This window comes from Vibrio sp. OPT18, assembly GCF_015163615.1.
GTDB classification, from domain to species: domain Bacteria; phylum Pseudomonadota; class Gammaproteobacteria; order Enterobacterales; family Vibrionaceae; genus Vibrio; species Vibrio coralliirubri.
This window is the reverse complement of record NZ_JADDYK010000075.1, coordinates 131,052-188,722: the sequence shown is the minus strand read 5'-3', so window position 1 is coordinate 188,722 and position 57,671 is coordinate 131,052. Positions and strand designations below refer to the sequence as shown.

The 57,671-nt window shown below is 33.9% G+C and carries 53 protein-coding genes and 1 pseudogene (1 of these 54 only partly in view); 17 read left to right on the top strand and 37 right to left on the bottom strand.

Annotation, left to right across the window (positions count from 1 at the left end):
• Together IQQ51_RS20335 and IQQ51_RS20330 are read left to right on the top strand one after the other, a co-directional pair.
• Nucleotides 1–1,723 carry the 3' portion of a DEAD/DEAH box helicase family protein gene (locus IQQ51_RS20335; protein WP_193841961.1) on the top strand. It extends 881 nt beyond the left edge of the window, so 1,723 of the gene's 2,604 nt are visible here — the last part of the coding sequence; the start codon falls outside the window, past its left edge; its stop codon occupies nucleotides 1,721–1,723.
• Nucleotides 1,724–1,803: 80 nt separating this feature from the next.
• The gene (locus IQQ51_RS20330) at nucleotides 1,804–2,400 is read left to right on the top strand and encodes a DUF2913 family protein (protein WP_193841960.1); all 597 of its coding nucleotides are present in this window, start codon (nucleotides 1,804–1,806) and stop codon (nucleotides 2,398–2,400) included.
• Nucleotides 2,401–2,831: 431 nt separating this feature from the next.
• On the opposite strand, the gene IQQ51_RS20325 is transcribed toward IQQ51_RS20330, so the two are convergent.
• The 3 genes from IQQ51_RS20325 to IQQ51_RS20315 all read right to left on the bottom strand — a co-directional run bounded on the left by IQQ51_RS20325 (nucleotide 2,832) and on the right by IQQ51_RS20315 (nucleotide 4,792).
• Nucleotides 2,832–4,091, bottom strand: coding sequence for a PAAR domain-containing protein (locus tag IQQ51_RS20325; RefSeq protein WP_193841959.1), 1,260 nt, complete (start codon nucleotides 4,089–4,091; stop codon nucleotides 2,832–2,834).
• On the bottom strand, nucleotides 4,084–4,266 hold the full coding sequence (locus IQQ51_RS20320; protein WP_045405036.1) for a hypothetical protein: 183 nt from the start codon (nucleotides 4,264–4,266) through the stop codon (nucleotides 4,084–4,086). Before IQQ51_RS20320 ends, IQQ51_RS20325 begins: the two co-directional genes overlap by 8 nt.
• A gap of 154 nt (nucleotides 4,267–4,420) precedes the next feature.
• Nucleotides 4,421–4,792, bottom strand: coding sequence for a hypothetical protein (locus IQQ51_RS20315; protein WP_045405038.1), 372 nt, complete (start codon nucleotides 4,790–4,792; stop codon nucleotides 4,421–4,423).
• A gap of 229 nt (nucleotides 4,793–5,021) precedes the next feature.
• Here IQQ51_RS20315 and IQQ51_RS20310 point away from each other — a divergent pair, with 229 nt between their 5' ends.
• The 3 genes from IQQ51_RS20310 (at nucleotide 5,022) to IQQ51_RS20300 (ending at nucleotide 8,290) form a co-directional block, all read left to right on the top strand.
• A complete protein-coding gene (locus IQQ51_RS20310) occupies nucleotides 5,022–5,567 on the top strand; it encodes a hypothetical protein (protein ID WP_045405041.1) in 546 nt (181 codons plus the stop codon).
• 67 nt (nucleotides 5,568–5,634) lie between these two features.
• Nucleotides 5,635–7,509, top strand: coding sequence for a hypothetical protein (locus tag IQQ51_RS20305; protein ID WP_045405043.1), 1,875 nt, complete (start codon nucleotides 5,635–5,637; stop codon nucleotides 7,507–7,509).
• 13 nt (nucleotides 7,510–7,522) lie between these two features.
• The gene (locus IQQ51_RS20300; protein WP_045405045.1) at nucleotides 7,523–8,290 is read left to right on the top strand and encodes a hypothetical protein; all 768 of its coding nucleotides are present in this window, start codon (nucleotides 7,523–7,525) and stop codon (nucleotides 8,288–8,290) included.
• Between the two features lie 42 nt (nucleotides 8,291–8,332).
• Here the strand turns inward: IQQ51_RS20300 and IQQ51_RS20295 are convergent, their stop codons facing one another.
• The 5 genes from IQQ51_RS20295 to IQQ51_RS20275 all read right to left on the bottom strand — a co-directional run bounded on the left by IQQ51_RS20295 (nucleotide 8,333) and on the right by IQQ51_RS20275 (nucleotide 13,506).
• Nucleotides 8,333–8,971 (bottom strand): hypothetical protein, encoded by a 639-nt coding sequence (locus IQQ51_RS20295; protein ID WP_156148271.1) that lies wholly within the window; start codon nucleotides 8,969–8,971, stop codon nucleotides 8,333–8,335.
• A gap of 474 nt (nucleotides 8,972–9,445) precedes the next feature.
• Entirely contained in the window at nucleotides 9,446–10,282 is an 837-nt protein-coding gene (locus tag IQQ51_RS20290; protein ID WP_045405049.1) for a hypothetical protein, read from the bottom strand.
• Nucleotides 10,283–10,292: 10 nt separating this feature from the next.
• Nucleotides 10,293–10,769 carry a hypothetical protein gene (locus IQQ51_RS20285; protein ID WP_156148272.1) on the bottom strand — a complete coding sequence of 159 codons (477 nt, stop codon included), beginning with the start codon at nucleotides 10,767–10,769 and terminating at the stop codon, nucleotides 10,293–10,295.
• 4 nt (nucleotides 10,770–10,773) lie between these two features.
• Entirely contained in the window at nucleotides 10,774–11,232 is a 459-nt protein-coding gene (locus IQQ51_RS20280; protein ID WP_045405053.1) for a hypothetical protein, read from the bottom strand.
• Nucleotides 11,233–11,529: 297 nt separating this feature from the next.
• Nucleotides 11,530–13,506: a tail fiber protein gene (locus tag IQQ51_RS20275; RefSeq protein WP_193841958.1), complete on the bottom strand. Its 1,977-nt coding sequence runs from the start codon at nucleotides 13,504–13,506 to the stop codon at nucleotides 11,530–11,532.
• A gap of 177 nt (nucleotides 13,507–13,683) precedes the next feature.
• On the opposite strand from IQQ51_RS20275, the gene IQQ51_RS20270 reads away from it, so the two are divergent.
• Nucleotides 13,684–13,992 carry a hypothetical protein gene (locus IQQ51_RS20270; RefSeq protein WP_193841957.1) on the top strand — a complete coding sequence of 103 codons (309 nt, stop codon included), beginning with the start codon at nucleotides 13,684–13,686 and terminating at the stop codon, nucleotides 13,990–13,992.
• Between the two features lie 57 nt (nucleotides 13,993–14,049).
• On the opposite strand, the gene IQQ51_RS20265 is transcribed toward IQQ51_RS20270, so the two are convergent.
• From IQQ51_RS20265 to IQQ51_RS20255, 3 genes are all read right to left on the bottom strand, one after another.
• Entirely contained in the window at nucleotides 14,050–15,285 is a 1,236-nt protein-coding gene (locus tag IQQ51_RS20265) for a PD-(D/E)XK nuclease family protein (protein WP_193841956.1), read from the bottom strand.
• 46 nt (nucleotides 15,286–15,331) lie between these two features.
• On the bottom strand, nucleotides 15,332–16,021 hold the full coding sequence (locus tag IQQ51_RS20260) for a hypothetical protein (RefSeq protein ID WP_045409773.1): 690 nt from the start codon (nucleotides 16,019–16,021) through the stop codon (nucleotides 15,332–15,334).
• A 64-nt stretch (nucleotides 16,022–16,085) separates the two neighbouring features.
• Nucleotides 16,086–17,033, bottom strand: a complete 948-nt coding sequence (locus IQQ51_RS20255) for a hypothetical protein (RefSeq protein ID WP_045409775.1) — start codon at nucleotides 17,031–17,033, stop codon at nucleotides 16,086–16,088.
• Nucleotides 17,034–17,871: 838 nt separating this feature from the next.
• Here IQQ51_RS20255 and IQQ51_RS20250 point away from each other — a divergent pair.
• Nucleotides 17,872–18,330: a hypothetical protein gene (locus IQQ51_RS20250; protein ID WP_052479030.1), complete on the top strand. Its 459-nt coding sequence runs from the start codon at nucleotides 17,872–17,874 to the stop codon at nucleotides 18,328–18,330.
• A gap of 103 nt (nucleotides 18,331–18,433) precedes the next feature.
• On the opposite strand, the gene IQQ51_RS20245 is transcribed toward IQQ51_RS20250, so the two are convergent.
• The 3 genes from IQQ51_RS20245 to IQQ51_RS20235 all read right to left on the bottom strand — a co-directional run bounded on the left by IQQ51_RS20245 (nucleotide 18,434) and on the right by IQQ51_RS20235 (nucleotide 24,382).
• Complete coding sequence (locus IQQ51_RS20245; RefSeq protein ID WP_045409776.1) at nucleotides 18,434–18,964, bottom strand: hypothetical protein; 531 nt, start codon at nucleotides 18,962–18,964, stop codon at nucleotides 18,434–18,436.
• Between the two features lie 102 nt (nucleotides 18,965–19,066).
• On the bottom strand, nucleotides 19,067–21,145 hold the full coding sequence (locus IQQ51_RS20240) for a hypothetical protein (RefSeq protein ID WP_193841955.1): 2,079 nt from the start codon (nucleotides 21,143–21,145) through the stop codon (nucleotides 19,067–19,069).
• A gap of 150 nt (nucleotides 21,146–21,295) precedes the next feature.
• Complete coding sequence (locus tag IQQ51_RS20235) at nucleotides 21,296–24,382, bottom strand: hypothetical protein (protein ID WP_193841954.1); 3,087 nt, start codon at nucleotides 24,380–24,382, stop codon at nucleotides 21,296–21,298.
• A gap of 557 nt (nucleotides 24,383–24,939) precedes the next feature.
• Between IQQ51_RS20235 and IQQ51_RS20230 the strand changes: the two genes are divergently transcribed.
• The 3 genes from IQQ51_RS20230 (at nucleotide 24,940) to IQQ51_RS20220 (ending at nucleotide 27,508) form a co-directional block, all read left to right on the top strand.
• Nucleotides 24,940–25,548, top strand: coding sequence for a hypothetical protein (locus tag IQQ51_RS20230; protein WP_193841953.1), 609 nt, complete (start codon nucleotides 24,940–24,942; stop codon nucleotides 25,546–25,548).
• 40 nt (nucleotides 25,549–25,588) lie between these two features.
• A complete protein-coding gene (locus IQQ51_RS20225; protein ID WP_193841952.1) occupies nucleotides 25,589–26,668 on the top strand; it encodes a hypothetical protein in 1,080 nt (359 codons plus the stop codon).
• A 72-nt stretch (nucleotides 26,669–26,740) separates the two neighbouring features.
• Nucleotides 26,741–27,508 carry a hypothetical protein gene (locus IQQ51_RS20220; RefSeq protein WP_193841951.1) on the top strand — a complete coding sequence of 256 codons (768 nt, stop codon included), beginning with the start codon at nucleotides 26,741–26,743 and terminating at the stop codon, nucleotides 27,506–27,508.
• Between the two features lie 113 nt (nucleotides 27,509–27,621).
• On the opposite strand, the gene IQQ51_RS20215 is transcribed toward IQQ51_RS20220, so the two are convergent.
• From IQQ51_RS20215 to IQQ51_RS20205, 3 genes are all read right to left on the bottom strand, one after another.
• Nucleotides 27,622–27,834 (bottom strand): hypothetical protein, encoded by a 213-nt coding sequence (locus tag IQQ51_RS20215; protein ID WP_130043354.1) that lies wholly within the window; start codon nucleotides 27,832–27,834, stop codon nucleotides 27,622–27,624.
• 78 nt (nucleotides 27,835–27,912) lie between these two features.
• Nucleotides 27,913–28,653, bottom strand: a complete 741-nt coding sequence (locus tag IQQ51_RS20210; protein ID WP_193841950.1) for a hypothetical protein — start codon at nucleotides 28,651–28,653, stop codon at nucleotides 27,913–27,915.
• 18 nt (nucleotides 28,654–28,671) lie between these two features.
• A complete protein-coding gene (locus IQQ51_RS20205) occupies nucleotides 28,672–29,649 on the bottom strand; it encodes an ArsA-related P-loop ATPase (RefSeq protein ID WP_193841949.1) in 978 nt (325 codons plus the stop codon).
• A 244-nt stretch (nucleotides 29,650–29,893) separates the two neighbouring features.
• Between IQQ51_RS20205 and IQQ51_RS20200 the strand changes: the two genes are divergently transcribed.
• Nucleotides 29,894–32,278: a hypothetical protein gene (locus tag IQQ51_RS20200; RefSeq protein ID WP_193841948.1), complete on the top strand. Its 2,385-nt coding sequence runs from the start codon at nucleotides 29,894–29,896 to the stop codon at nucleotides 32,276–32,278.
• 67 nt (nucleotides 32,279–32,345) lie between these two features.
• Here IQQ51_RS20200 and IQQ51_RS20195 read toward each other — a convergent pair whose 3' ends face one another.
• Entirely contained in the window at nucleotides 32,346–33,476 is a 1,131-nt protein-coding gene (locus IQQ51_RS20195) for a hypothetical protein (RefSeq protein WP_193841947.1), read from the bottom strand.
• Between the two features lie 126 nt (nucleotides 33,477–33,602).
• Here IQQ51_RS20195 and IQQ51_RS20190 point away from each other — a divergent pair, with 126 nt between their 5' ends.
• Nucleotides 33,603–33,923 carry a hypothetical protein gene (locus IQQ51_RS20190; RefSeq protein ID WP_193841946.1) on the top strand — a complete coding sequence of 107 codons (321 nt, stop codon included), beginning with the start codon at nucleotides 33,603–33,605 and terminating at the stop codon, nucleotides 33,921–33,923.
• A 30-nt stretch (nucleotides 33,924–33,953) separates the two neighbouring features.
• Here IQQ51_RS20190 and IQQ51_RS20185 read toward each other — a convergent pair whose 3' ends face one another.
• From IQQ51_RS20185 to IQQ51_RS20160, 6 genes are all read right to left on the bottom strand, one after another.
• Complete coding sequence (locus IQQ51_RS20185; protein ID WP_193841945.1) at nucleotides 33,954–34,463, bottom strand: hypothetical protein; 510 nt, start codon at nucleotides 34,461–34,463, stop codon at nucleotides 33,954–33,956.
• A gap of 9 nt (nucleotides 34,464–34,472) precedes the next feature.
• Nucleotides 34,473–36,860, bottom strand: coding sequence for a hypothetical protein (locus tag IQQ51_RS20180; protein WP_193841944.1), 2,388 nt, complete (start codon nucleotides 36,858–36,860; stop codon nucleotides 34,473–34,475).
• Between the two features lie 146 nt (nucleotides 36,861–37,006).
• Nucleotides 37,007–39,856 (bottom strand): hypothetical protein, encoded by a 2,850-nt coding sequence (locus IQQ51_RS20175; protein WP_193841943.1) that lies wholly within the window; start codon nucleotides 39,854–39,856, stop codon nucleotides 37,007–37,009.
• Nucleotides 39,857–39,962: 106 nt separating this feature from the next.
• Complete coding sequence (locus tag IQQ51_RS20170; protein WP_193841942.1) at nucleotides 39,963–40,472, bottom strand: hypothetical protein; 510 nt, start codon at nucleotides 40,470–40,472, stop codon at nucleotides 39,963–39,965.
• Nucleotides 40,473–40,618: 146 nt separating this feature from the next.
• A complete protein-coding gene (locus IQQ51_RS20165) occupies nucleotides 40,619–40,828 on the bottom strand; it encodes a hypothetical protein (protein ID WP_193841941.1) in 210 nt (69 codons plus the stop codon).
• A gap of 11 nt (nucleotides 40,829–40,839) precedes the next feature.
• Nucleotides 40,840–41,295: a hypothetical protein gene (locus tag IQQ51_RS20160; protein ID WP_193841939.1), complete on the bottom strand. Its 456-nt coding sequence runs from the start codon at nucleotides 41,293–41,295 to the stop codon at nucleotides 40,840–40,842.
• 251 nt (nucleotides 41,296–41,546) lie between these two features.
• Between IQQ51_RS20160 and IQQ51_RS20155 the strand changes: the two genes are divergently transcribed.
• The 3 genes from IQQ51_RS20155 (at nucleotide 41,547) to IQQ51_RS20145 (ending at nucleotide 43,701) form a co-directional block, all read left to right on the top strand.
• Nucleotides 41,547–41,786 carry a hypothetical protein gene (locus IQQ51_RS20155; RefSeq protein WP_193841938.1) on the top strand — a complete coding sequence of 80 codons (240 nt, stop codon included), beginning with the start codon at nucleotides 41,547–41,549 and terminating at the stop codon, nucleotides 41,784–41,786.
• Entirely contained in the window at nucleotides 41,783–42,220 is a 438-nt protein-coding gene (locus tag IQQ51_RS20150; protein WP_193841937.1) for a hypothetical protein, read from the top strand. The genes IQQ51_RS20155 and IQQ51_RS20150 overlap by 4 nt, the downstream gene beginning before the upstream one ends.
• A 179-nt stretch (nucleotides 42,221–42,399) precedes the next feature.
• Nucleotides 42,400–43,701, top strand: a complete 1,302-nt coding sequence (locus IQQ51_RS20145; protein WP_193841936.1) for a zincin-like metallopeptidase domain-containing protein — start codon at nucleotides 42,400–42,402, stop codon at nucleotides 43,699–43,701.
• Nucleotides 43,702–44,001: 300 nt separating this feature from the next.
• On the opposite strand, the gene IQQ51_RS20140 is transcribed toward IQQ51_RS20145, so the two are convergent.
• The 5 genes from IQQ51_RS20140 to IQQ51_RS20120 form a co-directional block, all read right to left on the bottom strand.
• A complete protein-coding gene (locus IQQ51_RS20140) occupies nucleotides 44,002–44,781 on the bottom strand; it encodes an N-6 DNA methylase (RefSeq protein WP_193841935.1) in 780 nt (259 codons plus the stop codon).
• Between the two features lie 121 nt (nucleotides 44,782–44,902).
• The gene (locus IQQ51_RS20135; RefSeq protein ID WP_193841933.1) at nucleotides 44,903–45,241 is read right to left on the bottom strand and encodes a hypothetical protein; all 339 of its coding nucleotides are present in this window, start codon (nucleotides 45,239–45,241) and stop codon (nucleotides 44,903–44,905) included.
• Nucleotides 45,231–46,538 (bottom strand): DNA-methyltransferase, encoded by a 1,308-nt coding sequence (locus tag IQQ51_RS20130; protein WP_193841932.1) that lies wholly within the window; start codon nucleotides 46,536–46,538, stop codon nucleotides 45,231–45,233. Before IQQ51_RS20130 ends, IQQ51_RS20135 begins: the two co-directional genes overlap by 11 nt.
• Before the next feature lie 89 nt (nucleotides 46,539–46,627).
• A complete protein-coding gene (locus IQQ51_RS20125) occupies nucleotides 46,628–47,155 on the bottom strand; it encodes a hypothetical protein (protein ID WP_193841931.1) in 528 nt (175 codons plus the stop codon).
• A 440-nt stretch (nucleotides 47,156–47,595) separates the two neighbouring features.
• Nucleotides 47,596–48,276, bottom strand: a complete 681-nt coding sequence (locus IQQ51_RS20120) for a BspA family leucine-rich repeat surface protein (RefSeq protein WP_193841930.1) — start codon at nucleotides 48,274–48,276, stop codon at nucleotides 47,596–47,598.
• Nucleotides 48,277–48,533: 257 nt separating this feature from the next.
• Between IQQ51_RS20120 and IQQ51_RS20115 the strand changes: the two genes are divergently transcribed.
• Nucleotides 48,534–49,301 carry a hypothetical protein gene (locus IQQ51_RS20115; RefSeq protein WP_193841929.1) on the top strand — a complete coding sequence of 256 codons (768 nt, stop codon included), beginning with the start codon at nucleotides 48,534–48,536 and terminating at the stop codon, nucleotides 49,299–49,301.
• Nucleotides 49,302–49,333: 32 nt separating this feature from the next.
• Here the strand turns inward: IQQ51_RS20115 and IQQ51_RS20110 are convergent, their stop codons facing one another.
• The 7 genes from IQQ51_RS20110 to IQQ51_RS20080 all read right to left on the bottom strand — a co-directional run bounded on the left by IQQ51_RS20110 (nucleotide 49,334) and on the right by IQQ51_RS20080 (nucleotide 55,561).
• Complete coding sequence (locus IQQ51_RS20110) at nucleotides 49,334–50,944, bottom strand: hypothetical protein (protein WP_193841928.1); 1,611 nt, start codon at nucleotides 50,942–50,944, stop codon at nucleotides 49,334–49,336.
• A gap of 55 nt (nucleotides 50,945–50,999) precedes the next feature.
• The gene (locus IQQ51_RS20105; protein WP_193841927.1) at nucleotides 51,000–51,368 is read right to left on the bottom strand and encodes a hypothetical protein; all 369 of its coding nucleotides are present in this window, start codon (nucleotides 51,366–51,368) and stop codon (nucleotides 51,000–51,002) included.
• Between the two features lie 139 nt (nucleotides 51,369–51,507).
• The gene (locus tag IQQ51_RS20100) at nucleotides 51,508–51,684 is read right to left on the bottom strand and encodes a hypothetical protein (protein WP_193841926.1); all 177 of its coding nucleotides are present in this window, start codon (nucleotides 51,682–51,684) and stop codon (nucleotides 51,508–51,510) included.
• Between the two features lie 374 nt (nucleotides 51,685–52,058).
• On the bottom strand, nucleotides 52,059–52,349 hold the full coding sequence (locus IQQ51_RS20095) for a hypothetical protein (RefSeq protein ID WP_193841925.1): 291 nt from the start codon (nucleotides 52,347–52,349) through the stop codon (nucleotides 52,059–52,061).
• A 16-nt stretch (nucleotides 52,350–52,365) separates the two neighbouring features.
• Nucleotides 52,366–52,755 carry a hypothetical protein gene (locus IQQ51_RS20090; RefSeq protein WP_193841924.1) on the bottom strand — a complete coding sequence of 130 codons (390 nt, stop codon included), beginning with the start codon at nucleotides 52,753–52,755 and terminating at the stop codon, nucleotides 52,366–52,368.
• A 30-nt stretch (nucleotides 52,756–52,785) separates the two neighbouring features.
• Nucleotides 52,786–53,343, bottom strand: a complete 558-nt coding sequence (locus IQQ51_RS20085) for a hypothetical protein (protein WP_193841923.1) — start codon at nucleotides 53,341–53,343, stop codon at nucleotides 52,786–52,788.
• Between the two features lie 196 nt (nucleotides 53,344–53,539).
• Nucleotides 53,540–55,561 (bottom strand): recombinase family protein, encoded by a 2,022-nt coding sequence (locus tag IQQ51_RS20080; RefSeq protein ID WP_193841922.1) that lies wholly within the window; start codon nucleotides 55,559–55,561, stop codon nucleotides 53,540–53,542.
• A gap of 51 nt (nucleotides 55,562–55,612) precedes the next feature.
• On the opposite strand from IQQ51_RS20080, the pseudogene IQQ51_RS20075 reads away from it, so the two are divergent.
• A pseudogene (locus IQQ51_RS20075) lies at nucleotides 55,613–56,311 on the top strand (dicarboxylate/amino acid:cation symporter); the annotation flags it as partial.
• A 101-nt stretch (nucleotides 56,312–56,412) separates the two neighbouring features.
• On the opposite strand, the gene IQQ51_RS20070 reads toward IQQ51_RS20075, so the two are convergent.
• The coding region (locus IQQ51_RS20070) for a TRAP transporter large permease (RefSeq protein ID WP_228013048.1) at nucleotides 56,413–57,671 on the bottom strand (1,259 nt) is incomplete at its 5' end.

The following is a 57,671-nucleotide window of genomic DNA, read 5'->3' as shown; positions in this document are numbered from 1 at the left end:
GAAGCATAAACTATTAATCAAGCCTGTAATCTTATTTAAATCTCAAAGAATCGCTGAAAGCCAGCTCTTTCATAAAGAGTTTATCGATGTGATTGAAAACATTACAGGAAAGGTCTTGGAAGATATAAAAGCTTCTGTTGATACAACTGGAATAGTTTCAAAAGCGTTTAACTACTTCGATAAACATAATATCAGTCTTGAAGCGGTAGCTCTTGAACTTCAAGGTGATTTCGGTATTGAAAATACTATTGAAGTTAACAGTAAAGATAGCGTAGAAAGTCAACAGATTCTTCTTAACTCTCTCGAAGATTCTGATAATGAAATACGTGCAGTATTTGCCGTTGATAAGCTAAATGAGGGATGGGATGTTCTGAACCTCTTTGACATTGTTCGACTTTATGATGTACGTAGTCCCAAAGAAACGACTAAGGAAGCGCAACTTATTGGTCGTGGTGCTCGTTATTGCCCGTTTAAGATCAATGACGAACAACCATTATATCAACGTAAATATGACATTCTTGATGATACAGAAGAAGAGCATGAGCTTAAAGTTTGTGAAGAGCTTTACTACTACTCTGCTCATAACCCGAAATACATTCAAGAACTTAATAAAGCTCTTCAAAAAATTGGTATTGCTCCAACACTAAGTAAAGAGTTACCACTGAAACTAAAAGAGAGCTTCAAACAAACTGATTTCTATAAGAATGGCTTTATTTACACAAACAAGCGATTAGCTAACGATAGAGCTGATGTTATTGGCTTAGATTCTTCTTTGATTAAAACATCTTACAGCTATACCGTTCAAACAGGTGCTTCAAGTGAATTAACCGTTTTTGATACGACTACCAGCCGACAGATTGATCTAAAAACTAAATCGTTTGAAATTAAGTCTTTTGGAAAGCACGTTGTTCGTAAAGCTATGGCTTCAATTCCAGAGATGGCGTTCGATAAGCTGATTCAACATTTCCCTAATTTAACATCTATCGAACAGTTCATCGAAGATGACAATTACTTGGGTAAAGTGAAAGTGCGTGTTAGTGCGAAAGCTGATGCTCTACAATCACTAACACAAATCGAAAAATTAGGCGCAACTAAATCAGTCCTTACTACAATTGCTGAAAAGCTTGATAAGGATAAAATTGACTACAAAGGTTCGATCGAGTTTGAAGTTGATTTTGTTCATAATGTTTTCGGAGATAAAATTCTTAACATTGTTAATGACGGTAATTCAAAACAAGAATTTGGTGTACCTCAATCTGCGCCGTTATCTCAACATCTTCAACTTGATCTATCGAGCCGTGACTGGTTTGCATTTAATGAGAACTACGGTACGTCAGAAGAGAAATATCTTGTTAAATACATTGATGAGATGATAGAAGACTTACAACGCAAATATGATGAGGTTTACTTGGTTCGGAATGAGCGACATTTCAGAATCTACTCATTTGATGATGGTAAACCGTTTGAACCTGATTTTGTCTTGTTCTTAAAGCGTCAAGAAATGCAGACCAGCTTAACTTACCAAGTCTTTATTGAGCCAAAAGGTGATCATCTACTTGAACAAGATGAGTGGAAACAAGCATTCTTATTACAGCTAAAAGATCGACATCAAATCGATCAAGTATGGCAAGGTAAGCACTTCACTTTGTGGGGACTTCCGTTCTACAACAATAACCTTGCTCAAACCGAGTTTGAACCAGCGTTTGAAGAATTATTAAAATAAATATTAGCCCACTTTCGAGTGGGCTTTTTTAGTGTTGTTTATGATAAAATTATAAGACTCTCAGCTTCTAAAACTAACTAATGAACAACGATTCTTATCACAAACTGCTACAAACTACATTTGAAAACACACTTCTTCACCTCTATTTTCAAGTCAATGGCTCTAAAAGCTTTGTTAAAGAAGAGCAACGCAACAAAATCATCATCGACTTTCTCAAACCAAAGTTGAAGCAAGCTCGATACGCAACAATCAAAAAGAAGCTCAAAACCATTTGCTTAATGAAAAATAAATTTGGCTCTATCGAAAAGCACTTAAACAGCATTTTGAGCCAGTATGAAGTCGTTTCAAGCAAGAACGATGTAGAGAAGCTATACAGCCTGTTAGAGAGCTTTGAGAGCGAAGGAATGACAACTAAGCTGATTGAAGATACACCAGTTCAAGAAGCTGACGTTGTATATCTTGATAGAGCACATATAGACAATTGTTTTTCTGATCTTGATAACGCCCAAATTGCACCAATCTCACTGTTTATACATACAGATAATTTAAGTGCGTTTTTGAAGTGCTTAACTGAACAGCTCTACTTCAAGTTCGAGTTATTCCAAGCAAACGAAGAGCTGATGAACTACCACTATCAGCTTCACCCGATTACTCAGAAAACGAAAACGAGTGATTGATATCACTCGCTTTTATGAAACACTATTGAAATTAGTGCAACATCTATCTCAAATCATTACATAAATCTATCGTTTTAGCATACGTTCGACTGGAATAACGACTTGATAATTCTCTAAGATCTTTACATTCAACATAATTAACCACTTTATTATCTGAGGCTTGACGAATGGCAATGCTTATTAGTGGTGATATAATAAAAATTAGCATTAAAGATATTGCATTTAATTTTCTATCAGTGATCTCATAATCCAATATTTGACAGATGTAGTACAATAAGAAAAATAGTCCAATTAAAACACCTGAGATTGACGCCCATACATTTAACATCCCATCAACAACTAAAATATCTTTTGACGTTGTGCTAAAAAAAACTATATAGTCCGATGATAAATGTAGCGAAAAAAGCGCAATAACTATACACAGTAAAATCCTAATTATAATCATTATAATACTCTACTACTGCCTTAGTGATTTCTTTCGAATACCCATTTCGTTTGTCTAAACCATCTAATCCTTTACCTGCGATAAAAGACATCACAACAAATACTGTTCCACTTAACAAAACGCTTGCAGTTGCAGGAACAAACGCAGTTGTAATTAATGCAGCAGAACCTAATGCAGTGAGTCCTTTAACAATATCTCCTGCCGAGTTTCCGACAAACTCAGCTAATGTGGCTTCATCTCTTAATGCATAATCAACAGCATTTATACCGACTGATACTGCAACTTCTAAACCAACGTTAAAACGAACGTATCGAACAGCACCTTTTAGATCATTCAAACCTAAACCTAATTGAATGATCCTTGGATTATTAGCTTTCCATTTGTTACCTCGTTCAAGAGTTTTTAGGTGTTTGTGGTAGTTTTTTATTATTATCCAATCTTGCCCATTTATGTTTTTTGTGTAGGCTTTAACGCCAAAACCACCCAAACCTTTTACAGTCTTAACTGTATCGTATATTCCTTTACCTAAGCCTTGTCCGTAATCTTTCAAATGACCAGAGGTTTCTTTTCCTCCAACATCTTCATAGACGTTCTGTAAAGACTCTTTCGCTACATCAATATCTTCATTAAGTTGCTGTAAATACTGATTAGCTCCAATATCTTCATAAAGATTCTGTAAAAACTCGTGAGCTTCTTCTGGGGACATCCAAGCAATAGTTGTTATAGGCGTTACATAATCAACTTTAAGCGTTTTTTCGCCATCTTTTGCTAATGGGTTGTATGGTGGCCAATAAGCATGATTAGGATCAATTTGAGGTGCATTTTTCGGTATGCCTGTATTAGCTTGTTTTTCTATTGAAACATTTCCCATAGATCCAAAAGATACACCACCGCCGATATTGACGTTCACACCATTACCAATAGACACTCCGCCTCCCATACTTATAGGGGAAGAAGATGCACCTAACGTAACTTGGTTAAAGCTTGGAGCCAAATAACAATTTCCACAGCCTGTATCAACTAAATCGCCAGCTTTGGCAAAAGAAATACCATTGACTACAATATTCCTTGGGCTTGTCGCAACAATCGGACCTTTTCCTCTGCAAGACTTGCTGCCACACATACAAGTTGCTATATCTCCAACCAATGCTACGGGTTGATTGTTTACAACTACACCAGAATTACCGCTTATAACGACACCACCCGTTGTTGTTTTTGAACCAACAGTAATTGCATCATTACTCATTGATCTTCTCCGAACTTGTTGAAGCTGGTGAAGTGTAAACACTAATCGAGTCACCTTTAACTACAAACTGCTCATTGGTTGGTGATGGTGTAGAGCAAAGGCAAATCACCTTACCACCAATTGAGATGCCTTTTTCATTAATATGGACAAATGCTTGCTCGTTTTGGTCTTTCATACGATCTCATTCTTATCTATAAACATTAACGCTTTATTTTATCATTAATAACTTCGATGCATATCACATAAAAATCCGATTTGGAAAGTAGATCAATATTGAGTTATTTAGATGTTTAACTTGGTAGTAAGCTACCCTGCCACGTTAAGAACGTCTACAAATGAGATTCTTCTAAACAAACCTGATTTATATGAAAGACCAAATACCCTGAAATCAATCGATAAAAATATTGTCTCTGGCTAATTCGAGCACCATACTTTTCATATTCCTCTGAAATAGAATCGAAGTGAGTTTTGATCAATTTTGTTTTTTTAACTTTAATGTTTTGTTTAGATTCAAAAGATACTTCACCTGAGAAAAGTTCTACTTCTTCTTCGATTGCCCTATTGATTATATACAACAACAATTGTCGTTCGTTAAGTGAACAACAAGTGTTATTAATTATTTTATACTGAGAAAGCAATTGTTCTAAATGATTTGTTTTTGGAACCGTATAGTATTGCGTTTTAATTCGTTCAAATGTCATTACTCAATCTCTAACATTTTTTTGCAAACACTAACAGGACCAAATAATTTTTCAAGGGTCCAAATTGTCAAAACAAGAACAAAAGAGAGTCATCAAATACCTCACAGATCCATATTGAACCTTTATGACTCCCTTTAACCTTAAAATCTTTAATTTCATAAACATAACTCCTTTTCATCATAAGTTTAGTCAGTAAAATTTGATAAATACTTAACTAAAAGGAAATCAAATGAACAAATCTATTCTTATCCCATTAATGCTCAGTGGGCTTATCTCAACAAGTGCATTCGCTGTTACTCCAACTTGCGAATACATTGCAAAAGAAAGTAAATATTACGGCACTTCTGATCTTAATGGATTAGTTCTCGTTGCTGATGATGAACGAGTTATTGGTCCAACTAAACTTACATTCTCAGACAACTTCAACCAATATCTGAGAATTGAAAATTTTCAATCTGTTCGTATGCACGACTACAAATCAGAAGATGGTTTATACTCATTTGTAACCGCAGAAAAAGACGATAGTGGTTTTTATGAAGGTATTGTGCTTAAAATTGAATTAAAAAAAGTATCTGATACTGAATACGATGTAATGTTCAGAACTGATAAAGAATATAAAGGTGAGATTGGAAATAAAAAGGTTGTATGGAGTTCCGATCATATTGAAAACATTTTCATGGACCGAAAAGCAGACAGAAAAAAACCGATTAGATACAAAGTAACACCTGAATCCATTCAGAAAGTTAAAACATTTAAATGCAGTTCTAAAAAATAATCAACATATTGATGTTCAGATAAACTAATTATCTGAACATCTTCTATTTTCTTTGTGGTGAATTAAAATGAGTTATGAATTTGGCAGTGATGGAATTGGCATAAAAAACCCATTCCGCACAGAGGGTTTATTTAAAATAATCAGAGGTGTTCTAACACTCGCAGTTGGTGCATTTATCTTACTTAATGCGCCTGAAATGTCTAAAATTAATCAATATATGGTTTGGACAACATTAACTATTGCATTTTTGGTATTGTCGATTGGATTGATAGCCTTATCAAAAGGATTTATGCAAGTTGTAAGGTTCTACGTTGGGCGTAATGCACCTACTTCACTTGCTTATGATTATGCTGATCTGAGTCGAGAAAGAGAAGATTGTTTATACACATCTGATACGCTCGAACAAATGCTGATGAACAGAACCAACACGACTTTTACTGAACCCGAAGGCGTTATTGAACTGATATTACATTCAATTTTCCCAAAGCTAATTTTTGCAGCTATTCCAGTACGAAACATTGTGCAGAATGTGGTTTTTGCAGTTATACAGAGTTGTGTAGCGTTAATATCACTGGCATTAACTTACTTCGTTTTATCAACGAACATCTTACCAATAGAATCGAGCTTTGCTTTGAAGCTTTATTCATTCTTTATCGTGATTTATCTTCTAAAAGTTTGGTTCATTGCAGGTCAAAGCATAGACAAAAAATCAGTTTCAAACATAAGCTCAATTTCAACTTTTGACTTAGTAAAGACAGTTGTGTTTAGCGTATCATTGCCGATTCTATTGTCAGTTATCTTAAACAACATACCTGATAATTTGATAGAGACAGTCAATCTAATATTTTCATTAAATGAATCAGATGTTAGTTATTACGACAACCTTGAAGCTCTTTTGGCTGGAATTGTATCGGAAATCAATTTCATTCCTCTGTTAATCACTATGATTTCGGTTAGTCTTTTAGTCGTAATTTATACATTACTAATGTTTGCATTCAACTCTAACGTTGAGTATCCAAAAACTGAAACATCTGAAAGTCGTGAGACTTGGGAGCAAAACATCCACCCGAAAGAAATTTTCATTAATTTGGATCAGGTTGTGATGGCTAATCGAAGATATAAAAACATCCCAAACAGAAGCTATATAAAATTCAATCCACAACTTAATGAACAATCAGGAGGCAAAGGCTCTTACCGAGGTAAGTTCTTACAAGAAACTCAGCCTGTTGTTGTAGAGAAGACATTGTCTGCAAGCCATAAAGTTACACGCCTTTTAGGTACTGTGTCGAGTCAACTAACACTACTTTTAAGCACTGTATTTATCTACTTGGCTTATACTAATCTTTCAGATGTTGCAAATGGATTCTTGAATCTTAACTCACTATCGAACCGATCTGCATTCGAGCTTGGCGTATTGGTCATTGAGCAATGCGACTACATCTTGATTACCCTGATTTTATTCACTTTTGGAAGACTCCTTTCCAACCATTCCCACATCTATTGGGCTGAGGTGAAATTCAAATCAAAGCTATTATTTTTGAATTGCGAGGGTACATATACAGAATCACGTTTGACAATTGGTAAAGGTGTTTATGACTCAGCACAATCAGAAAATATTATTGTAAAAACTGCAAACACATCAATTTGTATTGCAACGGAGATTATCACTACAACATTTGCTGGTGTGGGTTCACAAAACCTCGAAATGTCAAGGTATATCATTGATATGCAGGCAGCAAGCGTGGATATGAATTCGATTTTGAGTGAATTAAAAGAAAACCTAAACTCACGCACTAAAATCACAACGTTTGATAATCATTCTGATCTGGAAGCGGTTAATACATTTAACCAAATTAATAGTCTTCAAAATAAACCATCGCAATCAGCAAGCGCAGAACATTCATTACAAGATAATGCACATCTTCTAAATGCATCAAATTAAGGATTAAGTAATTATGGATTCTATCATTTCTATACGTGATGGTTTTTTCAAAAAAGATTGTGAATTTTCATATCAATCAGGTCAAGTTTGTGATATGGATGTGTCTAAAAGCACATCTGTAAAATACAATAAATCATCAAAAGAATTTGATGTTAATGATCACTATTTGAGTGAACTATCTATTGTCGATTTTGAAACAAATGAACAATTAGATATCGCATTTCCTTTCAAAACTAATGTGAAAAATGGTGCATTTGTTACCGTCTTTTACGTTAATTCAGATAAGAAAGGCTGGCGTTCACCGATTGGTTTGTACAACCATGAAACTGAGACTGGGTATGTAGCCGAAGATAGACGACCATTCGTTGGCTTTCGTTTGCTTAAAGCTGGAAAAGGTAAACGAGCATTTGCGTGGGTTTTACGAATTGTCGAGTATCTCATTGCCTTTGCACTATCTTCACTTGGAATTTTCCTAATTACTGAAAATTATGGGCTAATTCAGGGGATCTTTGCAGCTATTTTATCAGCGATTGTTTGGTATCCAGTAGCATTTATCACAGGGTTGTTTATGCCCTCTTATTTCAACGCAAAAAGAGCATTCTCTCATTTTGAAAAAGAAATGGTTAAAGTTGGCGAAGAAGAGGCGAAGCGATCACGTGCGATGCGGCAAAAGCTTAATGAAATAAGAAACCCTATGAATCAACTCAGAGCTGCTGGAATCGATTTAGGCTCTACATCAAATGATTCTAATAGTGGCGGTTTTAAATCTATGTTTGATTAATAAACGCCTTTGTAGCGAGTGATAATGATCACTCGCTTTCTTTTATGTAAAACTTTCAAATGTCGCTTTTAAAATCTCAATTGTTGCATTTGCATTAAAGAGTGCTGCACAGCCAATCAAACCAAGAATCACTTTGAATGCGTCAGTTTTCTGATTATGTGATTCGCTACTTTTCTTCATGTAAACCATAATGTTGATGAACCAGATGAATCCGAGCAATTGAAGCGTATAGAACGCAGATTCAATCCACTTCGATACTGATTTTTGTTCCTCAGAGTCTAACTTCGCTTTAAGTTCTGGTGATAGAAAGTCTGCTCCTTCGCCTTTCCAACAATTTGATGAAATTTCCGTTGCACTATCAACACTCTCTTCTAAACCAAAGCAAAAACCAGCGTCATCTCCGATAAAAGATAGACTGAATGATGCAATCATTTGTGAATAGCTCATTAAAACTGAACCCACAAATAAAAAAACAAACGGAGTTGAGCCGACTCTGCTTTGGTTTTGATTATCTCCATAGTCTTTCAGCTTTTTAAGTCCAAAAAATATTGACGATAAACCAATCAAAACAGCGACCCACGTAGCAACAGAGTATGCACTTGCAATTAGTTGATCATATGATGTTTCAGCAGCATAGGTGAAACCAAACATTGTTGTTATAAATAATATTTTTCCTTTCATAATTTTTAAGTTCCTTGTTTATATAAACATTGAACCACAGAATAAAAATCATTCAATTTATGAAAAGGTTTGTAAGAGTGATAATGCTTTACTTAAAAGAAAAACTTAATGAAAAAAGTTTTTTGAAAGGTGAAAAATGTATAGCAAAAAAAGCATAACAACAGAAATAAAAAAGCCACTCATACAGAGTGGCGAAACAATTAATTAAAAAAATAAATAGAAAACTTTGTGATAGTAATTCCATTAAAGAAAAAACAATCTTTCCATATTAATTATTAATGCATAATCAAAATAAAAGTCAATAGAGTTTTAATAAAAATATTTAGAACTATGATTGCAGCAGCTTTGCTACTGCTTTTCTGGAAAATAAATGATTGGAAGGTTGTTCATAGATTTATGCACTTTTGCAAAACTTGCAAATGTGCTTAACCATTATTTTAAAACAAAAAGAGAAGCAAATAGCTTCTCTCTTCATTAACGTGGTCGATTGCGACTTCTATTAGTTTTCTTTTCATCTTGCTTTAAATCAATTGCTTTATCTTTCTTTTGATATGCTTCACTATCACGTTTTAGTAAAGTTAATAAGTCTACATCAACTTCATCTAATGACAGTGTTGATGGATAAACCTCCTCACATTTGGATGTGAAAAAATCAGAACCATATTTACCAGTAGTTTTTAAGAAATGGTTTTTTGGGAATCCTTGATCAATAAAACTCATTTTTAACATATCAAGTTCTAACGAATCTTTAATCTGAACTTCTTCAAGACCTAATGTAATATTTAAATCTAAATCTTCACTTTCGAAGTGATTCTTTATAGTTTGCTCAACTTCATTAATCGAATTTAGTTCATAACTAATTAAATCCGACTCATTTGAGTCAAAAATGTAGTATGAGAATTTATCATCTTCATAAAATATGACGATTTGGTAATTTTTACAATCGTAATCATCATTGTTTACTTCAATGTCCATAACTTTAATTAAATCAGATTGAATTGCATTAAAAATGAATGTACCTTCCTTGTCTTCATCTACTTCAAGTAAATTAGATTTGAATTGACTAAGAGAGAATCTTTTTCCAAATCCATTCTCATCAATATCAACCTCTATTTTATTGATGGGGCTACTTCTAATATATGAGTTAAACTTGTAATCATAAAGACGTAGAAAATCTTCAACATCTTCATCATTATCTGTGTCTAAAAATTCATTATCGTAGGTAGTCAAGTCATAAAATTCAGCGAATTCATATGCCACTTGATTTGTTGTTTTTAAACCCTCAAAATCTAAATATCTTGTTTCTATCATTACCTTTTCCTTAATTTTTGTATTGTAATTTTTCTTTAAATATTTCTTGTAGATGATCAGCAAGCCTTTTGTCTATCAAAACAGCTTCTTTAAGCTCACCATCAATTTTAATGTATGACTTATGCAAAGTGCCTTTCTGTTTACGCAGAATCTTAGAGAACTTCATCAAGTTGGTATCAGCCAAGCGTGTATCATACTTAATTCGCTTTCCTTTCTTCCATTCAATGACTTCACTTCTGATCTGGTTTTGTAAGTCATTCTTAACCAGTTCTTGAAACTCAGGCATTTCAGCAATTGAATCATAGATTAGTTTATAATGATTTTTTGCAATGTAGACGTTTCTATCATCTTTAACACGAATAACTAAGCTATGTTCAATCAGTAGCTTAGAAACGTATCTAAGCTCACTATCTTTCACTTTGATAAACGTTGAGTGCGGTTCTACGAACTCAACAGCGTCTATCATTCTCCTTGTTATCTCTTTCATTCACTCATTCCTCTACAAAGTGAATTTGATAATAACAAATCTTATTTATAACGTTTGACATCTTATCGATAAGAGAATCTTGAAATTCTTCTGTATAATTTTTACAAAAATACTTTGAAGATTTTGAAGAAGCTATACCATTCGCTATATCTCTTAGATTAATTAAATAATCACCTTTTAAATAGCCATCATTAACTATTGGGTATTTATCTTCTGAAAGTAAATTTAAATCGACACAAAATCTAAAATTTGAGTTTTCATTAACAAATAACTCATTAATTAGTTCCAACGAACCACCTTTTACTGCATTGTCTTTTATCACTGATGAAGTTGTATATTTTTCATTTAACATTTGAAAAATCATATTTTCCAAATCTTGCTTATGCATAAATGATTTGAACTCGATTTCTCTACTTGTAATGTATTCGATAGTTTGTTTTGTGTTTAATAGCTTGTGTTTCATTATCTTATTTCCTTAATTATTTGTTTAAGTTTTTTGTTGTTTCTGTAATTGTTTTATCATTAAAAAATAAAAGTTCAAGAGCAATTGCAAAAGTTTTTTTGATGAAAATAAAGAAAGGCGCATTTTAAGGGATTATTTCAATGAAAATAATTTTTAAAAATGTTGGTTTAGTAGGAAATTTGAAAGGAATAATTGGAGATTAAGCACATTTTCAAGTTTTGAAAATGTGCTTAAAAGCAGGAAATGTTTGAAAAAAGAGGAGAACATGCTCCTCATTTTTTTTCGTAAAACGCAATTTTAATATGCTTTAATTATGTACATTACCGAAATGTTTTTAGGTCTGTTTTCATTTGCTGTTGGGACAACATTTGAAGCATCAAACTTTACACCACCAGTATTACTACTATCTGTTTTATGAGGTGTTTTACTTGCTCTATAACCACCCACTTTTTCAAAAGCACCAGTAGCAGTACCACCGCCGTTAGCCCACGTCTCGGATACTTTTAACATCGAACCTTCAATGTTTCTGATTGCATCATATTGATAACTGCCAAGCCCTCTACCAGCGTCAATACCTTTACCGTGATCCCAAGCTCTAACGAACTGTCCTCTAAAATCTGGAACGTAATTACCAATTATTGCTCTTAATTGTGGATAGGCTGCTGTTGATTGACCGTCTAACTCAATCCAACCATTAGGCGGTGTAGATTTCGTCCATATCATTATTGAACCAATTGGAGCTGATTCTGCGATTACTGACTTCCAAACACCAGAAACGCAGTTTAGCAATGAACCATTTGTAGCCCTTGAAATTTCACCATCAACTGTGCAACTACTTTCTTCTACATTGATTTTTTTGATTTGAAGAGTGTTAGCAGAAACTTTTTGATTTGATGAAATATCACCAGTTACGACACTATTTCCACCAACATAAGTGTTTTTGTTGAAATAAGAATCGTCTTCTACTTTTAAAACATCTTTGATTGTAATTTCATTCTCAAACAAACCTCGTGATTTAACAGTGAATAAATTTGGATTACCCTTTGAATCATTACGTGAAATGGTAAAGTCTTTATTGACATTCAAATCAGAGTTGATGGAAATTTTACTTTGATTGTAAGACTCAATAACATCAGCTTTAAGCTTATCTTCTATGTACGCAAATTTGCTCTCGATTGTTTCAGCAACAACATTGTTTATAAAAATATTATTTATGTGTGCAATACCAGCATACAAAGTTCCAATTTCACTCGTTTTACTTCGAATGTTATCTACGACTTGAACAATCTCACTACCGTCGTTCAACACACCACAAGGAGATGTATTACCCGTATCTACGACATTTGAACCATTCCAAGCGTAAACTTTACATTCTTGGTCTAAAAGAACATTTTTGAATGTGCCTGAATCAGCAACAACATCAACCATTACAGGATGTGGATCATCTTTATAAATGCCTATGCCACATTCTTCATCTGTATCAATTGTCCAAGCACCAGAACCATCTCTTGCTGTGTTTGACCATCTGACACATTTCATAGGAGCTTGTCCCTTTGTATCGATGAACGTCAGATGTTCACCGATCATAGAGTTGCTGCCGTCAGCTTTCACATATTCATTACCACCATTCCTATCAACTGAAAATCGGATCGAGCAATCATCAAAATTCTTAATGCATTCTTTGATCGTTATGTCATTTTTTGATGATGTTGATACATAGTCAATGTAGTGCGAGCCTGAAATTTCTTGATTTATAGTAAAACTAACGTTGTCAATTGCTTTGCTAATTTCTAAAAATTTTTCAGACAAAATTTTTGGATCAGAATAACTTAAATATAAATTAAAGCTTTGTATGAAACCTGCGGAGTCACTGACAAGTTCTGCACTTAACACTTCACCGTTATTCTTTCTATCATTCCATAGTTTACAGCTAATCAACCTTGTCTCACTATTCGAATTTGAGACGGGATTCCATTCTCCATCTTTGCAATTCGTTAATGATTCAGAAGTTAACTGTTTAGCGATCAAATCTTCAACAATCTCTTTTTCGTTATTCCAATTTGTTTTAGTCCATAAAACAGGATCATAACCATCAATAGCGATTCTATGATCCACAGCTCTTACAATCTCGTAAGCTTCACGAAAAAAATTTTGTGTTTTAATCTCTTTGTTTTTTTCAGCTTGTTTTACAACAAGCCCTGCTGATACAACACCTATTGCGCTTATTGCTAATAGTGTTTCAATCAGCGTAAATCCTCCATTCGTTTTATTCATATAATACATCTCCATTTTTATGTTTCTAACTAAACAATTAACATAAAAACAACAACTTTCAATATACGATTCTTGATATAAATTGAAAACACACAGAAAAATGCGAAACTGAGCACTTTATTTTTATTTCAAAATGATATATTTATTCTGTTTATATGAAAATTCTGGAAATTATCAATGTCAGACAATCAAACACTACCACCACTTGCAAAAGCAGGTCAGTTTCACAACTCTCAAATTGAAGGGCTTAGGTTAGAAGTTAAATCAGAAATTCAAGACTATCTTCACGAAAAAGGTATGGTTGGAAACCTGTTCAATCTTGCGTTTCAACTTCGACATGATCAAGAAGAGCAGCTTGTAATTCTTGAAGAATTGGAATGCAAAGACGAGTTCTTAGCTTCTGGTTTAATCGTTGAAACTGACAAAGGTTGTGAACACACCTTTATCATTCCAAAAGAATCAGCTCGTGTTTTTATTAGCGAGTAAATAATAAAAAGCCACTCTAAGGGAAAGAGTGGCTTAAACTGAGAGCTTTTACTGATGCTATGATTTAGAAAATAACTCATTAAATTGCTGTATTAATTTTACAACATCATCTTTCACATCATTCACCCATTTTGAACGATAGGCAGAATTACTTAGCTTAGAAGAATTTCCTTCCTCATAATTTCTAAAATTTATTTTATCCTCACTGTATTTCCAAGCTAACCACCATTCAGAGTCTTCATCAGTGCTTATTAGAAGATCAATTTTACTTTTTAAGTCTGGCTGTTTATCAAGTAGTTCTTCTTTGAATTCGCCCAACACGCCATTCTTAGAAACAACAAAACCATAATAAAAGCGATCTTCAACTTCCATGTATAGATGGACACCATAATCATCAAAACTCAAAATCTGGTGTTGCAAACCATAATAATAGGCTCGATTAGTAGTTTTATAAAAGTCATTACAAACATCTAAACTTACCGACTCAAATTTATGATTGACAAACTCGAAATCAAAACCATCCTTTTTGAGAGAGGTCTGTAATTCTTTCCATACTGTCTTTTGTAAGTCAGCTTTTACATCTTTCATTACTTGTTCAATGGCAAGTGCTGATTCAAAATTACCCTCTGTTAAAATTAACGTCTTTAATTCCATTTTTTGTCTCTCGTTAAGGGTTTGCCCTGTAAGCTTTTCAATCAACTTTTTATATTGGATTATTGTTTCTCGTAGAGATGGGTAATCATAAGCCTCACGAGCACATTGGGTTAGCCATTCCCTGATAAAATCAGCATATGATATACATATAATGTCATTGTTTTTAAGATAACCTAAACTTGCTTCTGACGGGGGATCACCAAATAATGTAAGATAAACTAAATGCTTGTCCTTCGAACCAAAATATTCAGTTACAGCATCGTTGTAACGTTCTAATTGCTTAGTTTGGTCTATTGCGTGAATTTTGTTTTCTATGACAATAACATCATTTTCACTCGTGAGAACTAAATCAATTCGACCAAAATTTCCAAATGAACGCTCTATGCTTAACGAGAAATTTGCGTTGTCTAACTGGATTTTATTGTTCAGTGAACTGATAAATAAATGAAGAAATGTTGAAGCTTGATTATGTGTTCCTTTTGGATTGAGTAATTCTCCAATAAATCGTGAATGTAAAGCCACTTCATCATTTTCCTTTCTTAGAATCGAAAATACATTGAAATTACTTTCATTAATTTCTTGAAGTTTTTCATATTTCAAATTAATCAATGATATCTTTTTCAACAATAAATCGAACATAAAGAGCCTTTAAACGAAGTGGCGATACAAATATTTTTTTAACTTCTTATTTTTTAAAATGAGATTTAATCTGCTCAATGTCTTTTTTGTACGTGATGTGCGTTTCTGCATAAGCTATAAACTTATCTGCGTCATCTTGGTGAACAATTTTCCAGATTGCCTCATCATCATTAATCTTATCTTTTACTGCTTGTGAGCGTTTACCTGTTAATGAACGAACAATAAACTGACCTGACTCATCGGTCAAAATCGTCTTAAACTGATTTGCAGTGTAAGAACGTTTTGCCTTTGGTTTAGACTCAGACTTTTCAACAGATTGAGGTTGTGAAAGTGCAGCAAGCAATTCTTTTGCTTTTGCTTCAACTGCTGCTTCATCATCTTGCTGATCTGCTGGCAGTTGTAGTTTTGCGAATGATTTAAGTGAATCAATTTCTGCTTGAAGCTTCGCTTTTGCTTCTTCTTCTGCAAGACGAGCTTTTTCAGCTTCTTGTTCTTCTCGTAGTTTTTCAGCTTCGATATTCGCTTCAATGTAAGTTGTAAGACTCTCTTGAAGTTGTTGTAGAGCTTTAAACGAGTAAGCTTCTTTGAACTGATCAAGGTTAGTGAAAACCTTTTTATCTTCACCTTCTCCAAAGCTTGTTAGAGCTTTGTGAGCTTCATTTTCACTATTAAACTTTTCTACTTTAAAGATAAGTTTAACTGTACTAACCTTTTTTTCGATTGAATTCATTGCCATAGCTGATCACCTTTAAAATGCATAAACTATGCAAACGTAAAGCAATTGACTATTTTTATCAAGTTTAGAACGAAAAGTTTTCTATAAAAGTATCAAAATCATCTTTATCAGACACAGCTTCGCTTGTTGTTTGACTTTTAACAACATCATTCTTTACTTTTGATTGTGTGTTTGAAGCATATTGCTTCGGCTTTGTCGCTGTAAAAATCTTACTCAACTGTTCTTTAATCGCTTTTGTTGACGCTTTTCCAGCTAATTTACTTGCTTTTCCTGCTAATGAATCAAGAACATTAACAGCAGTTTTAACAACTTTTTTTGCTGCTCTTGCTGCTTTTTCTAACATTGTCGCTTCTGTAAGTTCATAAAAGAATCTGAAAGTTTTTTTACACCATCTGATCGTGCTTGAATCAACAGTAGAACAAGCTTTTAACGCCTTTTTGCAAGCGGCTTTGAATGTCTGGTGTCTAAGCTTTTTACATTCAATTGTAGTAGTAGAAAACTTATCAGCTTCACTTGCAAAATCGTTCAGATACACGAAATTCTCTTTATCACCAGATATGAACTTGTGCTTTAACTCTCTTGCGAAAACTGACATTGATTTTGTGTTTAGTTCAGTCAGATTCACACGTAAGTTAGCATTAGCAAAATCACTGTAATAAACAGAATTTACTTCAACTTTAATCGCTTGACGTTCAGTTGTGTTGTCGAATGCGTAAGATAGAGTGAAATACTCATCATTCCAGTTTTTAACTATTGATTTTCTTGAAAAATCGTCTGTAAATGGGTAATCACAATTAACTGATTTTCTCGTATTTAAAGACACAAAGAACGTGCTTTGTTTGTTAAACTGCATTTGAGTGCGTGAAAATAGGTAGTTTCTGAACTTAACTTGTGATTCAGATAATGAAGAGTTAATAAATCTTGCTTTAACTTCTTTGTTTAGTAAATGTTCTCTTGAAATTGAGAAAAAGTTTGATTTGAACTTGCTTTGATAAGAATTGTTGATTGACATAAAAATACTCCATAAATAATTTAATTTTAAGACTCTTAGTTAAAAGCATTAAAATAATTTTAAATTATTTACGGAGTTTCTATTGACAAATCATTATTTGATTTTACAATATCTATAAGTTTACCAGACTTAGATATGTTGATTAAGTGTCTCTCCGAGATGCTTTTTTTTCGTCTTAATAAAAGTTTTATCATTTCTATGTTTTTAGTCAATATCAGATCATCAATTTAATTCAATAAATTTCTAAAAAACTCAATAAATACACAATTATTTTTCTTTTCTTTAATTCCATTCTTTAAAATCAGCATTAAAATACTAATTTCAATAATCTACAAAACTCAAAAAAAGGCAAGGCGTGATCGTTTTAGCTCAGGCAAGTCGTGATCGCTAATTAAGATAATTAAATTTATAACTATATTTAATATAATAAGTAAACTTTCCCAAGTTTACGAATTTTAAAAGAAAGTTATTTGTCGCTTTGCTCCTTTTCTGTAAGTAAAATATTGAGATAGTGTTTATGATTAACAACTGATTGTCTTGTCGACTCTTTTCACAGAGTAAAAAAACCACTTGTGGTTTTTCGATATGCTCTTTCTTGTAAATATTAAAACATGTGGATCAATGTTTATATGTTCAACAATAAATGGAGAGTGAATATATGGACTATAACAAATTACTTAAACAAGACTTAATAGAGTTATTAGAAAAGAGATCTTTTTCTGACTTGATTTACAAAGAAGAAACACAATTGAGAAAATTACTTCTTTCTCAAATTTAAGATAAAGATAAAGATAAAGATAAAGATAAAGATAATGAGATTAAGATTCTAACTGCCGAATTGAAGAAACTTAAAGATTTACACATAGATAAAGAGATAGACTTTTCAGACACGTTAGACGATGTTCATCAACACTATTTGTCAAAGATTGAAGAAAAGCAAACCACCATCAACATTATAGATTCAAAGTTGATTCACTTCTTTGCTCAATGCCAAGATGATGATTCAAAAGAGTTGTTATTTGAACTACTGTCAAATCAAAAACTACATTCGACAAAGCAACATCTAAGAAGCAAAGATTCTGTTCGACTTGAAGATAATGACGAATTTGACAAGCTCGATTTAGACTTTGATGAACTTGATGAAGAACTTAATGATTTACTTTTAGATGACGATCTGGACTTGGACGATGATTCAGACCTTGATGATGATGATGATGATCTTGATTTAGATGAGGATTTGGAAGACACACAAGATACCAACTTCTTTATCTCACAAGTTTTAAAGCGTAAAAAATAAGAAAAGAGAGTGTTTAACTCTCTCTTTTTATTGGATTTATGCACATCTCCAACTTTTGCAAAAGTGCATAGATTAAACCGCTTTGCAAAAACCACTCGCTTTATTACTCACTTACACATTTGAAGTTATTTCTATAATCGATTGATTCTTCTGTCGCTTCATAACGAACTGGCGTTGCAATATCTTCACCTTGAACAAATTTTGTTGATGGAGTATCCCACATAACAGTTTTATCTCTTAAACCGCCTTCATATCGTGGTTTAAGCACCGTTATGTCATACGTATAAGGTCTTACACGTTCGATTACAAACTTGAAAGCATTAAGCTTATTCTTGTATCTACCAACACCATCTTTTTTAACCTCAGTCTCAAAGCTCATTACCTCACCATTTTCTTGATAGTTATACATAGTAAATGCTTTTGCACTGTTTAAAGATACTGTTGAATTCGCCCCTACTGCAAAAGTGATATTGTCTATAACGCTTCGATTAAGATTGTCTTTTGCTACAAGTGTTAAACCATTTAACTCAGACAAACCATACTTTCCTTTGTTAAATTCAATCTGTTCGCAAGTCATTGCAAAACTTGATGTTGAAACTAAAAATGTTGTTAGTGTTAATATTTTTTTAATCATAATTATTCTCCTTGTTGTATAACTATTGTTATATCAATTAAAGAATAATAATCAAATCACAGACAAAAAAAGAAAGTGTTTAAAGCACTTTCTTTTGAAAAATTATCTTATCACATTTGCGATACCAGCTACTTTTCTTGTGTTTTGTTCCAAACCTTTTGATTCTGCTTTGAAGATTGAACCATTAAACGTTGTTTGATCTTCTAAAACTTGGAATACATTTCTAAAACTAAACATAAAAATAATCATTGTGGACAGCACGTAGACAGTCCAAAAAATGATCGGTGAGATAATATCTAATGAAATTGAATCACTACTTACAACAAGTAAGTTTGCTTCACTCATCAAGACAAACAGCAACGAGCTTAAAAAAGTTGAAGATAAGATCGATAGAAACACACCAAACACGAACCTCGACACACTCAAAAACGCTTCTGCAATAGCCAGAATCACAGCTATAAAGCTCTTCTTACCAATCAGATTAGTAGCAAGCTTAACAACCACATCAATTAACACTAAAAACGTTTTTTGAAAGACGTTCCCAATAATGTAAGCAAAAAGCACAAGCGACACACAGAAACTTAAAATCAATACGTTCTGCACTAATGAACCAAGTTTTTGCGCTTTTTTACCAGCCACTTTAAGAGAAGCATTTTTTGAGTTAACCAACGCCTTGCCAGTAAAATTCAAACCTAAGCTTATCGTAGCAAGTGGAATTACATTCTCTTGCACGCTCTTCAACGGAACTTCATCAACTGTAAAACCTTTCTTTTCGTAAGTGCCGATGAAGCGTTTCGGATCTCGAATAGCGTCCATAAACTCGTTAGTTATGACACTATTTATCTCATCACTGGCATAGACTGAATCTACCTCTTTTATGATGTAAGCGTAGAAGTCTTCAACCGATTCAATTCGACTTGATACAGTCTCTTGCTGTCTATCAGTCTCATTACCAAACGCTTGATTCACTATAAAAGGTTCACGAACTTCAATACCTGATAATGCTTTGCTTGTAGCCTCAATCACCTCAGTTTCATCGAAGGGTGCGCTTAAAATCCCCTTGATTTGACTATAAAAACTAAACGTATCTATATCAGTTTTTAAATCTTTGCTGATCTCATACCCGATTGACTCTTTTAAAGCTTCTGTAAGTCCTGCTGTAAGCAAAATCACTGATTCATTTGCTTTCGCTATATCAAGCGTAGAACTCTTTAAAATAAAGCTCTCAGAGTCCCACGTTCTACATAGATGCTTGGCTTGCTCATAGCTTGTTTTTGTTTGAGATTCTTGATTACAGATGATGCCCTGATATTGTTTAGCCAGTTCAATGTATTTCACTGCAAATTCATCAATAGTCTTGTTGATTGCACTGTTAGAGTAGTTTCTCACTGAACCACAATCGTAAATCTCACCACGAACCTTTTGACTACACATTTTTACAGCGTAGTTCAAAGGTGAACGACCGCCAGCTTCCATAAAACCTATCTTTGCACCGATTTTTTTCTGCTCTTCAAGGCACTCTGACACATCACTATTAGCCCAGGTATTTAAATCATCAAAGTCGTGTTGAATCATCTCGTTTTGCTCATACTCCGAAGCACAAAACTCATTTTCTAAGATGGAGTAGCTGACGATTTGAGCCTTTTCATTGATTGGTATGATGTTGTAATCAAGCACTTCTCTTGTATCACTACTCGATAGCTGTTGAATCTTGTTTGCAACAGTAAACGCTTCTAATGCTGGATTTTGTATCTGCTCAATCATAAAGGCGTTAAGCAATGATACTCGATGAGGTGATACTGCAAAGATACTTAGAAACACTCCTGTTGCTATATTCAAGCTCATGTCAGCTTTTGTTTTAAGCTCGATTTTTCCAAAGTATTTTAATGCTGTAATGAAAAAGGTGAAGATAATCATTATCACTGACAATTTAGATGCATATGACCAAAGCGGATCAATTTCCTTGATTGTTGTTTCGGTTAAATTTTCATAAGCATTTTTAGTTTTATCAGCGTTATTGTTTTGACGCTGCTCACCAATGCACTTACTGACTTCTTCAAATTGATTCATCATCGTTGAACCGTAGCCTGACAACGTAGGACAATCATCAATCTTGCTGTTTGTTGCTAATGTCATTTGACTACCGAATAGCAACATAATCATTAATATTATTCTTTTCATTTTTAAGCCTTTTTATAATTGTTTCTTACTAATACGATTATCATAAAAAAAGCATAATTCAATAAAACGAGACTCAATAAGATTAAGCTATGTAGTAAAATCTTTTATAACAGCAAAAAAAAGCAACCTCTGTTGAGATTGCTTTTAAGATTATTTTTCAATAGTTTTTTCTGTATTCTTTGGTTTAGTTGAAGTTTTAGGTTTTTGGTCTTTAACTTCTTCACGGTTGAATCTTCTTGTTATGCTTTTCGAGAAACTACCTAAACCATTCTTAACATTGCTAAATGATTGCGCTCCAAGATAAGCAGTAGCGAAATTCAGATCATTATCATCAGGTGTACTTCTAAGGTTCAAAGCCGTTCTACCAGTGTTTCTAATATGGTCTATCGAAGACACTGCATAAATAACAACACCTATCAAAATACAAACGAATAAGAATCCGTGAAATGCTTGACTCATCAGATCATCACTTGCTGTTGCAAAAACCAGTTCGTGAATAGCACCACCAATTGAACTACTGGTTAAGATTGTCGTGATATAGACTATCTCAATCGGGAAGAAGGCAAACACAAAGAACAAATCTTTTAACGCTGTTGTGGTTTTATCAAACCCTGCATTTTCGCCAGCCCCTAATTTAAAAATGTTGCTAATCACTTCTACAACGAATATCCAGATCAGCATTATGAGTCTAATGGATACTTCTTTAATCGGGTAAATCAGATACTTGATACCAAGCAGTAAACCAATATAGCCAATCGCATATAAAGCAATAGTGATGATAAGCATTACAGCAAAAGCAAAACCGATTGGACCTTGTAAAGTGTCTATCATCGTATCTAAACCAGCATTAAGAGCACCACCCAACAAAGCTATTGCATCGCCAAATATGCTACTACCTTTACCGACACTTAATACACTCGAAGCACCGCTTTTGATTGTCTGGAACGCTTCAAGACCTAATCCCAATGAACCAAATATGACAGTCCAAGTAGTAGCTGGATCTTTATTCTGGTTAACCTGTTGTATAAGATTCATATCACAGCGATTATCAGCAGTTCGTAAAGGACACTGACCAAACATTAGTGATTCTTTTTGTTTCTCACTGATACCGATAGCACCAATCAAATCATCAAGCGTTGCTTCATCGCTTGTTGTTTGAGTTCTTTCAGCTACTGGAATTTCATCAAGCAGATATGAAGCATCATAAAATCTCAAACTGTTAACTGTATTGAATAACTCAATTTTATCTTCATCAACATCAAAGATTCTTAGATCATAAGGGAAGTATGTTTGAGGCTTTGATACGTCCCACGTTCTTTGCTCAATACTATAAATGTCTTGATACGCATTTAGTATTTGACTCATTTCTTTGTTCACATCAATCATTTTCTGATCGAAAGTGAAGACAGAATGAATCGTTGGTCTTATGTCGTTTAAAATCTCACCTACAAGCTCTTCAATAAACTCCGAGTGATTTTGTGCCGCTTTTCTATATACAGCGTCATCAATCGCATTCAAAAGAGTTTCAAAAGCTAACTCTCTGTCAATCACATCTAATCTCAATTCTTCTGACTTTGAACCGTCAGCTTTTGCAGTAAGAATAGAGTGTTTGCCAGCAATATTTTTTAACTCAAAAGCATCTAAGTGATGGCCGTTAGTCATTGTTAATGAGTAATGACGGTTTGGTTTACTCAAATCAAACTCATTGAACTTGGTAGCGTGTTCTAACATCAAAGCAAATTCGTGATCAGAAGTTTTAAGTGCTTCTTGCTGATTTAGAAATAGAGTTGCTGTATCACCAATCCATTCTTCGATAGGTTGGAATCCAGATAAACATTCACCTGTTATTTCATCTTCACCGTGGCAGTAGCCACCTAAGAAACTGAACTTGAAAGCTTCACCAGCATTTCTCATTGATGTAAGAGCTTCGGCAACTGAGAAGTCAGCATTTTTGAACAGGATTTCATCACCAAGCAAACCTTCAAATTGCTTCACCACTTTTTCATATTGCGCAGTTTGCTTAATGTTAGTTCTTGTCTCGTTAGCAGACTTCACAGCTGCATAGGATTGCATCAATAAACCTTCTGCTTGAAGATTGGCATTTGAACCATTCTCAGACACTTTCTCGAATATCTTTTGAGCATCACCCAAGCTTGCGTTGAACATTGATTTAAAGTCAGTTGTAAGACTTGTGCTCTCACTCATATCAGACTGAAATTTTTGCTCAAAAAATCTTGTAAGTATGTTTGCAAAATCAGCACGTATTGACAGTGAATCAAGCTTCCTCCCAAAATACTTTGTCTCGCACTCGTAGTTAGCCGTTGCACCACCTGATCTAATCGTTATTGATTCTGGCAATTGCGTTGAAACATCTAACTCAAAAATACCAGTTAAGTTAATCTCAGTGTTGTAGTCCATCACTGCTTGATGTGTTGATAGACACTCAGCCGAAATGTCTAATGCTTGTTGAGCTGTTGGTTTTATCTTTCCAACCTCAGTCCAAGAGTTATTATCGTATCGATTACGTGAGCCAAATTCATTCTGATACACCCAACTTTCAAATACTTTTCTTTCAAGCATTTGCTGATGAAAAGCTTTACTCAATTTCTTGTTTGTTGATGTAGCAGTGGAACTTGTCAAAGTGCTTAAAAAATTATCGTTAAGACTATTCAGGTACTCAACATTGTGTTGACTAATCAAGAAGTAATTTACTAATGCCGTAGGGTAATACACAGCTCTTACTCTTAACGTTGAAGATGAAGCAGCAGTTAGTAAAACTAATGCAAAACAAATCGAAACCATAGCTGATGTAAAAGCTGTTTTGTTTTTATTGTTTTGAGTGAAAACTGCTATTGATGAAAATACTAAAACAGACAAAAGCAAAATGACAAAAACACTAAGTTCAATAGCTGTAAATCCCCAGAAAAAAAGTTGTTCTGTTAGATGTGGTTTTACCTCATCAACTTTCAAACCTTTTCCTGTTAAAAACTCTCTCTGATTTTCCACATCACTTTGAGTAAGAGTTGTCTTACTCCAACTGATAAAGCGGTGATCATAACCAACCAATTGTTCTGCACATGGCTTCAAAAACTTACCACCATCTACATTGCCAATTTGTTTAGCAAAAGCTTGCGGTGATAAACAGTTTGTTTCGTTATTCGCATAAACATTTGTTGATAGTGTCATTGCAAAAATGATTAACAACATTTGTTTAATTTTTAATAATTGTTTCTCCATAAAATTTCTCTCCTTTTATGATTTCAGTAATCCATAAAAACAAAGAAAGTCAATATTATTATTTGCATAATTCTTTTACAGAAAAAGCAACAAGAGCTTGTCTCGAAGTTGCAAAGACACAAGCAACACAGAGTTATTCTATTAACTACTTTATAATTTTAATCGACTTGTAGTTTTACCGAAGAAAATTGAGTTAATGAGAACACATTAAATCGCCAAAATATTTTTATGCTTTTCTGTAAGTTTCTAAAAAAATTATCAGATACTTTTTCAATCAAAAAACGACTTTTAGATCACTTCCAAAATCTCATTACCACGTTAGGTAATGAACTTTGTAATGAAAAAACGAAATACCTTAGATAAGGGAATATTATCTTTTAGCAAGACGAAAGGTATTCATTACATTACCGAAATTGGTAATGATAAAGAAAACCGAAACATTTACTAAAAGCTAAATGTACTCCTTGTCAGTCGTTTGATGATGTGTTTGACGAATCTTTTTAAGATGATAATAAATATAAATGAGAGCATAAATTATTAAAGAGAGGAGCAACACAATGCACAGCAATGAACAACAAAATATCATTACAAATAACAACACTGAAATGAAAAAAGAGAAGTCGCCAAAACAACTACTAAATGAATCTATCAACCGTCATTCAAGAGAGTGTAAAGACCTAAAATCATCATTAGAAAAATCAAAAGATTCTTCTAAGTTTCTGAAAGAAGTTGAACAGCTTGAAAAGATTCTACAACCAAATCTTAACGCTATGTCGAATGACCCAAATAACACAGCTTCACAGGTCTATGTCATTGAACTAATCATCAATGACAAATCTGATTTTATTAAGAATGTGTTGAAAGAATACAGAGCGTCAAAATCAATCAAACACTTTGAAAACCGTGAACAAGTTTTAGAGTTTTTAAGTAGAGCCAAAAGCAAAGCTCAACGTCTAACAGACATTTCAAGCACTGATCAAAAATTACAAGCTTTGAAGAAAGAAGCTCTATCACTTTTAACTGAAAAGATTGAGCTGGAAGAGTTATCAAATGAAACAGCAATCACTCTTTTTGAATCGCTAACAAAACTGAACATTAAGCAGTTCATTTCACAGCAAAACAAAAAGAAAACCATAACTAAAAAATCACAGAAGGAACAAGCATAAGCGAGCTACAAACTCGCTTTAAAAAATGGAGAGAATCAAAATGAACTGGTCATATAAATCAAACACAGAAATGGAGAATCTAATTTTAAAATTAAGAAGTGAATTTGCTCACGATTCAAAGAAGCTTTTAAGTAAAGTGGAGCTGTTTGATTCGCTTATCAATCATAAGCCTTTAACAAAACTTTCAACAACAGACAGTGAAGAAAAACAGAAAGGTTTTGCTAAAACTTTTCAACCTAATAAGCAACAAATCACCGCACACGTAAAGCAGCTTCAAAGTGGTGTTGTGCTACCTCAGATGATCAATAAAAGTTATGAAGGATTGAGCTTAGACCAAGCTAAAACTTTTCTCGAAAACATCGACTTCAAATCTGAACATTTAGCTCTTTACAATGATGGTAGTTTCACTGAAATGTTGTTTTATTTTTTAGAGACTTGCTTTTCAATCGTTGACGATTTTTCAAAGCCAAAATTCAAAGCTAAACCTATTTCAGAAGATGATGAGTATTACACTCAAATCATCGCTGATGTAGACGCTCTTAAACGTCTTAAACCATCTAAGACAGCTACCACTTCAATTAAGTCAGTGAAGCAACTTAACGAGCGTATAGAACAGATTAAAATCAGTGATGAAAAAGCACTGCATAACTCGAAAATGAGTGAGAGATTTACGCAGTTATCTAACTACCTTGCAAAGAACAAAACCAATGCTGAATTGGTCGATGAAGACACTATCTTAATCCTATCTAAACTGTCAGAGCTTTACGCTTTGAACAGCTTCGATGTATCAGCATTTTTGAAAAACGAAACAGCGACACAGCAAGAGTCATTAACACGTTATGAGATAGTCGTTGAGCTACTAAAATCAATCAAGATTCAAGAGCTTGTAAGTGATGATTCAAATAGCCACCTGATCGATGAAATGAAGGTATATACAGACAAAATCAATACAGCTTTAACACAAGTAAATGAGTATGTAAAAAAGAACGGTGATGATCCTGCAAGATGTGTTCACGCAAGAACTAAGTTGCTGGAACATCTACATAAAAATACTATCGAAATAGTTAATCTTACTTATGTAAATGTCGATGAAATCTGGCTGTCTAAAAATGGCTGGTAAATCTATCTTTATGATTTGACTAAAGTTTTCATTTTAACTATTGTTATGCTTTAAACTACCAGAGTTAAAGCAATGGAAAACGAAAACAAAACACTCTATGAAATTATTGAAACTGCTATGCGAAATCATGGCAGTCTTTTTACTCGTTTTCTTGCTTTAAAAACTGAATACAATCAGATAGTTTGCGGTTTTATTCACGTAGACTTTGCAGCTCTTACAAGCTTCACAAACACTGACTCTCAGTTTTACAGAATCATTGAACATCTTGAACCACAAATCACGATTTGCGACAGCTTGCCAATCGAAGGTCGATTAGCTGATTTAGTCTATCGTAGACTCTTCAAACCGTTAGAGTATAAAGACAAGAAAGACACTCTAATCAATGAGTATGTCAGCACCTTAAAACAAGATAATATCCTTTACCCACCTCAGACAATTTCAAGTGAAGTAGACCGTTTGGCACAGCAAGTTTTAGAGCCTCTTGACGCAGAGCAATTCACTCATTTTCTGTATGAGGTTCACCCGATTTTAGCTGATGAAATAGTTGAGTTTTACAATCGAACTGGTGATCTTGAAAAGGCTTTAAATGTATTGATTAACTTTGATTTAAACAAGCAAGACGCAGTAAGAGCAATCGACTTTGATAAGTATCGTTTTATGTCTGAAATTGAAGCGCAAGCTAACTATGAAGATCTATTGAACGTAGATGAGCTTTGTATTTATAAAAATGAATCTGGTTTTGTTTTACGTGATAGAACTGAATCTATTAGAATCTCAAAGTTAGTGAGTGATTATGATGTTCTGGAAAGGTTGGTTGTCTCTGATAGATTGGTCATTTAAGAATAATAAAAATCAGAAAATCGCTTTGATAAAAGCGTAGAAAAGAATTGTTTTATTTTTAGTTGTCTGGTTAAAGTTTATGTATAAGAAAACACTACAAACGTAGTGCTTCTTTAAAATCCAGCTAAAAAGCTATTAACATATTCATAGATATTGAATCCAGCGATAGTTAATGTGATTAGTCCACCGTAAAAATGCAATGCACTTTGACACATCGTATCACGAATTGCGTTGTAAACCATTCCGATAAATATGCCAGTATAACGAAATATACCAAAGAAAACAGCGCAAAAAACACCAAAATACCATTGAAAACTTGTAGTCATATCTTACCTCTCTTATTAAATTATTTATTTTATCTTTGTTTAAAATTATACAGATTTTTACTTGAAAAGTCAATCTATTTATGCGTTATGCGATGGTTTGTAGTTCAAAAACTTGTTAAAGTTATAGATACTTTCTGCGCCATCATTAATTAAAATCACTCTATTCTTTACTAAATCAATTGTTAGATCATCAAATACAAAATTTAGCTTCTCGATGTATCTTAAAGTTGCATTAATCTTGAATGTTTTTAAGCGTGAAATTGTTGAAATTGGCATTTCTAACATCTTCACTAAATCTGATTTTTTTAAGCCTTTTGTTGCTAAAATCAAGCTTGTTGCGTGTAATGCCACTCTGTTTAATTGCTCTTCATGGCTCAAAACCACTGATACTTTTTCAACTTCTGGATTGCCGTTTAACTCCCATTCGATAAGCTGATTTACATAGTTATTTAAACTAACAGTGAAAAGTTGCTCTCGCTTTTTATCATTAAACATTTTGAAAAAATCATCGTTCAGTTTTACATTTACTAATTTACCTTTTGATTGTTTTTTATCATTATCAACAATAAATCTTTTATCGCTACTATGTGCAGTCGTAATGATGTTAGATGTTGTCTTAGCAATATCAGTATCAAAACAATCATTCTGATAGATTCTTTTCACAATCTCTTCATTCAATCTAATGAACGTATAACCTGATTTTGTGCTTTGATTCTTCTCTACAATTTTATCAAAAGAGATTGAATCTTTTTCAGTAGCAACAACTTCTTGTTGTTGCACTTCTACTTTACTTTTTTTACTTTTAATCTTAAATGCCATTGTTCTAATCTCCTTTTGTTATGCAATATTTTTAAGTAGTTGTTTAACTGCAATAGTCATATCTTTACGCTCTTCCATCAATTTCATTGTGCGTAAGCTAATACCTTTTTGTTCTAACTCGTAGCGAGTTGCAAAGTAGCTAACACCAGCTTCTTCAAATGCCTCAAAATTCATCTTAGGAACGTAGATTAATTGAATTTTAACGTTGTATTCATTTTCAATATCACGAAGCTCTTGCTTAGTAATAGAAAAGTCTTTTTGACAACCTCTTGTATCTCTATGAATGTAAGCATATTTGTAAGTGATCCCTTGTTCTGCTTTGATTTCTGCAATCTCATCAGCACTATAATCAGCGTAATCATCACCAGATTCTTCAATGGCAGCTTTAAGAGCTTCATCTTCTGCTTTAATCGTTTTTAGAATTGAAACAAAAGCACGTTGTTTAGACTTTGCGCTGTTAGCGTTAGCAACAGTAATGAAATGGTCAATAGAATCTTGTTTAACCTCATCAGTTTCGATTTGGTCTACACCGCCAGCAATATCATAAATGATTATATCTACTGGTTTGATTTCGCCTTTGTCTTCTAAGAAAAATGTGTTCTCCAACTCATCTTCTGTTAAAGACTCATCATTCTTTTCAAGAAAATCTTCTAAACGCTCATCAGCCAATAGTTTAGATTTAATCTCTTGGTTGATTTGGTTCTTTGACTTTTTATCTGCATTTTCAATAGCGATAAGTTTAAGTTTTAACTTTCTACCAAGGTGTTTATTGCAAAACTCCTCATTCAGATACTTCAACAAACATTCATTCACATCAGCAGTAACGATAACGACAGTGGTTTCTTTATCTCTTAAACTAAACGCTTGTGCTATTTGTGTAGCGATAGTCGATTTACCAACCCCACCTTTATCATTGTGAATTTTCACAACGATTGTTTTACTAAACTCTTTTCTTTTAAAAGTTTTAATGAATTTTTGTTTCCACGAATTATACATAATTATTTTCCTTAAAATTGTTTCTTATAATTTAAATTATCAGGACCATTTCTTTTGTCAATAGCACTTTTGCAAGTTTTGCAAATGTGAAAGTGGACATATAGAAATAAGGTTTATTTTAAGGCGATAGCACTTTTGCAAGTTTTTACAAAAATGCTTAATCATATTGAAAAAAGAATAATTTTCTTTTGTGCATTGTAAGTTTTCTTATACGTGCTATGACATAAGAAAAGGAGATAAAACAATGATTTCAAAAGTATATAGATTAGAGAAGTTTGAATTGAATGCGCTTGCTACTCACTTCAAATATTGGAACAAACAAAAAAAAGGAAAAGGTTATAGTTTAGAGAGATCACTTGATGTATCTAACATAGACAGTGATGTTGATATAAAAAACTGGTTTAAGTTAAGAGCTAAAAACGCACCAAATCAAGCGTTTAATGATAAGTGTGAACAATACATAAAATCAGTTATGGCTAACGTTCATAACAACTATAAATCATCAAAAAAATGGAAGAATCTTGATGAAAATGGAAACGTAAAAGCTTTATCAAATCGCAAAATCACTACGATTGATGAACATACCAAGCAGACCATCACGAAGAACATTCCAGAAATTCCCGTTCGATTTGGACACCATCGTTTAGATGATTCTGAATTGGCTCTTATCAGAGAAGACGCTTACAACCATTACAACACTATATCTGATGAGTTTAGAGTCAAACACGGTATAGACAACGCAGAAGATTACGCAAGATATTGTGTAGCAGACTTTTTAACGCTTTATGCTAAGGAGTTTTCAAAGGAATTTGCTAATTACTGTAAGAACGAACAAACGAACAAGACAAAGAAGCACAGAACAAAAACGAAGATCGGTGATGTGCAATTACTGATGAATGTTCACGTTTCACCAGACTGGAAAAGTGGCGCACACATTCACTATATCGACTTTCCTTTTGATCCTACGACTGGACTGTTTTTGAACCCTCGAAACTATGTTGAAGCTTATCGTGCTGTATCAACTAAGTTAGAAAAAAAATACAGCAAATACTTACTTCAAGGTGTGGCGCAAGGTCTACACAAAAAAGAAGCGAATGACTTGAAAGCTGATGAAGTTGAGAAGCTAAAACCTAAGCTTGGTGATAATGCCGAGAGCTATTATGACGACCGTAAAGCCTTTGTTTCAAACCAACTTGATGAACTACTTTCGCAAAGCGGTATGACGTTTGAGAAGCTACAAGAAGAGCTTGAAAAGCGTGGTTTGTTGATTGATAAGCGTGAAGTTAAGAATAAAACAGAATCTAAGCACTATGCTTCAAAGCACAAAGACGCAGAGCAGATTTTTACCATCACTGATCAGCAATCTGGTATTAGTTTTGTTAACGATAGCTTCACTCATAACACTCGTAAAATCTTGAAGAAATATGCTAAGAATCTAATCACCAAACAGACGTTTGAAAAGACGTTGGCAAAGGACAAGAATTTTCATATTGACGCAGTTGAGCGAGTTATCAGAGACAAATACGACAGGGCTATGAACAAGCTTAATCAACAGCTTGTAATTGGTGAAACTCAATCAGAAGAGCTAACCAAGCTTAAACAACAACAGTTCTTCGAGTTCTTCAACAACTGTTTGTCAGTGGGGATTATCGTTAATATCAACAAGCAAAAGCATTTGACGTATCACAAGGTGATCGAGAATCAGAAAGGCAATTTCGACTTTAAAGCGATTAAGTATAAGAGCAGTATCTTCTCTGATGATGATCTACAAGGCAAAGCCATTGCAGAAGCATTTGATCTTGATGATGAGTCAATCTTAGAACTTCAAAGCAACTATATAATGAATGCTTTCCCTAATAATCGTTTTATGAGATACAACGTTGCACATCTTAACGCCAGTTCTATCACAGATAAGATTTTGATCGGCACAGACAAAGAAGCGTTTCTTTTATCTGGTATAGAGAAAGAGTTAGAGCGTAGAAACCGTGAGATCGTATCGCTTAACAACAAACTGATAGTGCTTAACAAAAATACGTCAGAGCCAACCATTCAGATATTCAAGAAGAATGATTCTACTGACATTGTTGAGTATAACGCTTTCAGACCAAGAGAATCAGCCCTTGACGCTCTACTGATAGATAAAGAGCTGTTAAGGAATGACCCAGACATTAAGAGCCTATCTTACAAATCAGAGTCAGGAAAAATTGACGATTTTCATAGATGGTTGTTTGTCGAAGTGGCACTGAACAAAGATCCTAACATCAGAAATAAAATTGAGGTTGAAGGCTTTGACTCGAAGACTCAGCAAATGTTGAGTGAGCGTTTAGACCAGATGTTAGATCGTGCTGAACAAGCTATTGATAAAGCAGCTAATAAACCGAATCAAACAAAATTTAACTTTACTGATACTCACTTAGTTCACTTACTCGACAGCAAGCATTTAGATACTGCTTCTAAGAAGCGCATAGAAGAGTTTTTAGAGAAGTCTGTATCTAAGCTAAGAAGCAAAGGTATTGATAATATAACGATAGATCGAAAGCCTGTTTCAAGCTTCATCAAAGAGCCAGAAACTCAACAACAGCCGAAGCGCAAACCAAACAACAGACAATCACAGTCATTGTCTATATAAACAAAAACAACGCATTAAAGCGTTGTTTTTATTTGGTTTATGCACATTTCCAATTTTTGCAAAAGTGCTATTTATTCTTATTAAGTTTGAAATGCTCATCAATGCCATAGTAGATCGCTTGCACGTAAAACTTAGTGATGAAAGCAGAATACAGCACAGCCAATTTATTCACATCTACAACATTCAGATAAAACTTAATGTCATCATTATAATCGAGAAAACCGTTATCAATTGCCTTCATTATCAGCTTCTTATTGTGATCTGCTTTCTGCATTAACACATCTTCGTGATCAAACAACACACTTTGAAGCGGTTGAAGATGATCGATAATGCACTGGTTAATGAAAGTAAAAGCGTCTTTGTTTTGAATCTTTTCACGAATTCTATTTGATATGAATTTCTGTAATGCAAATTCATTGCTCAGTGGTTCTATGCGACTTCCAGAAGACAAGGTTAGACCGTTCGCTAAAAGGTCGTTAAAGTGCTCAAAAACGGGCATATAAGAGCTTCTGTAAGCCTTGCCGTAAGTTTTGTTAATGAACAAGATGATAAACAGCAAAGCTTCTTCTTCAAGCTCAACAGTGTCAGTCTCGACAAGCGTATTTTTAAACGTCAAATGCACCGTATCTATAAGACCATCACGCTTTGAGTGAGATAGAACTAAACGCTGGTCATAGACTGGTTTAAGCATATCTCTCACCCTTACTAAATCAGTGTTTGAGATAATCCCAGAGCGATAAAGTGCATTAAACAACACCTCATCAACTTTCAGTATTATTTTAAAAGGCGTTATGCGCTTCTTAGTTTCTGTATCTGCTGGATTAAAGGTGATGATGGTTAGCGGATCAACTTCATCTTTTTCATTTGGCTTACTTACACCAAAACTGGGTGTGTCGTATGAATCAAAATCATCAATAGGTTCTTCAAAAGATACTTCAAGTTCACTGACTGGAAAATCATTGGCACTAAATTGTTTATCTTCTTCATATACAATTTCTTTTCCAAGACTTTGATGTAAGAATTTTTTGAAAGCATTTTTCTTTTCTTCTTTCTCATTTTCTTCATAGTTATCAAAAGCGATTGGTAATTTTTTCACAACAACCACATCCCCCTTATCGATCAATTCAACATCCTTAATGTTAGTTAAAGCAGAGTCACTTTCTATAAAATCTAAAAACTCTTGCACTGTTCTTATCATATTTATATTCCTTATTTTTAAATGTTATACAATTATAGACATAACATTTTATTGAATAAGTTCAAACAGTCAGCTTGTAGAAGCTCTATTCTATGGTATTTAATAGTTATGGAATGGAGATTTTTTATGAGTGAAGATTTAAGAAAAAAACAAATAAAACTAACATATACAATTTTCAATAACTTGAAAGATGAAGAGTATAAATTTTGCTTTGATGCAGAGATAAAAGAAAGAGGCTTTACATTATCTGATTTTGAAGAGCATTTTGCTCATCACAGACAGCTATTGTCAGTGATAAAAACAAAGCAATACAGACAGTTGCAGATCATACCTGATTTGAGTATTTATGATAAAAACATCAGATATTTAAGAGACTTACATAGAGTGGTGGTTAAAAACGTTGAGTTTTCTCAACGTCTTCGAGATGGTGATTTTGACTGGTGTTAAACGCTGGACTAACAAAAAAAACCAAAGTTTTCACTTCGGTTTTTTTCCTTTTAATTTTCTTCTTTTCACTTTATGTTTATACTCAACAAGCTCTTCAACGATTCTTACACACAGTTCAAATAACTCTAAAACGTGTTCTTTTTCATTTATTCTTATCAAGAGTTGCTTCACATCATTCTTTTCAATTTCAGTTAAATCACGCTGTTCATAAATTGCATTGATAAAACAAAGCTTGTATGACCTTCTGATAAGACTTTCTTTGTATAAAGTTAAAATCACAGGCTTTTGCAACTGCATTAATCGTGAGTGAATTTCTTCACTCATTTCACGATTGCACGTTTCATCAATAAAAACTGTCAGATCATTAGCACAAGCGGTTAATGCCTTTGATAGAGCTGTCTGAAAAGTATCAGACTGTTTAAGCTCTGCTATAAAACCATCATAAGTATTATAGTGCTGTGGACTATCAAACTTCTCTAAAAACAGATGATGAAAGAAGCTTAGTGTTGCTTGTTGCGAGTCGTTTAATTCTCTATTCATAACAACCTCTTACAGCTTATTCACTGCTTTTTCTATCTCGACTTGATTCTGTTTTAAAAACTTAACAACAACGAATATCGAAAAGATTGCATACATCAAAAACTGGAATATGTTTAAGAAAAAGTTTTCTATCGATACAAACTCAAAAGAATAGTTATACATCAAGTCATCAACAAAACTCATAATCAAAATGTCTAAGAAATCGAAACTCATCAGCATAGTTATTGTATAGATAGCTAATAATATTAATTGCTTAAAAAAGGCGATAACAAGATTTCGAGCTGACCCATACTCATTGATTACGGCTATCACAAACGTAAGAGGTGAAATTTGAATCATCGTTATGATTTTTACGACAGTGGCAAGTAAGCGAGTGATTAAGATAAAAGGCACTGCAAGAACTATCACAAACAAGGCAATGCCAAACCAAATCATCTTCCACCCTATATCAGAGATTATGTTATTCAAATCACTGTTAAGTTGCGGATCGCTGATCATTAAACTAATAATGATTTTTGAACTAATCAAAGCTTCAACAGTTCCATCGAACTGATAGGGAGTGTTTAAGAAAGGCTTGTCTGTTAGATACATAACAGATCCTGCACTTAAAACTTTTGCAGTATTTATCGACTTCGTAAACTTGCTATTTTTACCTACTTCAAGACCGTCTTTTTTGCCTTTGCTATGCGATAAATTAGTCATTTCACTCAATAAGACAAGTTTAGAGCCACCTTGTAAAAAACCACTTCCTGCTTTCAACAGCTCAGACGTTATTGAAGTGCAGCGAAACCCATTTTTTACTTGTGAAGAATGTAATGCACAGGTCGCAAGTCTCTGAAATGGTGTAGAAATATCATCAGCTACATACGTGTTTAAGACTTTTTCAAAATCAGTATCAATATCAACCTTAGTAAGAGATACCAGATTACTTACCAATGCGTTAATGTGCTGAGAGTAATTTTTTGAGGTTGTAGCAAATTCAAACTCACCAATTGACGTTTTACCAAGATTCAGATCTTTGAAGCTTCTGGTTTTAGCAGAAGAAGAGTCATAGCCCCTTGTAGTGATTAGCTTGAATGTCTTATCGCTTGCATCGAAATTATCTCCAATAGTTCGTGCCAGTGGCGATACAGCACCAGCCTTTATGTTTCTCACAAAATCTTTATGAGCAGCGAAGTTAGCAGCTTGGGCGCAAGCATAATAACCACCTTCACAAGTGCTTTTAACCTTGTCGATTATCTGATTAACACTGTATGAATAGTTCTCTATCTCAGTGCCGAAATACATAGCATAGCCTTTGTTTAACTCAGTATTTTCAAACACTTGCTGTTCATAGTCATAGAAAGGATTCTGATAATGCTTCGCTATGAAGTTTTTAGACCCACATAAAGCGGCCACATCTAAGAAATTGTTGAAAGTGATAGTGTCCATCGCTTCGGGTAAGTCTTTATATATAGCATTACAGTAAGTCGTATAATCTCTGCTATAAGCAACTTCAACATCACTCAAAATCGTGTCAAAGATAGACGCTGTTGATTGTCTATGCTTACCCACATCAACACCTTCAAGAGCTTTTTTCACTTTCGCAGCGTGATCAAATAAGTCAGTGAAATGTGCCAAAGCGTAAGCTTCTTCTTTTGCTTCTAAATCAATGCCAATTTCAGCAACTTGGCTATTCAAAACCTCGTTTGATTGAAGAGACAAGCTAACAATCTCACCGCCAATCATCACATTCACTCGATAAAATCCTTGGTCTTTTACTACACTGATTTTCTCTGCTTCTTTATCAAAATCAGCTTTTAACATCAGATTAGTGATAGCGTAATAGTCATCATAAAATGCGACTGGATCGGCAAGCTTAAAATCAGGTATATCAACGGGTTTATCAAAGTCTTTCTCACCTATCGAGTCAACGAAGTAGAAGAATTTTAGTGCTATCTGTTCTCCCACAAAAACAACAATTGGTTTTTGATAACCTGGCGCCCCATTCTGTCCTGCAACATAGATTCCTGAACTTGGTGTGATTAATGCTAACACGATAAGCAGACTAACGAACTGAAAACCATCACCGATTCTATCTCTGTCATTAAATGCGTAAGCTAACAGCCCTTTTATTAAAAAAGTGCCTAAAAACAACGGTATGATTGCTATTGCAAGATATTGAGCAAAAGTGATGTTCATACCGTATGAGTTTTGTGCATTGGTCGGCAAGAACGTAGTTCCAGATGGTTCACCACTTGTTAACTCAGTGAATAGATTGAAAATGTGCTTTGTTGAATCGTCAATAAAGCTACCATTTGCGTTAGAAAATCCAACAAACAGAATCATTATCAATATGATTAAGTAGCTGATTTTTAACTTTAAACTCCTTTTGTTTTTTGTTTTTAATTGTTTCATATAAAATTTCCTTTTTATCTCATAATCTGTATAACACGGATTAGAAAAAAGAAAAGTTTTCAACAAGTTATGATTTTCAAAATCACTTTAAAAAGGGCAAAAAAAAGACCTCATAAGAGATCTTTTTAGTGAAAAATAATCAGCTATTATTTTCTTAGTTTTTCATTCAACGATTTAGTGAATCTATTGAATTGAGCTGTTCCACCGACTATCGCTATATCAAAAGTTCTTTTGTTTTGCTCATACGCATCGTCAGCAGTTGTTTTCTTCAAAGAGACATCATCAAGCGCATCAGTCAATCTCATCATGTGAGAACCAATATTAATCAAATAATAGATAGTTCCACCAAGCAAAATCAGCCCTGTCATATTGTCTAAAAATAGTCCAATAAACTGTTCAAAAAAGCTATCGTGTCCCGATGTAGCAGTGAAATTCAACGATAAAAAGTCAAACACAACTGGTAAAAAGTTAATCACCAAATCAGTAACATACAACAGTGTTGCAAGTGCTAAAAATCCAGTCGTAGCAAGCATATACGGAGAGGCCAAAATCAATGCAATTTTACCCAACGCTTTTACGTGATGAGTAGAATCAGTGCTTAAAAAATACATTTGAGCTACTACGTAAGCGATCAAGAACGGGTATAGCTTTAACTCAAACACAATAGACAATTGAGTAATGTGATTTACGCTTTGAGCAAATAATTCTGGTAGTTGCATTAGCAAGCCAAATATGAAAAATACAAATCCAGCTTTCATCGATAAACCACCTAAGAAGTTAGCCGTTGTGCTTGTAGCGTCTAAGGTCTTCGCTGTAATGTTTTTTAGAACAGCAGCTTTATTTTTCTTACCCGTTTTTATCTTCTTCTTGCCAGTGTTTTGATCAAGCATAGCTTTGGCTATGGCAGAAGTTAGGCTTGATGAAGCTATTGTAGTTAAACCACCTACAACGGCTTTACCACCATTGATAAGAAGCGCATTTTGAACATCGTGATAAGTCTGGTTTCCTTGTCCTTTACTCGCATTATGTTGACACTCTAAAAGCTCTTGTGATGTGGTTGTAGAGTCTTTAACACAGTAAAGCTTCATCATTTCGTTATTCAAACCCTGAATTTCATCAAGAATGTTTGACTCAGAAGCTTCTAATGCTGAACCGCTTTGCTCAACGTCCACAGAAGCGACCTGATACTTGTCTTTCAGCAAAACACTACCGAAACTATTTGACTTAGCCACAAGCTGCACAGCCTTGTTTAAGTCGATAAGTGCATACATACCAGACATTTTATCAACCGTATAAAGATCATAGTTTGGCTCACTTTTTAAATCGGATTTGGTCTGGTAGTAAGGCAATGATTTTGAAGTGTCAAAAATGCTTAATGGTGCAGCACTACTAAACAAGTGTTGATACTCTGCATTACCAGTTTTAAGGACTTTCCAGAACTTATTAAATGACTTAAACCCCTCGTTGTATAGCTCAACAAGACGCTCTTCAACGTCATAAATCTCGTGGATTTGCTCATAGAACGCTTGATTTACAACATCATATTGAGAAGCTAATTCATCAACAGCACTGTTAAAAATGTCTTTCGCTTGGTTTTCGTAATACTCAATATCATTTAACATCACTTCACGATCACTACCATCAACTTGATACACCTTTTCAGACACTAACTGAACTGAATCAATTTTGTTAAAACTAAGACAGTGATAATCAAACATAATGTTAGTTTGTAAATACTCATCAAAATCATTCTTTGCTTTTTGAACGATTTGACTATTCAAAGCACACATTTTCTTGTTTGAAAATTCATAGTGTTTATCGGCAAGACTTAACCAGTGATCAAGACTACTTCTTTCAAACGCAATTGGTTTGCCGTTATCATTAAACTTAACATAACCAACAACCAAGCCTTTTTGATACTCGTTTCTGTAAGCTATAAGCAGTTGAGATTTTCTATTCTTTATCAATTCTGATTTATTATAGATAGAATCAAAAGCACCGTTTAGCGTGTCCCAACCGCTTTTATAGTCCTTAGCTCCAACTGCTTTAAACACCGTTTCACTAAACTTAACTTCACGCATCAACTCACCAAGTTCGTGAGAATATTCATTCTGACTGTAAACAAGAGAACTACACCCATCAGCATTCACCATTGTCAAAGTCGGAAATGAAGCTCTATCGTGAAAGTAAAGCTTGAAACCTCGATGTTTCTTGTCTTCTAACAGTGGAAAGTAAGCATTGTTTTTCTTCTTGTAATAGTCGATAGCAGCTTTCTGATCTTCAAATTCACGAGAACCTAAGTCTCTTGCACCTATTTCGTATTTACGGTTGTTTGATAGACAAGTGTTTGTATCGAATAGCGATACAAGCTCTAACTCTGCTTGAATGCGTGAGTTCTTAACTTGGTAGTTGTGATCGCTTTGAGCTTCATCGATTAAAAAACTCATTAGATTCTTTGATAAGCCATTCGCATAACTCACCGCAGCTTGATTTTGCGTGATTTGAAATTGTGGTGAAGCGTAATGAAGACCAGCGATCAAAGTCGCAATGGTTAAGCAAAAAGCAGACTTTTTAAGACTAAACTTCGTCTCATTTTCGGCATTAGCTAATCGTCTAACAACGACTGTCAGAATCGACAACACAGCAAGCGTTGAAAACACTGTTAAAAAAACAGCAAAGCTCTTGTAAAGCTTATGACTGAACTTTGTAGTGTCATTTAGTTTTAATTGAAGAGCATTTTTTAAAGCAGCTTGATCAGCGTCAATGTGCTGATTCTCTTCAAAATACTTGTTCAAAGGGTTATCGTTAGTATCGTGAAAAGTATCGATAAGACTGATAGTTTTATCTTTCGATTTACAGATTGAGAAATGTTCAGAGAAAGACATTTTCTCAATAGTTTTCATTCCTCCGTCCAACTCAACACAAGCTTCATCGCTTGGCTCTTGACAACCAGATAGCATTATTATGCTTAAAAATATTAGTATTAATTGTTTCATTCCTTTTTTCTCCTTGATACTTATTGTTGTATCATTAAAGAAAAAAGAGACAAGAGTTATACTATAAAAAGAATAAGCAACATTTTACAACATTGCTTATTTTTCTTTATTTTGTGGGATAATCTTTGTGTTTAACATTCAATACAATTGCGTATTTCATTAACATAGCAAGAGAAAAAGAATCAAAGGTTTTTGAAGTGCAAAGGCAACCAATTCTTGATTGTGTCGTATTAAAATGATTCGCTACGTATTGCTGAGAAACATTTAAGCTTTTAATCTTTTCTACAATGCGATTACCAAGAATAATTTTATACATATCAATTGCATTTTGACTATCAGTAAGCGTCATATTCTTATAATGATAAACAGAGATCTTGTATCTCAACACATTGCTGAATGAAAATTTTGATATGTCATTTCTTGAATGATTTATCATTTTGCTCAAATGTGGCTGTTTACCTTCTATGAAATTACATAACTGAATCTGATTAACTTTTACTTTCTTGAACTTAGATTCAATACGTTTTAGCTCTTTGAATTTATACTTTAAAACCTGCTTTTCTGCCTCTTCGATTGTTGTTGAAAACTTGTAGTAATTATTGATTTTCTTTCTCATTATCTATTCTCCTTGTTATACAGATACGAATATAACAATTAAAAAATAAGTCAATTAAAAGCATAAAAAATAAAAACTCACAGAACAAAAAAAGCCAGTTAATCACTGGCTTTTCCTATGTCATTTTATTATCTATCATTATATTTTTACTTCTTGTTTTTTAACCAAACCGCAAGTTCTTTTAACATCAGTTTCTTATCATACAGATGTTCTTCATAACAATTAAAATCAACAGGTATCTTTGACGTGGTTACGTGATGTAAAAAATGTGTTGTAGCACCTAACTTTATCGCTTCTTTTGTTGTTATCATTTCAACATTAAACCTTTTTCTTAATTTCTTCAGATCTCTTGACATTCAATACCTCCTTACATCGTTTTGATTTTAAGAGTAGTTAATTTGATGTTGTTGATAGTAGCTAAAAACCCATCTCTTGAATGTTTATTAGCTTTGATAATCAGTTCATTATCAGCAGTAAGACCAAAATACACAGTGTCATTGCCTTTCATAGCGATTACTTTTTTAACGTGCATTTCCAGCGTTTTAACGTGCGTTTCAATTGCTTTATATGTGAACCCCTGAGCGATAAGATTAACATGTCTTTGATCTGCTTCTCTTTTCATAAGAGCATATTCTTTTTGAGACAACAGAGCTGCTTTAATCTCTTCAAGCGCAAAAGCTTGTTTATCGTCAGTAATAAAAGTGATAGTTGTATTTTTAAAATCGGGTTGATTCACAATACTCGAATAGTAATACATAGTATCTCTTAAAGTTTCAGTCTTTGTTTTTCTTGCTGTGATTTTTCTATAAATTTCTTTAAACATAATTTCTATTTCCTTTTTTAATTGTTTTATTTTTTATATGACAAGTTACTCTTTGTCATATCTTTATTAATCCATATTTTAAAAATATGTCAAATCAAAAACAGCAACTTTTCACTCTTCAACGTCTAAAAAAGCCCTTATTTAATATGGCTAATGTCATTTTTCCAATTTTTGCAAAAGTGCATAATCTTACGAAAAATTGAATAAAAACTATTTTGTAGTATATCTATTAATAAACAAGGAGATTAAAAATGATTTACGAAAAAGAATACAACACAAAAACAAAAAAGCAGTTAATTGATAGATTGGAAAATAGTCGCAAAGTTGTGATTAACAGCTTAAAAGATAATCCTGATTTTGACGCTTGGCGTTATTTAGTAGATGTGCTTGAAAGTTGCTATATGAACAATCCAAAAGTTATAACGATTGAAGAGTGCCATAAAATTATTTGGGAAATTAAAGAAGATTTAAACATAGAGGTGAAAAGATGAATAATGAATATGAGTTAAAAATTGAAAGATACAAATTCGTAGAATCGTCAGAGACATTGTTCAAAAAGGTCTATGAAGACTTCAAAGATGAATACAGCTATCAAGATTTCAGAGATCGATTTTATAGTAAATATAAAGAACACTACAAAGCAGGAATCGCAATACTTCGATTTGATGAGAATATCATAACAGACTGCACATTCACGCTGGATTGTGGTTATCACTTGTATCGATTCAACGGTGTGTTGAATGGAGAAAGATCGTTTGAAACAGATAATGAATTTGATTTTGAAGGTTTGGAAGCATACACAGATAATCTTACTGATTATCTATCAAGTGGTTTTGATGTTTTTCTTAGAATTGTTGATGAAGAAAAGTATTTTGATGAGACTGAACATCTATATTTCAAACCAGAAGACTTTAAAGAGTATTAAAATACTAAACTGACTATAATTTTTAGTCAGTTTTTTTACGTTCAATTTCAATAATTATCAAATCATTTTTCTTTTACTTAAACAACAAAGAATCCTTGCCTCTTTACATTCTATTCAATTTTTTCATTTTTATGATATGAAAAAAGTATCAGTCATTAAAAAATGGAGAAACAATTATTATGGCAAGAAAAACGTATAGAAACAAAGGCGGTAAACGCACTTATACAAAAGAAGAAGCTCAACAAAGGATTTCTGACGTATCAACATTGATCGATGAAAGATTAGCTAAATTCATCGGTGAAGAAGCTTATGAAAAACCTGATTGGGAGTCATACCTTCATAGTACAGAATTAAAAATCTCACCTCGCAGATTAACAATTGAAAAAGGTGAGCACGTAATTGATGACTTTTACGTTTATGTTTTTTCAGTTGTTGAACACGATATGCACGAAGGGAAGATTGAAGTAAATGTGCCGATTTTCGCCACCTTCAAAGATATGTGCAGTTTGTTTGAATCGTGTAAAGACGAGCTTAGATTAGAGAATGCGCCAGATCATTTTAACCCTGATTTGGCTATGAAAGGTGAAACAGCGAAAGCGGCCGTTGACTCTCTAATCAGATCAGCTTGGGATACTGAACAGAAAAAAGTTCTTGATGGTAGACGTTTGACTAATAGAGAAAAAGAGCTTGAAGAAAGTGGTAAATCAAAAGCTGAAATGGACAAAATCCTGACTAATTACAGAACAAAAGTCAGAAAATGGAGCTACTATGCTGTTGAAGATTATATCGATATCTTACCTCAGAGAATAAGAGATTCGATACCCGAATTTGCACGATATGATCAGCTAAAAAATCAGAAAATGACACCAGAGCGTGTAAACCTTGAAGCTCGCATTGACGCAGAGATAGTTAAGATTGCTATGACAACGGAGTATGATCAAATCAGCTTTGTTGAAAAGGATTTAAACACGGCTCACTGCATCACAGCCCAAGACAGAAGCCAATCAACCGTTTATATGGCAGAAAGAAGCAAGTTTATGAGTGATATACACTATTGCTCGACAATGCTTCATGAATTTGTTCATGCTACGCAGAGCGTAGATAAAAGAAAGCTTGATAGTAAAAGGGTTGACGGTTTAGCAGTAAAAGAAGAGATTCTAACTGAACTTTCAGCGACTATGATCATGAAAAAACTTGGTTATGACAATATCAACAAGCACGCAGGACTTTTAAAATACTTATCGAATGATGATCTAACACAGCTTCAAAAAATGGCGAAGGAAGCAGATAAAGTTTACCCGATAGTTTACAAAGCTTATGAGAAATACAACACGCCAGAGCTTCGCAAAGAGCTACGAGAGCGATTTGAAGCAGAAGACAAGCTAAGACTTGAAGTTGTCAAAGAAAAGCAGCCAGAAGCCGTTGAAGCCACTGTTGAAGAGGTTGAGAAGCCAGCTCGTAGACGTAATAGAAGACCATAAATGAAAAGCACTCGTTAGAGTGTTTTTTAGTGTCAAAAAAGCCGATGCGTGATCAGCGCCTCAGCTCGTTTGTTTTAACTCTAAAAATATAGTTGTTTGTTATGGTAAGAATCGATACTTACAACTTCCATGATGAACATGGCTATTCTCTGTTGAAATACATAACTATTTTTAGAACTTCATTGCGTATAAAACAACTAAATCTATACTCTTTTAGATATAACATTTTAATAACACTTGTCAAACAAATGATTTAAATTTTGTTCGAGTTCGTAAAAAAGAAGAGTTAGAAAACCCTTCTTACACCGCTTCTTTAAGTTCAACAACAGAAGTATCACTTTTACAAAGATAATGATTAAACGCTATAACCGAATGTAGATAGCGCATTTGTAATGCTGATTCAATTCGCTCTGGCGAACCTAACGCACGTTGAACAAGCTCATCAGTGATTAACGCAGGATTATCACAACCAACAATTTTTGTTTTTTCTGTAAGACCATTTACAGCAAATTCTTGATACTCTAAAAGCGCATCGTGGTTATAAATCACGTAAGAGATCGGGTAGTTGATGTGCAAAAAGTTATTACATTCAAGTTGTATTGTTGCCACTTTGCAGATGAATGAGTCCAGATCGTTCAAGACAATTGAGATCTCTTTTGTTTGTCCTTTTTTCTTAAAATCTTTAAGCTTTGATAGGGCTAATGCACCAGAACCGCAAGCGATATCACATAGATAAGTTTTTTCTAACTGATCAGGTTTAGTGTCCATCATTTGAGAAACTACATCGCTGATTCGTGTGGGTGTGAAATGTTGGCAATGTTTATCTCTTTTGCCATTTCTCAGTAGATTGATATGAGCCATAAGCTCGCCTAAAACATCACTAAATGGCTTTCGTCTGACTTCATTCAAGTAAGCAGTAGTGATCTCTGATACGGCTTGTGTATAAGCGTAGTATTTTGATTCTGATACGCCAGAGATTACATATAGATATTGCATTTCAACAAAAATTTCAAACATTCGCTGAACAGTAATTTTGTGTAGGTTTGCTTTTGTTTCTAATGTTTTAAGTAGTTTTTTCATGGTTTATCTCCTAATTGATTTTTGTTTGATAGAGATAAACTGAATTGTTTATCTCTGTGTTTTGAAAATAATTGATATTTTCATTTTTCTATCTCTTTGTAGTTAGAAAATCTTGGTTGTTTTATTCTTCTTCGTATGTTCTTTCAAACTTGCAACTACACTGATTGCAGTTGTACAAAACAGTCATGATCACATAGCCATCTTCATCTAATTCACTGTCCCACTCTTGACTATCGACATCTTCTGATGAGCATTTTAAACAACCTGTTTTATTGGCATTCTCATCATCACGATTAGTCAAAAACATATCGAATGAATGACCGCAATTGTGGCAATAAACATTCTCTAAATAAACTTCTTCTGAACTAAGCTCATAGTTCCCAAACTCAATATCTTCACACTTACATTTTTTACATTGAATCGTCATATCATTTCTCCTGTATTTTTGATTAAGCTGCATATTTGAACTTCATTTCTAAGTAAGCTGCACTTACAGAAACATCGTTATACAGTGCATAGTCGATTACACATAAACTACCGTTGATTAGTTGTAGATTTTGAATGGCTTTCTGATTGTAAGGTTTACTTTGAAAATCAACGAAAATTTCATCTACGCACATTAGTTCTTTCTGTATGTCTTTAAGTTCGTAGATATACATAGAAATAAAATGGTCTGAAAATTGTGTTTTCCCATTCAACATATCTTTAATGTAATCAGATTGATTTTGAAGATTTGAATAGGGAAATAACTCATTGATCACTGGTATAGTTTCATCAATCAGTGATAACAAAGTATCTTTAAATTGTTGATTGTCTTTTAACTTATTTTTTACTTTTCTTATTGAATACGCCATAGTCTTTACCTCTTTATTAGTTAGATTAATTGTTTCTTTACTTGCTTCTTTTTTCGTGTTCTTCACCTCCTGATTTATGTTTAACCTTTTACTTGCTATATCAAAATATTCTTCATCAATCTCAATGCCAATAGCATTCCTGTTTAAATTCTTCGCAGCTTGAAGAGTTGAGCCAGAGCCAGCGAACGGATCAAATACAACATCATTTTCATTTGATGAATTGCTTATCAAAATCTCCATTAACTCAACTGGTTTTTCAGTTGGGTGAACCTTGTTCCCAAGGATGTTATCTATTTCTAAAACAGTCTTAGAACCACAATCATTGATAGACTTTGATTTGCCTTTGCGAAAGAACAAAATAAACTCGCTGTTTTGCATATACCATCGGTTAGGCGTTGCGTTGTTCTTCTTCCAAGTCAACAAATTGTGGAATTTAAACCCTACCTTCAAAGCCTCATTCATTAAGTCGTTAAGGTTTTTCGCATTAGTCATAAAGTAAGCGTGAGAACCTTCTTTTAAAACTCGATAAACATCAGGAAGCCACTCACTAAACTTGATTTCATTATGCTTAAACAAACTGCCATTTCTTACATTCTTATCATCATTGTTGAGCATTCCCTTCGGCTGATTACTTTTACCCTTACCCCCAGAGCAAATCTTGTAAGGCGGATCTGTAAGGACTAAATCAACACTCTCATCAGCCATTTTTGACATTCGTTGTAGAGCATCTTCATTGAAAAGAGTGATTGGCTCATCATTTGCTGCTGGCTTTACATCTAAGTTAATAAGTGGAGCTTCAAAGCTATTGCTTTGTTTGTCATAAACGTGAGCAATCTCCTCTGTAATTTCTTCATTAGAACGAACCACATTCTTTTTTGATCCAATGTATCCGATTGATTTCATATTATTTTTCCTCTTCAATAATTTTTAGATGTAGCTTGCCCCTGCCGTATCTCAGACATACATAAAAGGGACGTTGTTTTAAGTGGTTTTTAGCTTGCTAACTGCAACTCAGCTTTTTTAGCTTGAATAGACAAAAACATCTTCATTAAGCAAACAAGCTTTGCTTCTTCGATCAGTTGAGCGTGGCGATCTTGGAAGTAATCAGCATAGTGATTCACAATCACAGCAAGGGTTGTGTAGAGCAACGGATCAGGTCTGCACGATGGACGATTTGAGCACATTTCTACGATCATTTGAGCGTAGCAGTGCTCAGTAAGCGAGTAGTCGTTTACTGTCGATTTGAAACCATTAAAGAGGATTTTTTGATAAACGTTATTCTCTGCATAAGCTTTGTTAAGCATACCTAAGACAAAATCAATTAACTGATCTTTGCTTGATAGTGTCAAAGCTTGTGAGACAGCATTTCTAACGATTTTAGAACCGTTGACGAAAGGGTTGTATTGATACATTAAATCATCAGCACTCATTGGACAGTAAAGATGATTCAGCTCTCTGATCTCTTCATTCAAAGAATCAGTAATGTCTTGTAGAGCTTGTTGTAGTTTTTTGTTTTGCATATTTCTTTCTCCTGTTTTATGCAGGGAAAGAACAAAAGTTCCTTAGTGTTAGGTTAATACTTTATACGTGTTTTTATTTAATCTATATACCAATTGACTATTTAAAAGTTGTTGTTAAAAGTTTTCCATTTAGTTTTGTTCTGTTCCGATTTGTGCTGAGAATAATGCCTGGAAATTTTTGAAAAGTCAATAAATAAAACTTGACATTTCATTTTAATTGTGAGTTAAAATAAAAATTCAATATTTTTTAAGTCATTGAGTTTTAATAACATTTTATTGATTTTATACCGAACAAAGCATAAACACAGCCAAAAACAGGTTAAAACCAATGTTTTGCAATGTGATTTGCGTCACATTTTCAGGTTGTAGAAATAAATTCATTTTTTTTATTTTAATACTATCAGACACAAAAAAAGCACAAACAATGTGCTTTTTTTGTTTTATCTGAATGATGGTGGAATGTGTGATTGCTGTAAAACCGCACCCTGTCTAAATTGTCGTGCATCAGCCATTGGGTCATTCACACTTGATACATCCCATTTGCTTATGTCTTGATCAAATGCTTGATTGTACTGAAACATACCGATAAATGATTTTCCATTAGAAACATCCCAGCCACTTATATCTTGATTAAATGAATCAGAAGCACTAAACATAAAATCAAATTGAATCCCATTAGAAACATTCCAGTTACTTATATCAATATTGAACGTTGAGTTGTTGTTAAACATGCTTGTAAAATTCCTACCTTTTGAAACGTTCCACTTACTTATGTCTTGTGAAAAGGCTATTGCCCCTGCAAACATCATCCCAAAATTTTCACCGTTAGATACGTCCCAACTGCTAATATCTTGGTTGAATTTAGTATTACGCATAAAAAGTGCACTGAAATTCGTGATACAACTTGTATTAACTTTCGTTACATCTTCGTTGTTTTTAATTTTTTTAACCAAGTCTTCTCGTGTAATGCAAGGTTCAGGATTAACAGGTGGTGTAATTTCATCATCTGTATTGCTTGATGCTTGATAAGCTCCACTCGGTTGAATCACAGCAACAAAAGCAGCATTCGCATTTAGTGAAACTACTGAAAGCAGTGATAGTGTTAAAAGATTTAATCTCATTCTTATTCTCCATTTTTAATTATTGTTTCTTATAATATTTATTTACAACAAATATTTTTTTATTCAATAGAGATTTATTAAATTATTTTTTAACCATCAAATATCACCTTAAACAAGGTCTTTTACTTTTGTACTTTTTCAATTTTTGATGAAAAAATGTATAGCAAAAAAAGCATAACTCTTTTAGAAAATTGAAAGTTATATTAAAAATGGTATAGATATTATAGCAATAACAAAAACTATAATGGAGTATCTATATGAATAAACAACAACTATCAAACTTAGTGCAATACATACATATCAAGCAACCAGCGACAAAAGAAGAGAATGATAGGCTTAATCAATTTATCTGCTTGGCTTCTGGCGTTAAGTATCAAAGCTTACTTAAAATTACTGCTAATTTCTCACTGTTAAACAAACAATACTTACAAGCTTATGCTTCTGATAAGAATTCAGAATCGACCCAAAAAGCATTAGAGAAAAGAGACAATTTTTACAACAAAATGGTCGGTATGTTTAACAAATCATTCGGCATTGACTTAACGACAAGTGAAGCTCTGACTGTTGAAGAAATTTGGAAAACTTTGCAGAAAAAACATAGTCGTTCAGTAGTCATAAAAAGAGTATTTTTTGAAGAGATTCATCAGTCCTTGACGTTCTTTTTAGAGCACGATGAACTTAAAAACGAGTTAATGAATGAATTCAGAAACGTTGGCTTGAAGCCTCGTTCAGTCATTGCGCTTGTAAACGCTTTAACGATTGACGACAAAGCAGAATGCTCAGACGCATATAAGCAAGCTTACATGACGTTAGAAGAGCAATTGCAGAGACATTATGAAGAAGTGTCAGTGATGGAAAAGGATAGCTGTATAATGCGCTTTGATTCGCTTGTTGAGAATTTAATACAGCTAAACCAGTTCAGAAACGTTGAAGAGAATTTCAATTTACGTCAGCTTTATTACATTCCAGAAGTTATGCTTATCAAAGCCTGTATGAGCCAAGCATTGAACAAAGTTCCAGTGTAAAAAAGAACAGGTCTCAAACCTGTTCTTTTCATTTATCTACGTTGTCGATTTCGACTTCTACGATCTTGTTTTTGAGAGTTGTTTTTTTGTTGCTGTTCAAGTGCAGAATCTACCTCGTTTTCCAGCTCTTTCAGTAATTCAGCATCGTTATCCACTTCTTGCGCTACTTCAAGCACTTCTTCTTGTGCTTGTTCAACAACTTGCTCAGGCTCAACTTCATCATTCTTCACATCAGACTGATCATCATCAATCTGCTGCTTTTCAGCGTTAAGTCGCTCATAGTATGCAAGCTCACCTTCATCATTATAAGCTCGTGATGGTGCATTTTCTTGCACTGGCATAGCGTCAAAATCAGTTTCTTGATTTTCAAAGCCTTGTTTTTGTTGAACGTCAGAATCTTCATTAACTGGTTCGCTGGTAAAATCAAAACTATCATCTAATTCAGGCGGTTCTTGATAAGCGTTAGAAGAGTCTTGAACTGGTATCGCTGCTTTCTCATTTAACTCATCAGCAAAATCGTTCATCTCTTGCGAAACGACTTCATTCTCTTGCTCTACATCGCCTTGCGATGTTTGTTCTGGTTGAGATTCTGGTGATTCAGTGTCGCTTGTTGGTTCTGATTTTGGCTCTTCTACAACGTTCTTTTCTGTTTGTTTAGACTCATTTTCAATAGCTTCAACAGGAACATCAATCGGTTTTCCGATTTGTAGAGAGTTATCAAGTTCTAACTCCTGATTAACTACCAGATCTTGTTTTTGCAATTCTTTTAGAGCTTCTTTGTATGCCTTCGGGACACCAAAAGCACAACTAATTTTCGAAATATCATACCCATCAGCTTTTAACTCTTTCCACGCTTCAACAACATTTTTAAGCGTTTCTTCATCTTTTGGAGCGTTGTTAAGCACTGGCGGTTTTACATTAGCGAACATCGATTTAATCTGTTTAACCGAAGCGTCAGCACCAGCACTGGCATTTTTATAACCGCCCCCAATGGCTTTTGTGTATGTAGCAAAAGTATTTGAATCAGCGTCATAAACACGCTCTTTAAACATTCCTTTCTTTTCAAAAGATAGGGACTCTTTCAGCTTTTCACGATACTCTTTTTCCCACTCATCATACTTTTTGATTTGTTGCTGAATTTCACTATCAGACTGGTTTTCTGGTTCAGCTTTTTTAAGTGGATTTATATCATTAACGCTCGAATAATCAACAAACTGCTCTTCATCAGAATTACCAATCACAAGATCATTTTGTTCATCACTCAGAGCTTCTTCATCAGCTTTAAAATCATTGATTTTTTCAGGGTTGAACTTCATCAGTGTCTTATCTTGATCTAAAACTTCTTGGTCATTTGCAGCGATAAAAGCTTTTTGTTCAGCATTTTGAAACTCAGCAACTCGATCTTCAAGAAGCTCATTCGCTTCGGCTGGCATTTCAAGATAGTTCTGTTCTTGATCTAAAAATATCTCAGGTCTGATATCGTATTTTGAACATTGATTCATAAGTTCATCAACATAATCTTCTGAACTCCAAAATTGCCTTTGTCCCATTTTTACTCTTAAATTAACTAAGTCATTAGGTCTTTGCTTTAAAGATTCCTTTGTCTCTTGTATTTTCGTTTTTGTGTATTCTTCTCTATTCATTTAAAAATTCCTTGTTTTTCAGTTATTAAGCACATTTGCAAAAATTGGAAAAGTGCTATTGTAAATCGTCTAAAATCAGTTCAGTCTCAAACAGCTCTTGCTCATTCCAGTCGATTGAAGCCATTTCAGAATCAGCTTTAATAACTTGGTCAACAGCTCTTTGCTTTACCTTTCTGTAAAAGCTTGTTGCTTTTAAGTTCTGGTGAAGCTGGTACAATTCCTCTTGATCTATCATTTGATAATCTGAATCGTGTTCAATCATTGAATTATCACTTGTCATTAACTCATAGCCATTAAGCATTGTTAGACTTAAAATGAAAGTCTCTTCATCAACAATAAAATGAAACTCTTCGTAGTCTAAATCGTAATCAATCACATCTATAAAAATGTCGTAATCTTTGTTAAAAACTTTACTATTAATCATATAAATATTTCTCCTTGGTTATACTATATGTGATATCAAAAAAATAAGATTTTGCAAATCCAGACACAAAAAAAGAAGCAATTAAGCTTCTTTCTTTGGAAATATCAAAAAGGAGGTTTTGAACATTTCTTGATTAAAGTTATCGTCTTGATTTAAAGCTATTCCTTGCTTTTGGCAACTTTGACTTAAACTTAATTTCTTGACTCTCAAACTGAATCCCGTCAGCTAATTCGTCAAACGTCATTTCTTTCTTTTCATTGATGAACTTTAAATCTTCCTGATTAAATGTTATCTCTTTATTGTTTTTATCTTTCATAGTAATAACTTCCTTGTTATGTATTCAATAAAACATATAAAAATAAAATTGCAAGAGTAAAACGAAAAAATATTTTATATGCTATTTTCTATAAACGTGAGATTGAATCTTATTTTTTAAGCCTTGTATTTACTCATCAAGATTCAAGCTGGCGTTTGTCCTACGCAGAAAGATACGCATAACTTTACAACAAACATTAGAAACAACGGTATGAAGGGAAAAATCAAAGATTGAACAATAATAATTATATTATTGTGATTCTTCACGCTCAAAAGAGCGTGTCTTCTGGATTATTCAAGATTGGTAAACTGGCTGATGTGGGGATTGTGAGGGTTATTCATAAAAAATGATAAGCTTTTGCTTATCACTTTGGGTTATTCATTGTTGTTGTTTGAACTTTGATTTGTAGATACATTCATAAAAACATTTAGTGCTAAATCAGCATTGTCATAAATCATTATCTTTTCCTCATCGCTCAACTTTTTTACGTTTGGTAAGTTATGACTTACTTCAAACACATTCTGCTTTGATTCTACGTAAGAATTACTAACTGAAATATTAAAAAACATATTTTGTGTAATGTATATAAAAACTAACATCAAAAAAACTGGCAGTAGAGAAGTTAAACAATCTTTCGAAAAATCAGCTTTAAAAAATCTTTTCATACTTTCGATCATAGACTTACTCACTTTTCGCTGAAAAAACTACACTTGAATTTGGCTTTAACAATAACACTACTAAACCAAGACCGAAGTAGCAGTAAACTAAGATAAATGGCTTATATATAGCTGTCGTGATAAGTTCAGCACTAAACATCGTTATAATCCCTGTTATCAGCATCAAAGCGTTAGCGCATATCGCTTGATAAAACTCTTTGCCTTTTACCTTTACTTCAACAGCTTGAAGCGTCATAAAGACACTCGTTAAGATATACACAAACATCAGTATCATTAACGCTACTGCTAAGATTGGTTCTTGAAACGCTAACCATTCCACTACCTCTTTACTTGCCACTGTATAGACAGATATTGATACTGCCATTAGGTTTAATAAAATACTTTTTATACTCATTTTTCTATTCCTCTCTTTTAATTTATTGTTTTATAAAAATAACTCTGCAATAACGACAACTACACACAGCATCACTAATGCCTTTTTAAACTTACTTAGTTTGTTTATTTTCAATGTTTCAATCTGCTTTTCAATACGTTCAATTTCTCTTTTCAAATACTCTTGTTCATTATCAAAATTCGCATAAGAAAAAGCAGTCTCACAATCATAAGTTTTAGCGTCTATCTCAGTCGCTAATTCTTTACTTAACGACTCTAATAACTTATCAACTTCAACTCTTCTATTCATTAAAATTTCAAGTTCAGATTCTTTATCATCTATCAACGATTTTGTTTTAGACACTATGTTTCTTACACCTAAATCTTTAACTAATCTCTCTAAATCATTAACTTCATTTATCTTGGATTTTATTAAAAAATAGTGTTGATAGTAGTTATGAATCTTGTCAGCTTCAAAGCTTGAAACTCTCTCTTGATCTTCAAACAGTTCAACCTCGTCTTTCATTTTTTGATTTTGAAGAATGTAATCATTTATGATTTTTTGTTCACTTTCGATTTTAGAAAGCAACTCTTTCCTTTGTTTTTTCATTCTAAATTTCCTTCTGCATATATAATTTATTTATCATTAATTATGCTTTTTTCAATATACATTGAATGAGAAAAATCAGAGGGACAGCAAGAATGCTTTTGTTGCGTGGTTTTGATGAATGAGATTTTTTGTAGAGTGGTGAATTTTGAAGGATAACAGAGATAAAAAAAGGCACTTTGGAAAGTGCCTTTAACAATCAACTAAAAATTTGTTCTGATTCTTCGATTTTTGTTTTTATTTTCAAATATTTCGCTGGATTTTCTTGATAGAATTGTGCCATTTTTTCAACTGGCGGGTATTTTTTACTCTCTAATCCTTCCAGATAGTCTATTGGTAAAATTATTGTAGTTGTATAATCAATCGAATCTTTAACTGTCTCTGTTTCTATCACAGGTAAAATATCAAACAATTCTTCGTTTTCAAGCTTGCGATCAACAGGAATAAATCTTGAATAACCATCAAAAAAGTCAACTTTCAAAAGATTTCTTCCAAATGGATTTTCTGCGTCTTTTTTATTGATCAAGTTCATAGATTTGATTATCTTTTTCAATTCTATATTTAGTTTTTCCCTTTTTTCAACATCTCTTTTTTCAGACACAACATCTATCAGTTCGTAAATCGAATCATTGGTATCTATGTTATTCTTGTGTCGCATATTGATAGCTAATATATCGCTTTCAATAGCTTTCATCTGATCGTCATACATCTGAATTCGTAGTTCTTTTTTGGCGTAATCCTGTTGAACTTTTTCAAGCAATGATGGAATCGTAATATTAGATATATTGTTAACCAACTGTTCAATTTCGACTTGTACTTGTGATTTTAGTAGATTTATTTGATATTGATCGTGCCGTAGTCTTGTCAGTTCTTCCATGACAGCACTATCGTCAACTTGATACCCAAGCACTCGTCCAATGTTAATGTTTCTGCAATAACTCAATAGATTATGTTCAAAAAACTCAACACGGTACGTATACGCATCACATTTACCTGATCGAGAATAACTACAAACTAAGTTTGCGTGTCTGCCCGAACGTTTATCATCATTTACTACATAGCTATATCCACATTTAGGACACTTTAAAATCCCTTGCGCAATGTTTGCTACTCGCTTATTTGGTTTTGTATTTGATTGCTTTCTTTCACCCATCATCTTTCTTAACATAAGAAACTCAATCTCTGTCAACAATGCAGGGTAAAATCCTTTTGCCGTATAAACAGGGATACGCACCTTTTTCCCTAATTTTTTTCTATCATACAGCCCTTGCTGAACATCCTTTTCTGTTGGGTAATAGTCTTTATGAAAGATCAGATTTCCAATTAATGATTCATTACTATCATCTGTAAGAACCTGATAAAAAGTGTGTGTTTGAAAACCTTTTTTTGTATCTTGTTTCTTTGAAAACTCGACTTTGAATTCGCCCTTAGTTATAGCATCATTTAAACGTCTGATTGATGAAGTTAGACCGTATCCATCAAGCATTCTTTCTAAGAAAAACTTCATTGCTTTTCTATTTTCTTCTATAAATTCAAAACCTCGATTATCTGGCTTCGGTTTAAGCCACCAAGGACAAGTTTTTGTCGGGTTTAAAGGGTAATTCAGACCGACTCTTTGATCCTCAGTCAAATCAAAATAATCAATGACTTCTTGACGCTTTTTCGACCAGTTTTCACGATGTCGCATTTCTTTCATTCTGCTCTCATTATGTGACCGAGAAAGCGTGAGAAGCGCAGAAAACAGGTCCAACATTCCCATATCTGATTTGAGTGAGTTCAAGGAATAGATTTTTTGTTCATTTTCAGCCACAACTACGATGTTGCAGTATTCAACCAAATCTAAGAAAAGCTTGTTTGCAGTATGCAGATCTGAACGTGTTAATCGGTCAAGGGATTCTATGAAAAAGAATGTGTTTATCTCGCCCTTCTCGTTATACACTTTTGGAAGTTCACCACCTTTAAACAGGTTTATCAGTTCCGATAACGAACCTTGCGTCATGTTTTTGCCACGGTATGCTGACACACCACGATCTTTCAGAGATATTATATCGTTGAGTGGAACACCATGTGTTTCACAAAAATCAATTACATACCTTTGGGTCAATTCATCTTGTCGATACTCTGATAAACCTTCTTTTTGTATGCTTGTAGAAAATCGTGTGTAAGTGATCACTACGGGTTTAACGTTCGATACCACTACTGCTAAATCATTGAGTCTCATATTTAAACTGACCTAAATGTTTCATTGTTTCGAACATAATACCGCTATAATCTTCTTTTTACTATTAACAAGGTTATGATCATTGCACCACTAGGCGTATTCGGCCTAATGGCAGAAGCAGTTGGTACATTCGGTTTTGGCGCACTTATGGTTGTGTTCAAACTGTTCGTTGTTTACATCGCTGCGATTCTAATCTTCGGCTTTGTTGCTTACCCGCTAATGATTCAAATCTTCACTAAGACTTCAGCTAAGAAGTTCCTAGTGGCAATGAAGAAGCCTCAAGCGGTTGCACTATCAACAGCCTCTTCAATGGCGACACTGCCAGTAACAATGGAAACGGTAGAGAAGGAACTTGGCGTTCGTAACTCTACGGCTTCATTCGTTCTGCCTCTTGGTGCGACGATCAACATGTCTGGAAACGCAATTTACTACGGCCTAGTTGCTATCTTCTTCGCACAGCTGTTCAACATCGACCTATCTATGGGTGCTTACGTTGCTATCATCGTAACGTCTACGCTAGGCGCAGTTGGTCAAGCAGGTGTTCCTGGTCCTTCTTTCCTAGTGGTTGCAGTTCTTCTAGCAGCTGGTATTCCTATCGAAGGTCTACCTCTGTTGTTCGCTCTAGACCGTATCTTCGACATGATCCGTACTGCTCTGAACATCACTGGTGATGCAGCATGTGCAGTCATCGTTGATTCTCTAATCGAAGACGAAGCGAAAGAAGTTGAGCTACAAAAACAGCAAGCATAATATTAAGCTTCAGTTTGATTGATAAAAAAACCGCCTTCATACAGGCGGTTTTTTATTAGGTGATGACCAATATTGAGTCGTTAAATCTTACCCTTGTAAGGCTAATTGATTAATCCAAACGCACGAGGCAGAGCCAAACTAATTTCTGGAATAAAAGTAATAGCCAACAGTGTGACGATCAGTACGGCACAAAACGGCATGATACTTCTTATAACATTCTCAATCTTGGAACCACTGACACTACAACCCACAAATAGCGCCGTGCCAACGGGTGGCGTTGCAATACCAATACATAAGTTGAAGATAATCATCATCGCAAAGTGAATTGGATGCATGCCTAAGTGCTCAGCAATCGGCATGAAGATAGGGGTAAAGATCAATACGGCTGGCGTAAGATCCATAAACATGCCCACGATCAGTAAAATCAGGTTCATCAGAATAAAAATGACAATTGGATTATCTGAAATAGAGAGCATCCAATCGCTGATCATGGTTGGTAGACCGGTAAACGCCATAGCCCATGACATAATGGTAGAAGCACCAATCAAAAACAGCATAATGCCAGTGACCTGAACGGTTTCTCTACAAATTATCGGGAAGTGTGCCCATTTAAGAGTTCGGTAACAGAGTGACAGTATAAAAGAGTAAAGAACCGCGATACACGCCCCTTCTGTCGCAGTGAAAACACCACCAATAATACCGCCAATAACCACAACAATAAGCCCTAAGCTTGGCGTTGCTTGCCAAACAATATTCAGCACATCTTTCGCTGTGAAGCCGTCATTGGCACTTGTTTTATAGCCTTTCTTTTTAGCGATGAAATAAGCGACGACCATACAACTTAAGCCCATTAGAATACCTGGGACATAACCTGCGATAAACAACGCCGCAACGGATGTTCCACCCGATACCACTGAAAATACGATCAACGAATTACTCGGCGGTATTAGTAAGCCTGCAGGGCAGGATGCAACGTTTACTGCTGTTGCTAAGTTTTTATCATAACCATCTTTTTCTAATTCAGGACCTAAGGTTTTACCAACCGCAGCCGCTGCTGCAACGGCTGATCCTGAAACAGCGCCAAACATCATATTGGCGAAGATGTTGACGTGAAAAAGTGAGCCCGGAATCCAACCAACCAAGAGCTTTGCAAGGTTGATAAGTCGACTCGCAATGCCACCCACATTCATTATATTCCCCGCGAGGATAAAGAAAGGGATAGCTAATAAACTGAAACTATCGATACCGGTAATGATTTTTTGACCCGCAGTAATACTCGCGACTTCAAACGGTAAGATGAAATACATGATGGTTAAAGATGACATGGCAATTGCAATTGCAATCGGCATGCTTATCGCGA

Bases quoted from the DNA above. Each gene is read 5' to 3' on its own strand.
- IQQ51_RS20195 (WP_193841947.1), bottom strand. From the start codon at position 33,476: ATGATAAGAACAGTGCAAGAGTTTTTAGATTTTATAGAAAGTGACTCT.
- IQQ51_RS20145 (WP_193841936.1), top strand. From the start codon at position 42,400: ATGGCAAGAAAAACGTATAGAAACAAAGGCGGTAAACGCACTTATACA.
- IQQ51_RS20130 (WP_193841932.1), bottom strand. From the start codon at position 46,538: ATGAAATCAATCGGATACATTGGATCAAAAAAGAATGTGGTTCGTTCT.
- IQQ51_RS20140 (WP_193841935.1), bottom strand. From the start codon at position 44,781: ATGAAAAAACTACTTAAAACATTAGAAACAAAAGCAAACCTACACAAA.
- IQQ51_RS20285 (WP_156148272.1), bottom strand. From the start codon at position 10,769: ATGAAAGAGATAACAAGGAGAATGATAGACGCTGTTGAGTTCGTAGAA.
- IQQ51_RS20265 (WP_193841956.1), bottom strand. From the start codon at position 15,285: ATGTTCGATTTATTGTTGAAAAAGATATCATTGATTAATTTGAAATAT.
- IQQ51_RS20240 (WP_193841955.1), bottom strand. From the start codon at position 21,145: ATGAAAAGAATAATATTAATGATTATGTTGCTATTCGGTAGTCAAATG.
- IQQ51_RS20260 (WP_045409773.1), bottom strand. From the start codon at position 16,021: ATGGCAATGAATTCAATCGAAAAAAAGGTTAGTACAGTTAAACTTATC.
- IQQ51_RS20295 (WP_156148271.1), bottom strand. From the start codon at position 8,971: ATGAAAGGAAAAATATTATTTATAACAACAATGTTTGGTTTCACCTAT.
- IQQ51_RS20155 (WP_193841938.1), top strand. From the start codon at position 41,547: ATGATTTACGAAAAAGAATACAACACAAAAACAAAAAAGCAGTTAATT.
- IQQ51_RS20320 (WP_045405036.1), bottom strand. From the start codon at position 4,266: ATGAAAGACCAAAACGAGCAAGCATTTGTCCATATTAATGAAAAAGGC.
- IQQ51_RS20220 (WP_193841951.1), top strand. From the start codon at position 26,741: ATGGAAAACGAAAACAAAACACTCTATGAAATTATTGAAACTGCTATG.
- IQQ51_RS20270 (WP_193841957.1), top strand. From the start codon at position 13,684: ATGTCAGACAATCAAACACTACCACCACTTGCAAAAGCAGGTCAGTTT.
- IQQ51_RS20100 (WP_193841926.1), bottom strand. From the start codon at position 51,684: ATGAAAGATAAAAACAATAAAGAGATAACATTTAATCAGGAAGATTTA.
- IQQ51_RS20330 (WP_193841960.1), top strand. From the start codon at position 1,804: ATGAACAACGATTCTTATCACAAACTGCTACAAACTACATTTGAAAAC.
- IQQ51_RS20135 (WP_193841933.1), bottom strand. From the start codon at position 45,241: ATGCAGCTTAATCAAAAATACAGGAGAAATGATATGACGATTCAATGT.
- IQQ51_RS20280 (WP_045405053.1), bottom strand. From the start codon at position 11,232: ATGAAACACAAGCTATTAAACACAAAACAAACTATCGAATACATTACA.
- IQQ51_RS20275 (WP_193841958.1), bottom strand. From the start codon at position 13,506: ATGAATAAAACGAATGGAGGATTTACGCTGATTGAAACACTATTAGCA.
- IQQ51_RS20190 (WP_193841946.1), top strand. From the start codon at position 33,603: ATGAGTGAAGATTTAAGAAAAAAACAAATAAAACTAACATATACAATT.
- IQQ51_RS20255 (WP_045409775.1), bottom strand. From the start codon at position 17,033: ATGTCAATCAACAATTCTTATCAAAGCAAGTTCAAATCAAACTTTTTC.
- IQQ51_RS20180 (WP_193841944.1), bottom strand. From the start codon at position 36,860: ATGAAACAATTAAAAACAAAAAACAAAAGGAGTTTAAAGTTAAAAATC.
- IQQ51_RS20125 (WP_193841931.1), bottom strand. From the start codon at position 47,155: ATGCAAAACAAAAAACTACAACAAGCTCTACAAGACATTACTGATTCT.
- IQQ51_RS20185 (WP_193841945.1), bottom strand. From the start codon at position 34,463: ATGAATAGAGAATTAAACGACTCGCAACAAGCAACACTAAGCTTCTTT.
- IQQ51_RS20085 (WP_193841923.1), bottom strand. From the start codon at position 53,343: ATGAAAAAACAAAGGAAAGAGTTGCTTTCTAAAATCGAAAGTGAACAA.
- IQQ51_RS20310 (WP_045405041.1), top strand. From the start codon at position 5,022: ATGAACAAATCTATTCTTATCCCATTAATGCTCAGTGGGCTTATCTCA.
- IQQ51_RS20200 (WP_193841948.1), top strand. From the start codon at position 29,894: ATGATTTCAAAAGTATATAGATTAGAGAAGTTTGAATTGAATGCGCTT.
- IQQ51_RS20215 (WP_130043354.1), bottom strand. From the start codon at position 27,834: ATGACTACAAGTTTTCAATGGTATTTTGGTGTTTTTTGCGCTGTTTTC.
- IQQ51_RS20210 (WP_193841950.1), bottom strand. From the start codon at position 28,653: ATGGCATTTAAGATTAAAAGTAAAAAAAGTAAAGTAGAAGTGCAACAA.
- IQQ51_RS20105 (WP_193841927.1), bottom strand. From the start codon at position 51,368: ATGATTAATAGTAAAGTTTTTAACAAAGATTACGACATTTTTATAGAT.
- IQQ51_RS20170 (WP_193841942.1), bottom strand. From the start codon at position 40,472: ATGAGAAAGAAAATCAATAATTACTACAAGTTTTCAACAACAATCGAA.
- IQQ51_RS20290 (WP_045405049.1), bottom strand. From the start codon at position 10,282: ATGATAGAAACAAGATATTTAGATTTTGAGGGTTTAAAAACAACAAAT.
- IQQ51_RS20090 (WP_193841924.1), bottom strand. From the start codon at position 52,755: ATGAGTATAAAAAGTATTTTATTAAACCTAATGGCAGTATCAATATCT.
- IQQ51_RS20325 (WP_193841959.1), bottom strand. From the start codon at position 4,091: ATGAGTAATGATGCAATTACTGTTGGTTCAAAAACAACAACGGGTGGT.
- IQQ51_RS20175 (WP_193841943.1), bottom strand. From the start codon at position 39,856: ATGAAACAATTAATACTAATATTTTTAAGCATAATAATGCTATCTGGT.
- IQQ51_RS20110 (WP_193841928.1), bottom strand. From the start codon at position 50,944: ATGAATAGAGAAGAATACACAAAAACGAAAATACAAGAGACAAAGGAA.
- IQQ51_RS20150 (WP_193841937.1), top strand. From the start codon at position 41,783: ATGAATAATGAATATGAGTTAAAAATTGAAAGATACAAATTCGTAGAA.
- IQQ51_RS20315 (WP_045405038.1), bottom strand. From the start codon at position 4,792: ATGACATTTGAACGAATTAAAACGCAATACTATACGGTTCCAAAAACA.
- IQQ51_RS20160 (WP_193841939.1), bottom strand. From the start codon at position 41,295: ATGTTTAAAGAAATTTATAGAAAAATCACAGCAAGAAAAACAAAGACT.
- IQQ51_RS20165 (WP_193841941.1), bottom strand. From the start codon at position 40,828: ATGTCAAGAGATCTGAAGAAATTAAGAAAAAGGTTTAATGTTGAAATG.
- IQQ51_RS20115 (WP_193841929.1), top strand. From the start codon at position 48,534: ATGAATAAACAACAACTATCAAACTTAGTGCAATACATACATATCAAG.
- IQQ51_RS20245 (WP_045409776.1), bottom strand. From the start codon at position 18,964: ATGATTAAAAAAATATTAACACTAACAACATTTTTAGTTTCAACATCA.
- IQQ51_RS20205 (WP_193841949.1), bottom strand. From the start codon at position 29,649: ATGTATAATTCGTGGAAACAAAAATTCATTAAAACTTTTAAAAGAAAA.
- IQQ51_RS20120 (WP_193841930.1), bottom strand. From the start codon at position 48,276: ATGAGATTAAATCTTTTAACACTATCACTGCTTTCAGTAGTTTCACTA.
- IQQ51_RS20305 (WP_045405043.1), top strand. From the start codon at position 5,635: ATGAGTTATGAATTTGGCAGTGATGGAATTGGCATAAAAAACCCATTC.
- IQQ51_RS20225 (WP_193841952.1), top strand. From the start codon at position 25,589: ATGAACTGGTCATATAAATCAAACACAGAAATGGAGAATCTAATTTTA.
- IQQ51_RS20235 (WP_193841954.1), bottom strand. From the start codon at position 24,382: ATGGAGAAACAATTATTAAAAATTAAACAAATGTTGTTAATCATTTTT.
- IQQ51_RS20080 (WP_193841922.1), bottom strand. From the start codon at position 55,561: ATGAGACTCAATGATTTAGCAGTAGTGGTATCGAACGTTAAACCCGTA.
- IQQ51_RS20300 (WP_045405045.1), top strand. From the start codon at position 7,523: ATGGATTCTATCATTTCTATACGTGATGGTTTTTTCAAAAAAGATTGT.
- IQQ51_RS20230 (WP_193841953.1), top strand. From the start codon at position 24,940: ATGCACAGCAATGAACAACAAAATATCATTACAAATAACAACACTGAA.
- IQQ51_RS20095 (WP_193841925.1), bottom strand. From the start codon at position 52,349: ATGAAAAGATTTTTTAAAGCTGATTTTTCGAAAGATTGTTTAACTTCT.